A 57,671-nucleotide genomic window follows, 5' to 3' on the forward strand; every position below is an offset into this window, starting at 1 on the left:
ATCGGTGGGAAAACGGCAGGATTGCCGCTGGGCGGCCCTTGCAGTCTGCTTGAGCCGGATGCGATGAAAGTCGCCCGTCCGGTTCTGAGGGGGCCGGGGCGCAGCAATGCGCTCCGGCTACCCGACAGTGCTGCGAGTGCGACCACATCGACGCCAAGAACCGGGTAAGCCAATCCCTTTTCATCTGCCGGAACTGCGGGGTCGTTGCCCACGCAGACCGGAACGCCTCCCGCAACATCGCCCGCAAGGGCGGGACCGCGTGGACCGCGGGGCGTGAGTCACGCGTCCCTGCCACCCATAAGGGGTGCCTGGACGGAGGAGCCCACCCAGCAGCCAGTTGGGCGCTACCTCCAAGCCCGGTCGTTTAGGACCCTTGAGGACCGGGGCAAGTTGACTCATCCGACTGAAGGAACGGCTAGCGTCGTACCCGAAATGGGGAGTGTGCTCGACGCCGCCCGCGCCGTCGGGCTGAGGAGCCGGATGACCGGTCCTCCCACCGCCGTCCGCGGGCCGGCGTCGCAGCCACGTCCGCAGTCAAATGACTGAAGCCGTGGCAGGTCGGGACAGGTGATGATGTCGTGACCAAGACGCGGGCCATCGCGTCCAGAAGCGGTTCGAGCTGGACGGGGCCGCGGTGACCGAGGAGACCTTCGGGTCCGCCTGGTCGATCGTGTTCGACCAGGCGGAGAACCGGATGCACGCCATCAAGGCGCTGCTGGTGAGAGCTTTGGAGGATCGACCATGCGTATCGTCGTCGCCGTCGGCGGGAACGCGCTGCTGGAACGCGGCGAGTCGCCGGATGCAGAGATTCAGCGCGATCATGTCCGCCGCGCGGCGCAGGCCCTGGCACCGCTCGCCGCCGAGCACCAACTCGTCATCTGCCACGGCAACGGACCCCAGGTAGGGGCCCTGGCCCTCCTGAGCGAGACGGACAAGTCGCTGGATCGGCCGTACCCACTCGACGTCCTCGGCGCGGTGACCCAGGGCATGATCGGCTACTGGCTGGTCCAGGAACTCCAGAACGCCGGGATGCGGCGGCCCACCGTCGCGCTCGTCACCCAGACCGTCGTCGACGCGGCCGACCCGGCCTTCGCCCAGCCCACCAAGTTCATCGGCCCGGTCTACGACCACCGGCGCGCGCGGGCGCTCGCCGACCGGCACGGCGTGACGATCGCCGAGGACGGCCCTGGCTGGAGGCGTGTCGTACCGTCACCGGAGCCGATCTCCCTCGTGGAGGGCGACACCATCGAGGCGCTGCTCGAACACGGGCACGTCGTCGTCTGCGGAGGCGGGGGAGGCGTCCCGGTCGTCGACACCGGCACGGGCGAACTGCGCGGTGTCGACGGGGTCGTCGACAATGACCTCACCGCGGCCCTCCTCGCCCTGAGGCTCGGCGCCGAACGCCTGCTCGTCCTCACCGACGTCCCCGCCGTGATGCGGAACTGGGGCACCGCCGACGCCGAACCCATGCGCAGCATCGACGTGGAGTCGCTGGCCCGGATGGACTTCCCGGCCGGATCGATGGGACCCAAGGTCGAGGCATGCCTGCGCTTCGTCCGGGCGGCCGGATACCACGCCGCCATCGGCTCGATCACGGACGCCGAGGCGGTCCTGGCGGGACGCGCGGGCACCACCGTCACGGTACGTCCCGCTGCTGCGTCCAGCTGATCACTGGAACGGACCGGCGTCCCGCCGCTACTGGCGACGTACATGAAGAGGACGAACGATGGACACGATGATGGCTCTGCGGGCGCACAGCCGAGGCGGTCCGGAGCAGGCGTTCCAGGACCTCCTCGCTTGGGAGCGCTGTCACGAAACGCCCAGATTGGGGCAATCAGCTACAGTGGGGCCTAAAGTTTTGAGGCCGCGCTCCGCGTGCAGAGCGATCAGCTGTGTGGGAAGCCGGTCAGTCGGACGGAGTGTGCTGGATGGGGCCGGGGGGCCTGTTCGGGCGTGAGAGCGAATCGAAGGTCCTGCTCGATCTGATCGACGCGCTTCCCCTGCGCGGTGGGGCGCTCGTCGTTCGGGGAGAGCCGGGCATCGGCAAGTCGGCGTTGCTGAACGTCGCCACGGATCATGCACGGGCGACCGGCCTGTCGGTGTTCGAAGCCGTTGGGGTGCCGGCGGAGGCGAAGATGCCGTACGCGGGGTTGCACCAGTTGCTGCGGCCCGCCCTCCCCAACAGGCGAGCGTTGGCGACGCCCCAGCGGCGAGCCCTGGCAATCGCGTTCGGCGAATGCGACGGTCCAGCTCCCGCGCCGATCCTCGTCGGGCTCGCGACTCTCAACCTGCTCATCGAGACGGCCGTGAGCCGTCCGGTGGTGGTCTTTGCCGATGACGTGCAATCGCTGGACCGGCCCACTCACGAGGTACTCACCTTCGTCGCACGGCGTGTGGAGTCCGACCCCATCGCGGTGATCGGTGCGGTGCGTTCTGATTACCTCTGTCCGTTCGCGGACGCGGGACTGACGGAGCTGCGGCTCTCCGGGCTGACGGCGGAGGCGGCACGGGACTTGTCGCGCGCATGTGGAGGCGGCCTGCAGGACGCGGTCAGGAAACGGATTCTCCGGGTGGCGTCCGGGAATCCGCTGGCCATCGTGGAGCTTTCGGCCGCCTGGCGGGCGGGGCTGTCCGGCGAGGTGCTCCAGCGGGAGCTTCCGCTCACCTCGCGTCTGCGGAGGGCGTTCGCGGAGCGGCTGGAGGAACTGCCCGCAGCGACACGGGACGTACTCCTCGTGGCCGCCGAAGCGTCGGTGCGAGAACTGCCGCATATCCTGGCGCCCGCGTCCGTATTGGCCGGACACGGGGTGACGGCCACGGACTGTGATGCCGCGATGGCCGTCGGCCTCATCACGGTCGAGGGCGCGGAGGTGCGATTCCGCCACCCGCTGATGCGTTCCGCGATCGTAGACGCCGAGTCGATGGCGCGACGACAAGCGGCGAATGAGGCGATCGCCGCGACGCTCGACGATCAGCCGTACCTCCGTGCGTGGCACCGGTCCCTGTCCATCGTCGGCCCGGACGATGGAATCGCGGATGACCTCGAAACGAACATCGCCGTGCCCTTGCGGCTGGGAGACACCCACGCCGCCATCAGAGGACTCGAACGCGCCGCGGAGCTGACGACGGACCCCCGCCGGCGTGCCCGGCGGCTCCTCGCCGCGGCGGAGCACGCATCCCGTCTCGGTAAGCCCGACCTCGTGGAGCACCTGCTCGCCGCCGCGTCACGGCACCCGCTGAGCGCCGTCGAGCAGGCCAAGGCCGAATTGCTCCACGAGGGGCATGGCGCGGGATCGGCGAACGACCCGGTCCGGGTCATGCGGCTGTGCGCGCTCGCTGGTGAGGCGGCCGGCTCCGGCGACACGGACCTCGCCCTGGATCTGCTGGTCGCCGCCGCACTGCGGTGCTGGTGGGCCGATCCGGGCGCGCAAGTGCGAGGCCATGTGGTCTCCCTCACGGACCGGCTGGCATGCCCCGGCGGCGATCCCCGACACTTGGCGGCACTCGCCTTGGCCGAACCGATCCTTCGGTGCGCCGAGGTCATGAAGCGGCTGGCGCAGATCGTCAGTGTTGATCATTTTCGGGTTGATGAGATCCGGTATCTGGCGCTCGCCGCCCACGCGATCGGAGATCCTGAACGGGCCGCGGACTACCTCGAGGTCGCCGAGGCGAGGCTGCGTGGACAAGGGCGGCTCGGCGGGCTGGCCCTCGTGCTCGCTCTGCAATACAACGTCTGGCTCGACCTCGGCCTGCGGGGCAGGGCCGCCTCCGCCGCCGATGAGGGAAGGCGGATCGCACAAGAGACCCGACAGCCCATCGTGACGAAGGGAACCTTGATGGGCGAGGCCAGAGCGGCCGGTCTGTCCGGTGACGCCGACACCGCACTCCGGCTCGCGACGACTCTCGAACGCGAAGGCGAGCGCAACCACCTCAACAACCTCCTCTCCGGTGTCGGTCTGGCCCGGGGGACCGCCCTGCTCGGCCGGCGACGGTATGCCGAGGCCTACGCCGTACTCCGCAGGCTCTTCGATCCCGCCGACCACGGATTCCACCTCCGCCAACGTTTCACGGCCATCACCTTCCTCGCCGAAGCGGCCGTGCGCGCCGACCAGCAGGACGATGCGCAGGCCATCCTCTCCGAACTGCAGGACCTTGCCGCAGAGACCCCGTCGCCCATGTTGCACATCCACCTCTTGCACGCTCGAGCCGTCCTCGCCGGCGACGATGCCGAATGCTTCTACACCGCGGCGCTGGCGACGGACCTGCGTCGATGGCCGTTGATCCGGGCGCGCATCGAACTGGCCTATGGCGCGTGGCTGCGCCGCCGACGGCGGACCGCCGATTCACGGGCGCCTTTGCGGTCGGCGCTGGCGACGTTCGAGCGTATGCAGACACGTCCGTGGGCCGACCAGGCGCGGGCGGAGCTACGGGCGGCAGGTGTGCGGGAACCCGAGACGGCGCACGATGCCCGGCACCTGCTGTCACCACAGGAATTGCAGGTCGCGCGACTCGCCGTCGAGGGGCTCACGAACCGGGAGATCGGCGAGCGCATGTACCTCTCGCCCCGCACCGTCGCCTCCCACCTGTACCGGATCTTCCCAAAGCTCAATGTCACATCCCGGGCGCAGCTGGCCGCTCGCCTTCAATCCGAGGACTGATCGGAGAAGGTCGCGATTGCCGGCTCAGTCGGGGGACATGCGTGGGCGGCGTTGCCAGGCGTGCTCGGGGCCGTGGGGCCGGGTGGCCGTCAGGGCTCGCTCGGCGAAGTCATCGATCGGCCCGGAGGTGTCGATCATGGTCGCGGGGCGGCGCGGGCAAGGAGCTCGGTGTAGGTGCGCCGGGTCCAGAAGGCGTTGTAGATGCCGGTGCTGTACGGGGCCGGGGTGTCGGGTGAGAGTCCGGAAGACCATGATCCACGGGACGCTGCCTAGCGGCGCGGTGGCGCGTCCCTCGCCTGGAGGAACATCAGCAGCCAATCCCCTTCTCAGGCACGCCCGACCCGGAGACGGCGTCGTGAGGAGCCGGGGGCACCCACGTACGGTCGAAGCCCGCGTCGCGCGGCCGGTGAGGCGTCATGCGTCCGCGTGCTCCGGTGACGTTCGCGCGGTCCTCGGGCCGGTGAAACCGCTGAGGTGGAGCAGCGGCGGCGTCAGGACGAACGGGGCGGCGGCGAGGGCCGCCACGGCGACCATGGCCCCGCGCAGTCCCGTGGCGTCCGCCCACAGGCCGACATAGACCGGACCGAGCAGGAAACCCAGGTAGGACACCGTGCTGACGACCGAGGTCGCACGGCCGGTATGCCTCGTCGACGTTGCGCGACACGGGCCTGGCGCAGGGCGGGCAGGAGGAGCTGAGTGAGGTGGTAGCGGCTGAGGTAGTTGACCGCGAAGAACGGGTGGAGCCCGTCGGCTGTGCGGCTCTCCTGGAAGGTGAACACCCCGGTGGTGTGCACGAGGGCGTCGATGCGGTCGTGTTGGCCGAGGACGCGCTGGGCGGCGTCGCGGACGCCGTCGTGGGTGGGTAGGTCGGCGGCGAGGAAGGACGCCCGGTCGCCGGCGGTGCCGAACGAGGCGAGGGCGGCCTCACCTTTGCGCGGGTCACGGCCCAGCAGAATGAGCCGGTGGCCGTCGGCCAGGAGGTCGCGGGCGGCCTGGAGGCCGATGCCGCTGTTGCCGCCGGCGATGAGGATGGTCTTCATGATGCTCCGGGGAAGAAGACGGGCGGCCATCGTCCGGTGACAACGTGGACCGGGGGGCCGCCCGTCGTTGGTGTCTGGGGGTCATGCGCCGATGAAGTGCTCGGCCTGGTCACGGCTGGTGTGGAGGGCCCAGTAGTCGAGGGCGATCTCGTCGGGCGCGCGGTAGGGGACGCCTTCGGGGGCCTCGGTGCCGATCATGAGGTCGATGGCCACGTTGGCCGCGTAGATGCCCTCGGCGGCCAGGGTGTTGTGGAGGTTGATCGCCCAGTTCCGCTGGCCCGCCTGGGCGATGTTGACGTCGGCGAGCATCGGGTACGGGCTGACCGCGCCGCCGCCGGTGGTGAACAGCAGGGTGCCGGATCCGGCCTCGATCATCCCGGGCAGCACCGCAAGGACGGCGGCGACCGCACCGTAGAGAAGGCTGTCGATCTGCGGACGCAGGGTGTCGATGGTCACCTCCTTGGGCGCGGTCATGGACGGGCCCGCATGCGGGGAGAACTCCAGGACGTCGATCCGCCCGAACCGCGCGATCGCGGCCCCCAGCGCATCGGTGAGCTGGGCGGGGTCGGCGACATCGGCGGGAAAGGCTTCCGCAGTGATCCCGGTGTTGGTGAGTTCGGCGACCAGGGCGTCGAGCTTGTCCTTGGTGCGGGAGATCAGGGCGACGTCGAAGCCGTGGCCGCCGAAGACCTTGGCGAGGGACAGGCCCAGGCCCGGTCCGGCTCCGACGATGGCGATGGTGGGCATGCGTACGTACTCCTTGGCGGGGGGTGGTGCGGTCCCGGCCGGTCGGCCGGGCGAAGACGAAGGGGCGTGCGCGGGGGTCAGTGCTGGTCGGTCGGCGGGGTGGCGCCGGGCGGTGCCCAGTCGGTGGGACACGGCGCGTTGAGGGCGCCGAGGATGCGCTGGGAGAAGGCACCGAGCTGACGCTGCTGCGCTTTGGTCAGCGGGTCGAAGACCAGGCGGCGCACCGCGTCGACATGGCCGGGGGCCGCGGCGGTGACCTTGTCCATGCCGTCGTCGGTCAGGGTGGCCAGGGTGGCGCGACCGTCGGAGGGGTCGGGGTGGCGGTGCACCCAGCCGCGCTTCTCCAGACGGATGACCACGTTGGACAGCCTGGAGAGCGTGCTTCCGGCGTACTGGGCCAGCTCACTCATCCGCAGGGTGCGCTCCGGCGCCATCGACAGCGACGACATCACCACGTAGTCGAAGTGGGCGATGCCCGCGTCCCGCTGCATCCGCGCCTCCAGCGCGGCCGGCAGCTGGGTCAGTACGTAGGCGAATGCGTACCACTGCTGCTGCTCGTCGGCGTCGAGCCAACGCGGCTCAGTGGTCTCCCGTTCCTCTTCCATGCCCCCAGCATACTCCAAGCATGGAATAAAAAGCCAAGCATCTCACTCTTAGCTTGAAGTAAGTGGACGTTATGGTCAGTACAACCTTGAAGTTACTGAATGGAGTGATGTGCCGATGAACGTCTTCTTGTGGATCGTCGCCAGCGTGCTTGCGGTCGCGTTCCTGCTGGCCGGGGCGATGAAGCCAAGCCGCACGCCGCAGCAGCTAGCCGCCTCGGGACTGGGTTGGGCCGAGGATTTCGGCGCCGGGTCGGTCAAGATCATCGGTGGGCTCGAAGTCCTCGCCGCCCTCGGTTTGATTCTCCGCCGCTGCCGGATGGCCGGCGGCCGGGACCGGTCGGTGACGGTTACGTCGGCGGCCGTCGCCCACGTTGAGTTTGGGCGTGTCGCCCTTCCCGGCCCGGGTGGAACGGCGATTTTCCCGAAGTCAACGTTCAGGTGGCCGGGAGGGGCGGTGTCGGCGGACCGTTCAGTCGGGGTCGTAGGCGAGGTTGGGGCGGATCCAGCGTTCGACCTCGGGGACAGGGACACCGCGGCGCGCGGCGTAGTCCTCGGCCTGGTCGCGGCCGATGCGGCCCACGGTGAAGTACCGGGCCGACGGGTGGGCGAACAGCAGGCCGCTGACACTCGCCGCCGGCGTCATCGCGAAGGACTCGGTCAGGCCCATGCCGATCCGGTCGGAGCCGAGCAGGTCGAACAGCGCCTCCTTCTGGCTGTGGTCCGGGCTCGCTGGGTAGCCGAGGGCCGGGCGGATGCCGCGGAAGCGCTCGGCGTGCAGGTCCTCGATCGACGGGTCGGCGTCCGGCTCGAACCACTCGCGCCGTGCCCGCAGGTGGATGTACTCGGCGAAGGCCTCGGCGAGGCGGTCGGCGATCGCCTTGACCATGATGGACCGGTAGTCGTCGCCCGCCGCCTCGTACGTCGCGGCGAGTTCCTCGGCGCCGTGGACGGCGACGGCGAAGCCGCCGATGTGGTCGCCGGACGGGGCGAGGTAGTCCGCGAGGCTGCGGTTCGGGCGACCTTCGGGCTTGGCGGTCTGCTGGCGCAGCATCGGGAACCGTACGCCGCCGTCGAGCACGATGTCGTCGCCCTCGGAGTGGGCGGGCCAGAAGCCGTACACCCCCTCGGCGCGCAGCGACCCGTCCGCGATGATCTGGTCGAGCATGGCGTTCGCGTCGTCGAACAGCTCGCGCGCCACCGGCTGTTCGAGGATGGCCGGATACTTGCCCTTGAGCTCCCAGGCGAGGAACAGGAACTGCCAGTCGATCATCGCGCGGAGGTCCGTCAGGTCCGGCTCGACGGTGCGTGCGCCGGTGAAGGCGGGGACCGGCAGGTCGTCGTACGGGACCCGCTCGGGGTTGGCGCGGGCCTTCTTCAGGGTCAGGAGGGGGCTGCGCTGCCGGGTCTCGTGCTGGGCGCGCAGGCGTTCCTGCTCGGCGCGGTTGTTCGTGTCCAGTTCCTCGGCCCGGTCGGCGTCGAGCAGGGCGGAGACGACGCCGGCGACGCGGGAGGCGTCGAGCACGTGGACGGTGGTGGCCTCGTACGCCGGGGCGATCCGCACCGCGGTGTGCTGGCGTGAGGTGGTCGCGCCGCCGATCAGCAGCGGGATCTTCAGGCCGCGGCGGTCCATCTCGGCGGCGACGGCGACCATCTCGTCGAGCGACGGGGTGATCAGCCCGGACAGGCCGACGGCGTCGGCGCCCTCGGCGACGGCGGTGTCGAGGATGGTGGCGGCGGGGACCATGACGCCGAGGTCGATGACCTCGTAGTTGTTGCAGCCGAGGACGACGCCGACGATGTTCTTGCCGATGTCGTGCACGTCGCCCTTGACGGTCGCGAGCACGACCTTGCCGTTGCCGCGCTCGGCCTCGGCGCGGCCCTCGAGCCGGGCCTGCTCCTTCTCGGCCTCCATGAACGGCTCGAGGTAGGCGACGGCGCGCTTCATCACCCGGGCGCTCTTGACGACCTGCGGCAGGAACATCTTGCCGGCGCCGAACAGATCACCGACGATCTTCATCCCGTCCATGAGCGGGCCTTCGATCACTTCGAGGGGCCGTGCGGCCCGCTGCCGGGCCTCCTCGGTGTCCTCCACGACGAAGTCGACGATGCCGTGGACGAGGGCGTGCGCCAGGCGCTCCTCCACCGGGGCGTCCCGCCAGGACAGGTCCACCGTGCGGCGGGTGCCCGTGCCGCTCACCGTCTCGGCGAACGCGACGAGCCGGTCGGTGGCGTCGGGGTGCCGGTCGAACAGCACGTCCTCGACGAGTTCGAGCAGGTCGGCGGGGATGTCCTGGTAGACGGCGAGCTGGCCGGCGTTGACGATGCCCATGTCCAGTCCGGCGCGTACGGCGTGGAGGAGGAACGCCGAGTGCATCGCCTCACGTACGACGTTGTTGCCGCGGAAGGAGAACGACAGGTTGGAGATGCCGCCGCTCGTACGGACGCCGGGGCAGCGCTCCTTGATCAGCGGGAGGGCGTCGATGAACGCCTTGGCGTAGCCGTTGTGCTCGGCGATGCCGGTGGCCACGGCAAGGACGTTCGGGTCGAAGACGATGTCCTCCGGGGCGAACCCGGCCTTCCGTGTGAGCAGGTCGTACGCGCGGCCACAGATCTCGACCTTGCGCTCGGTCGTGTCGGCCTGGCCGCGCTCGTCGAAGGCCATGACGACCACGCCGGCACCGTAGTCGCGGACGCGCCGGGCCTGCTCCAGGAACGGCTCCTCGCCCTCCTTGAGGCTGATGGAGTTGACGACGGCCTTGCCCTGCACGCACTTGAGTCCTGCCTCCAGCACGCTCCACCGCGAGCTGTCGACCATGATCGGGATGCGGGCGACCTCTGGCTCGGTCGCGATGAGGTTCAGGAACGTCGTCATGGCCCGCTCGCTGTCGAGCAGGTCGGCGTCCATGTTGACGTCGAGGATGTTCGCGCCGCCGCGTACCTGCTCCAGCGCGACGTCGACGGCGCCCTGGTAGTCGTCGGCCTCGATGAGCCGCCGGAACCGCGCCGAGCCCGTGACGTTGGTCCGCTCCCCGATCATGACGAAGCCGGTGTCGGGGGCGATCTCGAACGGCTCCAGCCCGCTGAAGCGCGTGCGCTTCGCCGGTGCCGGGACGGGACGGGGCGCCAGGCCGGAGACGGCGGCGGCGATCCGCTCGATGTGCTCCGGCGTCGTCCCGCAACAGCCGCCGACGATGTTGACCGTTCCCGCGCCGGCGAACTCGCCGAGCAGCCCGGCCGTCTCCTCCGGCGTCTGGTCGTAGCCGCCGAACGCGTTCGGCAGGCCCGCGTTGGGATGGCAGGCGGTGTACGTGCCGGCGAACCGGGACAGCTCGGCGACGTGCGGGCGCATCTCCTCGGCACCGAGCGAGCAGTTCACGCCGACCACGAGCGGCTCGGCGTGCTCGATGGAGTTCCAGAACGCCTCGACGGTCTGACCCGACAGCGTCCGCCCGCTCAGGTCGACGATCGTCACCGAGATCCACAGCGGCAGGTGCGGGGCGACCTCCCGGGCGGCGGCGATCGCGGCCTTGGCGTTGAGAGTGTCGAAGATCGTCTCGATCAGCAGCAGGTCGACGCCGCCGTCGGCCAGCGCCTGGACCTGCTCGGCGTACGAGTCGCGGACCTCGTCGAAGGTCACGGCGCGGTAGGCGGGGTCCTCCACGCGCGGGGAAAGCGACAGCGTGACGTTGAGGGGGCCGATCGAGCCGGCGACGAACCGCCCGCCGGCCTCGTCGGCGGCCTGGCGTGCCAGCTGCGCGCCCCGCAGGTTCATCTCGCGCACGTGGTCCTGCAGCCCGTAGTCGGCCTGGCCGATGCTGGTCGCGGTGAAGGTGTTGGTGGTGGTGATGTCCGCGCCGGCGGCGAGGTAGCGCCGGTGCACGTCCAAGACGACGTCCGGCCGCGTCAGATTGAGCAGGTCGGGGTCGCCGGTGACGTCTCGGGGATGGTCACCGAACCGGTCGCCCCGATAGTCGGCCGGGGTGAGCCGCGCGCTCTGCAGCATGGTGCCCCAGGCGCCGTCGAGCACCGCGACGCGCCGGTCCAGGAGCTCGCGCAGCGCCTGAGGCGTGACGGACGCGCGTCCGTCACGCACCTGGTCGTCGCTTGCGAATCTGTCCACTGGACCACCTCCCGTTGTCGGGAGGCGCCCTTGCGAACATCAGCGATGGCCGAGCGTGGCGGGCATGAGCCCGTTGCAGCGCCTCTCGGCCTCTGAGACCGAGCGTATCAAGATCTGGCGGTGCGATCGAAGCGGACCGGGATCGACGGTGCGCGAGGTCCTCCGGGCGGGATGGGATGAGGCGGTAGGCGTCGCCGCGACCCGTGCCGGGATGCCGATCGGCATGCGGCTGATGGGCCGGCCGCGCTGCGGGCCCTGGCTCACGCGGCCTGGCCGACTGTTGACAAATGTATTGACTCGACACAAATAGCGGCATAAGAACCTCTCGACAACGTTGTCATCGGCCCGATCCCCTCCGCGAAAGGGCGACCCGGAATGACGCTCCCCCGCCCCCTGCGCGTCCTCCTGCCCTGCCTCCTGGTGCTGGGCGCGCTCTTCCTCCCCTCCCCGGCGAGCGCCGCCACGCTCGTATCCGACCCGGCCTCCCTCGTGAACCCGTTTCTCGGCACGAGCAACGGAGGCAACGACTTCCCCGGCGCCGACGCCCCGTTCGGCATGCTGCAGTGGAGCCCCGACACCGCGATCCGGGCGTTGGGCGGCGGCTACTCCTACGACAGCTCCACGATCACCGGGTTCAGCCTCACCCACATGGCCGGACCCGGCTGCGGCGCGTACGGTGACGTGCCGATCATGCCGACGGTCGGCGGAGTGACCAGCCCCGGCTCCGCCTCCTCCTCGTACGCGCACGCAGGCGAGTCGGCGTCCCCGGGGTACTACGGCGTGACGCTCGGCAACGGCGTCAAGACCGAGCTGACCACCACCACCCGGGGCGGCATCGGCCGCTTCACCTTCCCGTCCACCACCCAGGCGAACCTGCTGTTCAAGCTGACCGGCAGCCAGAACGGCGACTCCGCGACGACGTGGCAGACCGTCGGCGACACCGAGGTCGTCGGCTCGGTGACCAGCGGCCGTTTCTGCGGTGCCGGCAACGCCTACACGGTCCACTTCGCGGTGGCCTTCGACCGCCCGTTCAGCACCGGGACCTGGCTCGCATCCGGCGTGCGGTCCGGAGCGAGGCGGCTGGCGGAGAGGTCGACCGCGCGGCGCTCCCACGCCACCGTGTCACCGCACTCGGCGGACCGGCCGGGCGAACCCCGTCTCCACGGGCCGGTGCCGGCGACGACGGCTCCGCTGGCCGCGCCGAACGGCGGGTACCTGACCTTCGACACCACCGGGAACCGGGTGGTGACCGCGCGGGTCGGCATCTCCTTCACCTCCGACGCCAACGCGCAGGCGAACCGGGACGCCGAGGTGCCGAACTTCGACTTCGACGCCACCCGTACGGCGGCGCACAATACCTGGAACACCCTGCTCGGCCGGATCCAGACGGCCGGCGGCACCGCCGCCCAGCAGCACATGTTCTACACGTCGCTGTACCACGCACTGCTGCACCCCAACGTGTTCAGCGACACGAACGGCCAGTACACGGGGTTCGACAACGCCGTGCACACCGCGGCCTCCGGGCACGCGCAGTACGCGAACTACTCGGGCTGGGACATCTACCGCAGCCAGGCCCAACTCCTCGGGATGATCGCACCGGCGCAGGCGAGCGACGTGGCACAGTCGGCGGTCAACGACTACGCGCAAGGCTCCCAGCTGCCGAAATGGGCGCAGGCCAACGGCGAGTCGTACGTCATGGTCGGCGATCCGGCGGCCTCGATCATCGGCGATATCTACGCCTTCGGCGGCCGGGACTTCGACACGACCGCGGCGAAGAACGCGATGATCCACCAGGCCACGGTCGCGAACAACGACCGGCCCGGCCTGAACTACCTGACGAGCATCGGTTACCTTCCCGGCGACGGGACGTACGGCTGCTGCAACTACTACGGGTCCGTCTCGACGACCCTGGAGTACGGCACGGCCGACTTCGCGGTCGGCGCGTTCGCCGGCGCGCTCGGTGACACGGCGAACCAGAAGAAGTTCGTCGACCGCGCCCAGAACTGGAAGAACCTGCTGAACACCTCCAGCGGCTTCATGCAGCCGCGTACGGCCAGCGGGCCGTGGAGTGGCGGCTTCTCCACGACGAGCGGCACCGAGATGGTCGAGGGCACCTCGTGGCAGTACACCGGGATGGTGCCGTTCAACGTCCGCGGCCTCGCCGACGCCAAGGGCGGGAACGCCTCGATGATCGGCTATCTCGACCACGTGCTCGCGGCCTACGACGGCAGCGGCGGCGACCACGCCGACCTCGGCAACGAGCCGAGCATCGAGCTGCCCTGGGAGTACGACTACGTGGGCCGGCCGTGGCGCACCCAGGAGATCATCCGGAACGTCCAGAACAAACTGTGGCCGGACTCCCCGACCGGGTGGGGCGTCGGCAACGACGACCTGGGCACGATGAGCGCCTGGTACGTCTGGTCGGCGATGGGGATGTTCCCCGAGACGCCGGGCACGGCCGACCTGGCCCTCGGCAGTCCCCTGTTCACCCAGGTCGTCATCACGCTCAAAACGGGCGACAAGCTGACCGTCAACGCGCCCCAGGCCGCGACGGACGCACCGTACGTGCAGAGCGCCACCTGGAACGGCGGAAACTGGAACAACGCCTATCTGCCCGCCTCGGCCGTGACGGACGGCGGGACGCTCGGTCTGACGCTCGGCACGACGGCGAACACCTCGTGGGCGACCGCCTCCTCGTCGGCCCCACCGTCGTATCCGGGCACCGGCGGCACGCCCACCCGGACCGGCCCGATCACCTCCGGCATCGCCGGGAAATGCGTCGACGTGGCGAACAGCTCGGCCGCGAACGCCGCACATGTCCAGATCTACACCTGCAACAGCTCCAACGCGCAGAAGTGGACGGTCCAGGGGGACGGCACGCTGACGGCCTTCGGCAAGTGCCTGGACGTCGACCACAGCGGCACCGCCGACGGCACGAAGGTGCAACTGTGGGACTGCAACACCTCCGGCGCGCAGCAATGGACCTACGACACGGCGAACAAGGCGCTGACCAACCCGGAATCCGGCAAGTGCCTCGACGACCCGAACAGCACCACCACGGACGGCACCCAGCTGCAGATCTACACCTGCAACAAGAGCGCCGCCCAGCAGTGGACGCTGCCGGGCTGAGGCGCTGAGCGGCGTGCGGGGAGCCCGCCCTCCCCGCACGCGTGGCGCGGCGGGCTACGTGGCCTCGGCGGCGAGCCGCCGCGCCTGGTCACGGCCCACCTTCGCGGCTTCGTGAAGGTAGTCGGCGATGATCTCCAATTGGTCGTCCGTGTAACGCTCCAGCAGCGCGCCGAACGCCTTCCCCGGGACCTCCCACGCGGCCGCGATCCGCAGGTGACGACCGGCGAGATCGCCCGGCTCGGCACTTCTACCTAAATGACTTCCCATCTGATTTGACAGACGCCATCAAAGCCGAGATCTTCCGGTACTGAATCCGTACCGAAGAATAGGAAGGTGACGTGGCCGTGCGGCTCCTCCTGCTGATGGCAGGAACATTCTTCATCGGCACCGATGTATTCGTCATCGCCGGGATGCTTCCCGAGATCGGTGATTCCCTCGGCGTATCCATCGCAGCCGTCGGACAGCTGATGACCGGCTTCGCCATCAGCTACGCCCTGCTCGGCCCTTTGCTGTCCAGTCTCCTCAGCAGCCGGTCACCGCGTATGGCCCTGCCGGCCGCGCTCGGTGCGGTCGCCGTGGGAAACCTGATCTGTGCCGGCGCGGACTCCTTCCTGGTCGCGATGCTCGGCCGCGTTCTGGTGGCCGCCGGAGCCTCGCAGTTCACTCCCCATGCATCGGCGCTCGCGGCAGAACTCGTGCCTGAAGACCGGCGGGGGAAGGCGCTGGCGTCGGTCACCGGGGGGCTGGCAATGGGTTCGGTGCTGGGCGTCCCGGCCGGCACTTGGGCTGCTTCGGCCTTCGGCTGGAGGCCCACGCTCGTGGTGCTGATCCTCGGCACCGCGTCTGTGGCCGTCGCATTGAGCGTGAGTCTCCGGGGAGTCGGGGTGCTTCGGCCGAGCATCAGTGTGCGGGCACGGTTCGCGACGCTGCGAACGCCGGCGATTCGTTCGGTACTGGTCCTCACGGGAGTGATCGTGACCGCCGAGTACTGCGTCTACACTTACGTCAGCGCCGTCTTCGGCGACGTCACCCATGGCAACGGCAACCTCCTGGCAGTGCTGCTGCTGTCCTTTGGACTCGGCGGCGTGTCAGGCAACGCCATCGCCGGGGCTCTCATGGACCGCCCGGCCGGGCGCCACATCGTGCTCGTGGCCGTTGTCGGGCAGGGCGTCAACTTCCTTCTCCTGCCACTGACAAGCCAGTCCTTCGCCTCGGCGATCATCGCCATGGCCCTGTGGGGCGTTACCGGATGGATGTACGCGGCACCGCAACAGCATCGGCTGCTACGTCTCGCCGGTCCTGCGGGTCCGCTGGCCATGGCGGCGAACAGCTCTGTCATCTACATCGGCGTTGCCATCGGTGGTGCGATGGGAGGCGTATTCCTAGGAAACATGAAGGGCAACTGGCTGGCCCTGCCCGCCGCGGCCGTCTGCGCACTGGCCCTGATACCCGAGGTGCTCTTCCGCCGCGCGGAGGCAGAAAGGCGAAAGACGACAGGCGGCTCTTCCGAAGTGAGCGCCGATCAGGTTGCCAGCGTGTAGTCGTCATGTCATTTCGTAGCCGCGGGTGTTCTTCCTGCCCCACGGCTACGCCGTTCGCTCTGTGAGGATGCGGGCCACCGCGCGAATCGTCGGCTCGTGCATGAACTCCGGCAGCGGGTACTGATATCCGAACCGCTCGCGGATCCTGGCCAGGATCCGCACCGCCTTGAGGGAGTTGCCCCCGGTGTCGAAGAATGAACGATCCAGCGGGATCGACGGCACCTGAAGCTCCGCGCACCACATCGTGTGCAGCGCCTTCTGGGCGGGCGTCTCCGGTGCGGCGTCCTTCGCCGGTCCGGGCAGGGGCAGCGTCTCCATGGCGAGCTTGCCGCTGGCGTTCACCGGCAGACGGTCCACCCGGAACCAATGGTCGGGGATGAGGTAGGCCGGAAGCGTGCGGCGCAGCCCCTCACGCAGCGCGACGCTCCACTCCAGGTTCTCCGCGGCGCCGGGTTCGAGCACGACATAGGCCACCAGTGCGCCCTCGCCATCATCGCTCCGGTGCACCACGACCGCGCTGTCCCGGACGCCGAGCAACCGGCCGAGCGCCCACTGGACCTCACCCGGCTCGACGCGATGGCCGCGGATCTTCACCTGGTCATCCAGCCGGCCGAGGAAGCACAGCACGCCGTCGGCTCGCCAGCGGACCAGGTCCCCGGTGCGGTAGACCCGCTCGCCCTGCTCCGCCGGTCCGTCGACGAAGCGCTCCGCCGTACGCGCCGGATCGCCGACGTACCCCGTGGCCAGCCCCGGGCCCGCCAGGCAGAGTTCGCCGACCGCGCCGACCGGCACCGGCCGCCCATGCCCGTCGACGACCCTGACGCGCACACCGTCGATGGGCGCCCCGATCGGAACGGTCGTCTCATCGCGGTCGGTGACCTCGTACGACGTGGCGATGACCGACGCTTCGGTCGGCCCGTACTGGTTGAAGAGCCTGGCCTTGGGATGCGCGTCGAGGAGGCGACGCAGCGCCGGGGTAATGACCAGTTGCTCTCCCGCCACGCAGATCTCGCGCAGGGACGGCACCCGTAGCCCGTGCTCGGCGAAGTACTTCAGCGGCGTGTACGCGATGTGGAGGCGCTCGACGCCGTGCCGGCTCATCAGCTCTCCGAGGGCCTCCGGGTCCTGCCGGACCCCGTCCCCCGGCAGAACGAGCGCGGCTCCGGACGCCAGCGTCCCGAAGATCTCCTGAACGCTGACGTCGAAGCCGGCGGAGGTCCACTGCAGGGTGCGAAGCGGAGGATGCGCGCGCAGCTGCCACCGCACGAGGTTGACCGGGCCGCGATGCGGCACCAGCACGCCCTTGGGGCTGCCGCTGGAACCGGACGTGTAGATGAGGTACGCGGGATCCTCCGGCCCGACCTCCGTCTGCGCCCCCGGCTCCGCCTCGGCCTCGGCCGCCGTGGAGAGCTCGGCGGGTCCCGCGTCTTCGGCCGGTCCTGCGCCTCCGGAAGGCCGGGTGCGCGCGGCGGGCGACGGGTCCGCGTCCGGTTCTGTCGCGACGACATGGGTGGGCCATTCCGACAGGGCCGGGTGAGCACCGGCGGACCCGGCGTCGACCAGCAACAGCGAGGCGCCGCTGTCCGTCAGGCAGTACGCCAGCCGCGGTTCCGGCAGCGACACGTCGAGGGGCAGGTACGCGGCCCCGGTCTTGAGCACCGCGAGCATCGCGACGATCAGGCCGTGCCCGGGCGCCAGGCACAGGCCGACGACCTGGCCGCGGCCGACTCCGCGTTCGCGTAGCTCACCGGCGAGCCGGTCGGCCGCGCCGTCCAGCTCCGCATAGCTCAGGGTCGTCGTGTCATCGATCAGGGCCGGCGCGTCCGGGGTGCGCCGTGCCTGCCGTTCCACCAGGTGGTGCAGGCACTCGGTGGAGTCCTCGGTCACCGCGCCCTGCCACGACTGCAGCAGGGCGGCGTCCTCCGCCGTGAGCTCCGTCAGCCGGGACAGTGGGGCGGAGGCCATCGTGGTGGCCCGCCGCAGCACGTTCTCCAGGTAACCGAGGATCCGGTGTACGGTCGCCTCCTCGAACATCCCGGCGTTGTACTCGACAACGCACCGTACGCCGTCCGGCTCCCGCGTCAGGTAGAAGGTCAGGTCGAACGGCGCCCGCTCACTGGGGACGTCCACCGATCGTACGTCGAGGCCGGCCGAACCGAGATCCGTCGCGGCGTGGTTCTCGTACTCCACCATCACGCCGAAGAGCGGATTGCCCCCGGGTACGCGTTCCGGGTTCAGCGCGCTCACGACCTCGTCGAACGCCGCGTCCTGGTGGTCGTACGCGCGCAGGGTGCGGTCCCGTACCCGGCCGACGAGATCCTCGAACGAGGGGTCGCCGGACAGGTCCAGCCGGATCACCACCGTGTCGATGTACATGCCGATCCGGTCCTCGGTGCCGTCTGGCCGGTTGGTCATGGCGGTACCGAGCATGAAGTCGTCCTGGCCGCTCATCCTGCCGAGGACGGACGCGAGCCCGGCGAGCAACACCATGAACGGCGTCGCCCCGCATTCGCGGGCCAGGCCGGCGACCTCCCGTCCCAGTCCGCCGTCCAGGTCGTGCACCAGACTCCGGCCCGTCGCCTGTCGCCCGGGCCGGTCCGGCGGGAGGACCAGCACCGGTGCACCGGCCAGCTCCTCGATCCAGAACTCCAGGCTCCGCTCGCCGCGCCGCGCCGCGACCGCCGGGTCGGCGCGCGGCTCGTCCGGAAGCTCCGGCAGCGACTCCGGCTCGCCGGGCCAGGCGTCGTACGCCGCGACGAGATCCCGGCAGAAGACCTGCGTGGACAGGGAGTCGAAAATGATGTGGTGCGCCACCAGGAAGAGGACGTGGAGGTCCTCCCCCAGCCGGGCGAGCCGTAGGGAGAAGAGCGGACCGTCGGCGAGGTCCAGCACGGTGTCCGCCGTCGAGCGCGTCAGCTCGGCTATCGCCTCGTCCACCGATCGGTGCCGCATGTCGACCGTGGGACACGCGACGGCCTTCGGCGGCCGGACGATCCGCCACAGCGTCCCGTCCGTCTCCGCGAACACCGAGCGCAGCTGCGAGTGCCGGGCGACCACCCGGTCGAGCGCGCCTTGGAACGCCGGCGGATCGAGCCGGCCGCGCAGCACGATCGCCTTCGGCTCGTAGTAGTCACGGCGCCCCGGGTACATCTGCTCGACGAGCCAAAGCCGCTGCTGCGCCGCAGACGCGGCCACGGCCTCACGCGGCGGTCCCGCCGGGGCGGCGGTCGCCGCCACGTCCGTGTCTCCGGGATGGACGGGCGGCGGCTCGGCCCGTGTGCCGTACGGCCGCCCCGGTGGTACGGCGGGGCCGGTCCTTCGGAGGGCCGCCGAGGTCCCGGCTCGGGACCTCGAATCGATGTCTCCGGAAGGCGCGGGCGGGCGCCCGGCCTCCGGCCTGACGCCGCCGTCCGCGGGCCGGAGGTCGCGCAGGACCGGCACCAGCGGGAGCGCCGCGAGCATCCGGTCGTGCGCCACGCCGAAGTCCACGAAACAGGCGATCTCGTCCGCGCCCGCCGCCACCACGGCATCGGCGATCGGGCGGCAACTGTCCGGCGTGCCGATCAGAGCCCGGTCTGCGCAGTATCGCTCGTATGCCCGCTCCAGCAGGAAATCCAGGTCCTCCGGGTCGGTACCGTCCAGGTCCGCATCGAGACCCAAGCTGCGGGCGAGACCGTCCAGCAGTGGCAGCGACGAGCGGAGGTAGTCGCGGAAGGGGCGCGACGCCTCCTCGCGAGCGGTCGCGAGATCGGTGCCGAGGTAGGTGTGCATGAGGACCACGACGCGGCCCGCCGCCGGATCCAGCCCGCACGCCGCGCGGGTCCGCCGGTACAGCGCGATGTTCGCGGCCAGATCCGCGATGCTCTGCGACATCAGGTTGGTGACGATGCCGAGATCGTTCTCGGCGGCCGTTCGGTAGCTGTCCGGGTTGCCCACGACGGCCACGAACATCGGCGGCCGCTCCTGAACCGGCCGCGGGAACAGGCTCACCTCCACGTCGGACCCGGTGCCGGACGTGGCCCGTACCCGTTCCCCGGCCCACAGCCGCCGTACGGTGTCGAGCCCTCGGTACATCAGGTCCCGGCGGCCTCCGTAGTTGCCGGGCGCCAGCACGAAGTCGTTCGCGTGCCAGCCCGACGCCACGCACAGCCCGACCCTGCCGCCCGAGAGGTTGTCGACGACGGACCACTCCTCCGCGACCCGGATCGGCTCGTGCAGCGGCAGCACCACCGAGCCCGCGTTCAGCCGGATCCGCGAGGTACGCGTCGCGAGTGCCGCGGCGAGCACGGAGGGGTTGGGAAAGATGCCGCCGAAGGAGGCGAAGTGCCGCTCGGGCAGCCACAGTGAGTGGAGACCGTGCTGATCAGCGAACTCCGCAGCGGCCAAGATATGCGCGTATTTGTCCGTAAGATCCTGATCCGGATAGTCACCGAAGAAGTAGAGGCTGTAGTCGCATCCCGCCGGCGGCGGACCGTCCGCGGGCGGATCGACCGACGGCGGAGCGACCGGCTGGGGAGCGACCGGCGTCACGGCGGACCGCGCCGTCCCCTCCCGCGAGCCGCCGATCGGCGCGGCGCCTGAACCGGCGCCCGTCCGTGCCGCGCTCCCCCGCGCGGGCGCCGGACGATCCGCGGTCGGATCCGGTCGGGCGGTGGCCGCGGTCATCGCGTCGAGCTGGCGGCCCATCAGGTCGGTCACCTTGTTGATCGCTTCGAGCTGCGCGGCGCACAACACGCTCAGCTCGCTGGGCGCGGCCATGCCCTGGACCGCCCCGGACATGAGCGAGCCATCGGGTCCGTCCGGCACATCCGGTGCGGCGGTCACGGGGGCCGCCCGGCCGATGCCGCCCGCCGGATCCGGGGCCCCCGATGCGGGAGCGGGACGCTCGCCCGCAGTGAACCCGCCGGCGGGTGGCCGGGCGGGTCGGGCCGTCACCGTCTCCGTGCTCGGCCGGGCCCGCGGAAGAGCGGGCGGCTGCGGGCGTGCGGCGGCGATCGCCCGGGCCAGCTTGCGCGGGGTGTCGGCCTCGGCGAAGAGGTCCCGTATCGGGATGCGCATGTCGTAGTCCCGCTCGATCTGGCGGGTCAGGCCGACCAGGGACAGGGAATCGCCGCCCATCGCGGTGAAGGTCGCGTCGACGTCGACGGCCTCCCGCGCGAGCCGGAAGCGGCGCGCGGTCAGATCCCGTACGGCCTCCAGGAATTCGCTGGTCACGCCGGTCTCCTCTGACTGGTCGCCGATGGACTCGTGCTCGTCACCGATGGGTCCTTGCTCGCCGTCGACCGTCTCCGGCCGGCCGGTGATCGGCTCGTGCCGGTGGCCGGCGCCGTAGGGAGGCAGCGTGGTTCTCTTGAATGGATATCCGGGCAGCGGGACACGGCGCCCACCGCGCGCGACGGAGTCCCAGGCCACCTCATGGCCCGCGCGGTACAGCTCGGCGAGGGCCAGCAGTGCCGTCTCGGCCTGTCCCGCATCGGCGTCCGCACGCTGGGTGGCCGTCCAGGCCAGGCCGGTCAGCGCCCGCCGGCCGAGACGCACGAGTTCCGCGTCGGGGCCCAGCTCGATGACCCGGTCGCAGCCCGACGCGTCGAGCGTGGCCAGCGCCAGGTCGAAGCGCACCGGCCGGCGAGCCTGCGCGACGAGGTACTCGTGCGGGACGACGGTGCCCGCCGGCACCTCGGCTCCGTCGACTCCCCGGATGAACGGCACCCGCAACGGCAGCAGGGTGCACCCGGCGGCGAGCTCCGCCAGAGGCTCCACCACCGGATCGAGCATGCCGGTATGGAACGCGCGGGACACGCGGACGCGCCGCCACGCCATGCCGTACCGTTCCAGCAGCTCTTCGGCCATGCGCACGGCGTGCTCGGTACCGGCGAGGACGAAGCCGTTCGCGCCGTTGCGCGCGGCGATCTCCAGCCCGCTCTCCCGGCCGACGCGCTCGGCCATCGCGATGTCGGCGCGAACGGCGAGCATGCCGCCCGCCGCCATGCCGGACTCCATCAGCCGGCCGCGCCGCGATGTCAGGCGCACGCCGTCCGCCAGTGACAGGGCGCCCGCCGCGTACAGTGCGGCGATCTCGCCCATGCTGTGCCCGAGAACCCGGTCCGGCACGACGCCCCACGCCAGCCACTGCTCGGTCAGCGCCGACTGGAGGGCGAACTGCGCCGGCTGGGCGAGCGCCGTGGGGAGTGCCTCCGCCTGCTCCGCCCGGTCCAGAAGCACGTCGAGCAGCCCGTCCCCGGTGGCCTCCCGGTGCACCCGGTCGCACTCGTCCAGCACCTCCCGCATCGCCGGGAAGGCCGCGTACAGCTCCCGCGCCATTCCCCGATAGGCGGAGCCCTGCCCGGTGTAGGCGAAGGCCGGCCTGCGGTCCGTGTCCCGTTTCGTACGCGAGACGGCCGCCGCGGCTTCGTTTCGTGATCCGGACGTCGCCGGGGAGCCGCCGTCGCCCGTACCGGATCCCACCGTGGACGTCCTCTCGCCGGTACCGGCCGTCGCCGTCTCGCCTCCGCCGCGCGCCAGCCGGTTCAGCCGGTCGGCGAGTTCGGCGGAGGAGGAACCGGTCACGGCCGTGCGTTCGGCGTACGCGGGGCGCGCGGCCATGGTGGCGACGACGTCGGCAGGCCGGGTATCCGGATGGCTCGTCAGGTGATCAGCGAGTCGCAGGGCGAGTTCCCGTACGGCGGCGCGATCGTGTCCCGATATCGGGACCAGGACGGGAACCTCACCGGTCCTCTCCCCGCGGTCGCCCTGGTTCCCGGTCGTCTCGCCGGCGTCTGCGCGCGCGTCGGCGGCGGACCGGGGCGCCTCGCGGAGCACGACGAAGGCGTTGGTGCCGCCGACGCCGAGCGCGTTGACGCCCGCGTACCGCGAAGAATCCGCAGACCGGGCGGGCATCGGCCGGGACTCGGTGACGAGTTCGAGCGGACCGCCGGCGAGATCGAGTTCCGGGCTGGGCCGGCGCAGGTTGACCGTTGGCACCAGCCGCCGGTGCCGGAGCATGAGGACCACCTTGATCAGTCCGGCCATACCGGCGCACGCGTCGAGGTGCCCGATGCCGGCCTTCACCGACCCGAGTGCGCAGCGGCCGGACGGTTCCGCGTCGCCGCCGGGGACTCGCGGTTCCGGGTCGTCGCCGAGGGCTCGGCTCAACGCCCTGAACTCCACCGGATCGCCGACCGGGGTTCCGGTCCCGTGTGCCTCGACGTAGCTCAGATCCGCGCCGCGAACGCCCGCGCGCCGCAGCGCCGTGCGCACGACCTCGGCCTGGCCCTCCACACTCGGCGCGGTGTATCCCACCTTGCGGGCGCCGTCGTTGTTGATCGCCGTGCCGGCGATGACCGCGAGGATCGGATCCTCGTCGGCGAGGGCGGCGGCCAGCGGCTTGAGAAGCACGGCGGCGACGCCGTTGCCGCCGACCGTGCCGTCCGCCTCGGCGTCGAAGGGACGGCAGACGCCGGTCGCCGACAATACCGACTCGGGGTGGTGCACGTACCCGGCGTCCTGCGGCAGAGCGACCGACGCGGCTCCCACCAGCGCCAGGTCGGCGTCCCCGCCGCGCAGCGCCTGCACGGCCAGGTGCACGGCGACGAGCGAGGTCGAGCAGGCCGTTCGCACCCCGACGGCCGGACCGGTCAGACCGAGCCGGTAGGCCACCCGGGAGGCCAGGAAGTCGGGTTCGGCGCCGAAGGTGGCCAGCATCGAGTCGGCGAGGTCGAGTCCACCGGGCCGGGTGCCTCCCGTCTGGTAGTCGCGGAGGTTCGCCCCCTCTCCGGCGTACACGCCGATTCGTACGCCGTCCGCGTGCCTCGCGTAGCCGGCGCTCTCCAGCGCAAGGTAGGCGCATTCCAGGAACAACCGGTGCCCCGGATGGGTCAGCGCCGCCTCCCGGGGGTGCATGCCGAAGAACGCCGCGTCGAACGCGTCGACCTCGGCCAGCACGCCGCCGGCCGACCGGTCCCAGGGCCCGCGTCGGGACTCTGGCCCGGATCCGGCGGGAGGATCCCCCTGGCGCGTCCGCGGGTCGAAGACCGTGACGCGGTTTCTGCCGTTCACCAGGTCGTCCCAGAACTGCTCGGGTGTGGTCGCCCCCGGAAACCGAAGGCTCATCCCGATGATCGCGATTGGCATGTCCGCTGCCGCAGGACCCCGGCCCGCCATGGTCCCGGGCCCCGCCGCGCGGCTCTGCTCGGCCGGCCGACCTGGCGACGCCTCGGACCCTGCGGGCTCCGGTACGGGAGGCGTCAAGCCCGATTCCCGGAGGTGGGAGGCGAGTTCGGCGATCGAAGGATGTTCGAAGAACAGGACCGTCGAGAGGTCGACGCCCAGCTCCTGACCGATGCGGCCGCGCAGCCGGGCGAGCAGCACCGACGTCAGGCCCAGCTCGAAGAAGGGCGTGTCGTCGGCGCCGGCGAGCTCGTCCGGGGTCGTTCCGCACAGCGCGGCGATCTCCCTTCGCAGCAGGGCACGGACACCCCGTTCGCGGTCGTGGTGCGTTCCGGGCGCCTCCGGCCGTTCCCGGGAGGCGGGCGGGCCCGGCAGCATCCGTACGAGCTCGTCCCGGCGGATCTTGCCGTTCGGGGTACGCGGGAAGTCACCGGCCGGGACCGGGAGGACGTGCCGGGGGAACAGGCCCAGCCGGCGCGACACCGTGCGTCCGATGTCACGGGCGATGTCGGCCGGCGGACGGCCGCCCTGCTCCGGGGCGAAGAAGAGCGCGAGGACCTCGCTCCCGGCCGCCTCGTCGGGCACGCCGCAGGCGGCGGCGAACCCGGCCGCGACCCCGTCGACGGACTCGACGACGGCCTCGATCGGGTGGCAGGGGTGGTTCTCCCCGTTGATGATGACGACGTCCTTGGCCCGGCCGACCATCACGATCTGGCCGTCCTGGATGAACGCCAGGTCACCGGTGTCGAGCCACGGCCGACCGCCGTCGTCCGCGGCGACGAAGGTCCGCGTGTCGGCCGCGTCGTCGCCCAGGTAACCGGGGGTGTTCCGCACCGAGCGGACCTGAAGACGGCCGACCGTCCCCTCGGTGAGCACGCGCTGCCCGTCGTCCACGATCCGCACCGCCGCGCCCGGCGCCGGTCCGCCGGCCGCGACGAGCGTCGTGCACTCGTCGTCCGGCGTCTCCTCACCCACGTGGATCACCCGCCCGCGCAGGCTGGCGGTGCGGACCCGGTGGAGGCTGCCGGGGGCGCGGTACCGTCCCCAGGTGATGCCGGTGACGGTCTCGGTCATCCCCCAGGCCGGCACGAAACAGTCCGTGGCCAGGCCGTACGGGGCCATCGCGGCGAGGAAGCCGTCGACCACACTTGGCACGATCTGCTCGCCACCGCAGATCAGCGACCTGACGCCGGACAGGTCCCAGTCGCGTGGCTCGGCGTGCTGAAGCGCGGCCGAGACCATGCGGTACCCGAAGGTGGGCGCCCACGTGTGGCGCACCTGGTGCTCAGAGACGAGGTCGAACCAGCGAGTCGGCTCGGCGACGACCTGCTCGCCCGGCATGTGGACGTTGTCGGCTCCCACGAAGACCGGCAGGACGTGAAAGAGCAACAGGGCGGCGCTCGCGTCCAACGGCAGCCAGTTGAGGGTCGAGTCTTCGTGCGTCCAGCCGAGCACCTGCCGGGAGCCGGCGGCGAAGTCCAGGATGCCCTCGTGCGTCAGTGGAATGATCTTGGGCCTGCCGGTGCTGCCCGACGAGAGCAGCATCAGGGCGGTCTCCGGACCATCGGGCTGGAACGTTCCGTCCACCACGCCGCGCCCTCGGCAGGTGGCGATGTCGAGCACGGGGAACCGATCGTCGTGGGCCAGGCCGGCCGTTCCCCCCGCGCCGGTGAGGATCAGCGGGTCGTCCAAGAGCTCACAGGCGCCGGCGAGCCGGTCGGCGGACCCGGCCGGGGCGTCCCGCCGATCGAAGATCGGCAGCGGGACGAGCCCGCCGAGCAGGCAGGCCCAGAAGGCCGGGAAGAAGTCCGTGAGCTCCAGCCCGAACAGGACGACGACCTGCCCAGGCCGGCAGCCGGCGTCCAGGAGTCCCGCGAGGAGCACCCGGGCCTCGCCGAGCAGTTCGGGATACGACCTGGGCGGATGGCCGACGACGGTGACCCCGTGGCCGGGGCGGCCGGACGCGGCCTGGACGAGCGCCTCCGCCACACCGCGGAGGGCGGAGGCCTCCTGGCGCGGCTTCGCACCGTGGCACTCCGCCGGCCTGTCCGGAGCCGTGCCTGCTTCGTCGGGATGCATGCGTCTCCGCTCAGCTCGTACGGCGCCAGAAGGCGCCGTACCCGTCGATGTCCTGGATCTCGTCATGGATGCCGTGCTGGTGCCGGAAGTCGTGCACGGCCTCGCGGCACACGTCGATCAGGTAGTCGTCGACGATCACGAAGCCCCCCACGGACAGCTTCGGGTAGAGATGGACGAGCGCGTCCATGGTCGACTCGTACAGGTCCCCGTCGAGCCGGAGCAGCGCGAGGCGCCGCACCGGTGCGGTCGGCAGCGTGTCGCGGAACCAGCCGGGCAGGAAACGCACCTGGTCGTCCAGCAGGCCGTACGTTTCGAAATTGCGCTTGACGGTGTCGAGGGAGACTCCCATGACGTCGTTGAACTCGTGCGTGCCCAGTTCGACGTCGCCGGGATGCCCCGCCACGACCTCGGGCATCCCCTGAAACGAGTCGGCGCACCAGACCCTGCGGTCCGCCACCTCGTACGCGCGGAGCATCCCCCGCATGAAGATGCACGTCCCGCCGCGCCAGACACCTGTCTCGAGGAGATCCCCGGGAATGTCGTCACGCAGGATCCGCTCGACGCAGTCCTGGAGGTTGTCGAGCCGGCGCAGCCCCACCATGGTGTGCGCCGTGCTGGGCCAGTCGAGCCCGGCACCGCGGTTGATGTGGTCGTACGCGGTGTCGGATGCCCAGGCGCTCGGTATCGGCGGGTCCTCGTAGACGACGTTGGTGAGCACCTTCTTCATCAGGTCCAGGTACATCTGCGCACCCGTGTTCATGAGGAGATCGCCGTCCACTCCGGTCCTCCGCGTCTCGTGCGGGTCCCGCCGGACGGCCAACTCCGTCCGGAGGACGCGCGCGCAGTCCTGGGCTCGTCTCGTGATGAACTGGTGCCCGGCACCGCTCACCGTGTGCACGCTCACCGGTCGCCCGACGGTCTCCCGCCACCGCTCCGGGTCGTGTTCCTTCGTGACCGGGTCGTCGTCTCCCCACAGCACCGTCACCGGGATCCCGAGCGGTGTGTCCGGGACGAGGACGGTGTGGCGGGCGAGCAGTGCCTCGTCCGCGCGCAGGAGGCCGACGTAGTACGCCATGGCCTCGGTATTGCGCGCGAGTTCCTCCGGGAGGTCACCGACACTCCGGAGGAAGTCGACGATCTCCTGGTCCGGCGTGTCCGGACGCCAGCGGGGGCCGAAGCCGCACTGCGGCGGCGGGCAGCCGGACACGACGAGATGCCCGTCGCCGGGGAGCAGCCGGGCCGCCTCGTACGCGATGACCGCGCCCATGCTGTGCCCGAGCAGCGCCCATCCGCCCGGCCCCGCCTCCGCCCGCACGAGCCGGGCGACGTCCGCGGCGGCGTCCGCGACGTCCGCGTACGCCGGCTCGTCCGCCCGCGCGCCCTTGCCCGCGAGCTCGACCGGCCGGACCCGTGCGGCATCGCCCATCAGCGCGGACCAGCCGCGGAACATGGCGGCCGTCGCACCCGCCGGTGGGACGCAGAAGAGGGTCGGAACGGTTTCGGCGCACACAAAATCACTTTTTACAGCACAGTCCACATCAAGGAAAGATGTGGATATTCCCGACTCCACCCGTAGATACGGGTGACCGTAATCGGGCCCTCCGGCGCGACCTGGGGTTTCTCGCCCGGCGGACAGGTCCTGCCGGGAACCGGCAGGACCCGGATTCGTGGCCCTGCGCTCGGCCCCTCTGCCCCCCGTCCGTCTCCCGGGGCTCCGGACCTGCTTCGTCATGGAGCGGCCAGAGAGTGCCGGCGTAGTCGGGAAAAACTGAAGACGGTGATCGCGAGACAGGCGATGGAGCACACAGTGAGGAGCACGGGCACGTCTCGCAGGGGTGTCGCCGCGACGAGGACGCCCGCGATGGGATAGGGAATGGCAACGAGAAGGACGACCGCGGAGACGGTGACGCCGAAGTCCTCCACCGGAATGACCCGGGCTCTGGCTATACGGAGAAAACAGGCAAAAGCGCCTTCGGATGCCAAAAACAGACAGGTCCACACAAGATAGATCGCAAAGCCGGATGCCATGCCGGCACCCACGGCCGCCAGGCAGGCGATCAGACCGCTGAACAGCCCGATCTTAAGAATCCCCATCCGGGAGGCGACGCGAGTCATGACGATGATCACTGCGAGCGACGCCGTGGCGCCCAACGTCCAGACGATGCTGGCGTACGAGGTCGGGCGGCCGAAGCGGTCTTCCACGACGGCCGGCGTTATCCCGAGGATCGTTGCGGCCAGCAGGTTGAAGGCCGCCGTGGCGAGGACTATGTGGATCAGCGCCCGATAGCGCATCACACCTCGCAGACCCGCCGTGAGCTCGGCCCACGTGGAGCGCCGGGCCCGCATGCCGGACGGCCGTTCGGGAAGCCTGCGGCACAGGCCCCCGCTGATCAGTACCAGTGCCAGCACGGCGGACAGCACCCAGACGTCGCCCTGGCCGGCGAGGACTCCAGCGACGAAAGGCCCCGCGACGAGCGCCATCTGGTCGATTCCGGCTTGCGTGGATTGCATCCACGCCATCGACTTCGATCCGTTGATCTCCACGCCCAGCTTCTCGACGGCTATGTAGGAGGCCTGGCCGAAGGTTCCGGCGGCGAAGGCGAGGGCCACGAGGAGCGCCCAGGCGTCCGGACGGGTGACGATGCCGATGAGCGCGCAGGTCAGCAACACGGTACGGACGGCCTCCGCGGCGAGGAGGCAGGTGCGGGATCCGAAGCGATCCACCAGCGGGCCGGCGATCGGGATGCCGATCAGGCGAGGCGTCCATTCAAGGGCCAGGACCAGCCCGGACCAGGCCATGCTGTGGGTGGCGTTGAAGATCAGCAGCGGGATCGCGAAGGCGAGCGTCTCCGTGGCGAGGCGGTTCGTGACGCGCACGATCATGGATCCGTAGAGCGCCTGCGCCGAGTCCGCGGCCGCCTCGGCCCGATCGGCCGGCGCCGTGACATCGCGTTCAATGGAGGCCGTCACCGTACGGCCGTGATCAGGCGACAACGCTGATCCTGTCCGCGAGCGTCTGCCGCAGCCGCACGGCGTCGCCGTAGGTGTCGGCCGTGAACATTAGGTGGCCGATCCGCGACCGCAGGTCCTGACGGTCGGGGATCGGCTGCCCGGCGGATATGGAGATCTGCGCGTCGTGCACGCCTGGAAGGCGCAACGCCTCTTCCCAGCCGCGTAGCTCCGTGTATCCACGTCCGACGAGGCTGGGCTCGGTGACGAAGTGGATGCCGGCGACCGCCGCCGAAGGCGTGACCGAGGCGGGGCAGGGCACTCCCGCCAGCGCGGCCAGCGATGCCTGGGCCAGAGACAGGCCGGTGACCGTTTCGACCATCTCGGCGATATGGTCCCCGGCCATGCGAGCCCCGACCTCGATGAGAGTCGGCCCTTCGTCCGTGACCCGATACTCGGCGTGGAACGCACCCGTCGTGAGACCCAGGCCCTTGGTGACGTGGTCCAGGTAGTCCGCCACAACCTCATGGCCCGGCACCTCCGCCGCCGGACGGACGATATGACCCTCTTGTTGGAAGTACGGCTCAGGGCCCAGCCACTTCTCGGTGATGGCCAGGATGGTGGCCTGACCTTGCCGGACATACCCTTCGGCGGAGAACTCCTGGCCGCGAAGGTACTCTTCGACCACCACCGTCGAGCCCGGGAGCTGCTCGGCGATGGGCAGCGTCTCGGCCGCGATCCGCTGATAGCCGTCGATCAGATCACGCCGGCTGTCGGCCCGCCGGACACCGATGGTGCCCACCATCCCCGACGGCTTGATGACACAGGGATATCCGACCGTCTCGCCGGCGTCGGCGGCCTCCTCCAGCGAGGAGGCAATGACGAAGGCCGGAGCTCGCACGCCGGCCGCATGCATCCGCGCCCGCATGGCTGATTTGTCGCGAACCGCGTCTGCATCCGCCGGATCGATTCCTTCGACTCCGAGATCCGTCGCGATTGCGGCCACGGCCGGAACGACGAACTCGACTCCGGCCACAACGGCCTGGATCGGATGCTCGCGGTGGACCCGCCTGGCCGCCTCCCGGAGCTCGTGGAAGGACAGTGTGTCGACCATGCGGATGTCGTCGATGAATTCCCGGACGTTTTCGGGAAGCGCATAAAAGTCGCGACCAGTCGTGAGAACCGTGGTGCGCATCTGCAGCTGGTGCGCCGCACGCGGATACAGCTGCCCGGAAGAAGCAGGAGCTACGATCAATACATGCACGTCATTACTCGTTTTCTGGTCAGGTCGAAACACGTAATATAGCCGGTCTTCCGTTTCGGAAGGTTTTCCTTCAGGTAACATGATCATGACCGGCAGGCGGCGTCGCTTAGCCGCATCCCCCGGCGCCGACGGCCGGTTCGCAGGGAAATGGCGGCTGACTCCTGACGATCGTCCGGTCAGGCGCGTTGCTCGGTCAGGTAGCGGCGGATGGCGTCGTGGATGTAAGGCGGAATGGCCAACGTCGACAGCTGTTCCGGCGCGAGGAACCGGAGCTCGACGCCCTCGGCGAGCGGTAGCCCGGTCTCGTCGCCGTCCCAGGAGGCGGCGAAGAACGTGATCATCTGGCCGGAACCGTCGCTGTCACGGATCTCGAACAGCTCGGTCATCCCCTCGACCGCGAGACCGGCTTCTTCGGCCAGTTCGCGGACGATGGCCTCCGCCGGGGGCTCGCCGGGGTCGCAACCGCCACCGAGCAGGCTCCAGTGGCCGGGCCAGGCGATACCCGGCAGATCATCCCGCAGGTGAAGAAGGAGTTCACCGCTGTGATTGACGATGATCGCGACTGCCCCACGCGCGGTGGCCGGCTCTTGACGGGACATCACGCGGCGGCCCTTTCCTTCTGGCCGGAATACCAGGCGGCCGCCATGAGCGCCTGCGTCCTCGTGCGGTCGAACCGGCCGTCTGACTTCAAACCGCTTTCCAGCAACTGCCGCATGCCGATCGGGACATCGGTGAGCGCGGCGTGGATGTGGGCGTCGGTCCAGGACGCGAGCGGGCCGGTGAGCCAGGTCGGTACCGGGCTGGCGAAGCCGAGCTTGTCGCGGGTGTCCCAGACCTTTCGCGGAAGACCGAGAGCCATGGCGGCGTCTCTCAGGATCCGTTTGCTCGCCACCGGCTCACAGATCTTGTAGTCGGACGGCAGACGGTACGCGAATTCGACGAGTGCTCGTGCGAGATAGGGAGACCGGCGTTCGATGGCGAACGCGGAGGCGAGCTTGTCACTCGTCATGACCAGCGGCCGCCAGGCGGTGGACAGATCCACCAGCGTCAGGGCTCGCGCCAGGTCACCACCGGCCCGGCACAGGGCATCTGCGACCAGCTCGCGGATTCGTTCTTCCGGGTCAGGCCCGCGCAGGATCAGCTTGGTCACCGCTTCGACGGGGTCCGGCCGCTCTCCTGCCGCGTACAACAGTTTCGCGGCGAGGGGACGGTACGCATCCAGGCCGGCCGACAGGACGGCATCCGGGCCGAAGAGCGCGATCGCGTGACGAATGTAGCCCATCAAGAACTCGTCCGGGCCGATGCCGCCGACCACCACGCGGATACCGCGGTCCGCGACCGCCTTGTAGGCCATGTACTCGGAGAACGTCGATGCGTTTCCCATCGGGTAGTCCAGCGCCGTCACGATGTGCGGCAGGGCGGCGACGAAGTCCGCGATGTCCGGTTCGATGACGACGAGTTCCGCGCCGATGTCCCGGGCGATCGTCGCCGCGATCTCGGATTCGTCGAGGCGATCCTGGCCGGGATAACGGACCGTGACGCAGACCGGCGGCCGCATGAGGTAGGCCAGCATGGAGGAGTCAAGCCCGCCGGACAGGAGCAGGGCGAAGTCGCCGTCCGGGGCCCGTAGCGGAACCTGCTCGGCGAGCGTGACGGAGTATTCCGCGAGTGCGCTCCGGTAATCGCCGCGCCAGGGCTCCAGATCCTCCAGTCGCCAGAACGTCCGTTGCTCGAGTGACCCTGTGTCGACATCGAAGGTCAGCAACGTGGCGGGAGCCAGCAATTGGATCCCCTGGAACGGGGTGTCGACGCCGACCGGAGTCTCGATCGCCACCATCTCTGGCCGGATCACCAACGGCGCGGGCCCGTAGCCGGTCAGAGTGGTGACCTCTGACGCGAAGGCCAGCCGCCCGCCGTCCAGCCGCCAGTAGAGCGGCTTCTCCCCTAGCCGGTCCCGGGCCAGGAACAGCTTTCCGATCTTCGTGTCGTAGATGGCGAGTGCGTACATCCCGTCCAGCCCGTCCAGGCAGGACGGACCGAACTTCGCCCAGGCCCGTAGCACCAGATGCGCGTCCGTCTCACCTGCGGCCAGCGGGATGTCCCAGGCTGCCGCCTGCCGCCGGTAGTTGTAGACCTGTCCGTTGAAGGTCAGCAGCAGTCCCGAATCGTCGTCGACATAGGGACCGAGTGCCGCCGTCGAGTCGACGATCAGAAGGGTGTTCATGCCCAGTGTCGCGCCGCCATCGGCCGCGACGACACACCTGCTGCCGTCAGGGCCACGGTGCGACTGCGCGAGTCCCATCGCCGCGACCGTACTCTCATGCCGATCGGCGTATGCCCCGGCCAGTCCCACTATTCCGCACATCTGGTTACCTCCCAGGAAGATCGAGGATCCGACCGGCACGTGGTCGCGCCGGCGCAGGTCGAGGGAATCGAGGTCACGAGCGTCAGGGCCGCTGCCAGGCGGCCGAGCGAGTGGTCACCGAGCAGGCGCCAGAGCGCGATGGGATCCGATCGCGACGGCGGCCGCGAGAAGAACGGGCAACGCGAGAGCGAGGGACAGACTGCTGACCGAGGCGAGAGCCCCGATCGCGGCCGGCCCGATGAGCATGCCCAGATAGCCGGTGCCGGCGACGGCCGCCACGGCACGAGGCCCGCCGCTCCCGGCGGCGGTGATGAGAGACGGGACCACCGTGGACAGGCCCAGGCCGAGGGCGGTCCAGCCCAGCAGGGCGGCGGGGGCGGTACCGATGGCCAGCCCCGTACCGAGGCCCACCGCGGCGATCAGGCCGCCGACGCGGACCAGCTTGGCGGGCCCGTAGCGCGCCGTGAGGCGATCCCCTATCAGACGTCCCGCCGCCATCGCCGCGCTGTAGACCGCGTAGGCGACGGCCGAGACGGCGGCGGATGCGCGCAAGGTGTCCAGATGGACGGCCGACCAGTCTGCGGCGGCGCCCTCTCCCAGCAGGCAGGCCGCCGCCAGCGCGCTCAGCAGCCAGATCGCGGGTCCCCGCGTGCGCACCGGACGGCCGGAGCCCGCCTCGTGGTCCTTGATGGCGCCGTCTCCGTCGAGCCGGGCGACGATGCGGATCGCCGGAGTGGACGCGAGGGCCGCGAGCGCGAGCGTCATTCCGACTCCGACGAACAGCGCCTCATGTGGCAGACCGGCGGTCACCACTGCGAGAGCGGCACCGAACAGCGCGCCGAGGCTGTAGGAGGCGTGCAGCCCGGACATGATCGGCCGCCCGTACGCCTCCTGGCAGCGGACCGCCGTGGCGTTGGTCCCGATGTCCAGCAGACCATGGGCCAGCCCGAAGAACACCGCCGCCACGATGAGAGTCGGCAGCGTACGACACAGGCCGAGTGCGGACAGCGCCAGGCCGAGAGCTGCCGTCGGCATCACCAGCAGCTTGGCCGAACCATAACGATGAGCCACGCGGCCGCCGAGCTGTAGACCGGCGAGCAGTCCGGCCGCCGCGCCGAGCAGCACTGCGGCAAGGCGCCCCGAGCTGAGATGTGCCGCCGCCTGCACGGCAGGCATCCGGGCGCCCCATACCGCCATCGCCGCACCGAGCCCGCTGATGTATGCGATCAGCAGACGACGAGCCGCCACCGGCGGTGCTGGAGAGAGGAGAGGAACCTCGGGTGTGAAAGTGGAGGTGGGGGCTGTCACGTCTCACAACCTCTGTACGAAGCCGCGGCTCACCACGGTTTTGGCGGGGGCACCTCGTGGGCGAGGTGATCGGTCCTGAACCCCGGCCGGCCTGTTCCTCCTCCGTCACCGCTACCGGGCGAAGATCGTTTGGGTCGCTGTACGCGGCCCGGCGGCGCGGGGGTTCAACGGTTCTCGATCTTTCTCGCGGATTTTTTTCCGTGGGGCTCACGACGGTCGGTGCCGCAGTCCCCGGCGCCTTCGCGGAGTGCCTGCTGGACTGGTGGGAGTCCAACGACGGATCACCCGTCGAGATCACCGACACCGTGCGGGAGTTGACCGGCCGTCCCGCCCGCACGTTCGCGACATGGGCCGAGGATCACGCCGCCGACTTCGTGTCCTGAGCGGACATCATCACCGAGCCCGCGCGGGCCGCCGCACGGCGGCCCGCGTCACGCGAACTCAGAAGTTGATCATGTGGCCGGCCAGGCCGTGAATCGCCTCCTTGACCGCCTCGCCCAGAGTCGGGTGGGCGTGGACGTTCCGGGCGACCTCGTGAACGGTGAGGTCCCACTGCTGGGCGAGCGTCAGCTCCGGCAGCAGCTCGGTCACGTCGGGCCCGATCAGGTGCGCGCCGAGCAACTCGCCGTACTTCGCGTCGCTGAGGATCTTCACGAAACCGGTCGGGTCGCCCAGGCCGTGGGACTTGCCGTTCGCGGTGAAGGGGAACTTGGCGACCTTGACGTCGAAGCCCTTCTCCCGCGCCTGCGCCTCGGTCCAGCCGAAACTGGCGATCTGCGGCTGGCAGTAGGTCGCGCGCGGGATCATCACGTAGTCGAGCTCCATCGTCTCGGCGTCCGCGATGGTCTCGGCGGCGACGATGCCCATCGACTCCGCCGCGTGCGCGAGCATCAGCTTGGCGGTCACGTCCCCGATCGCGAAGATGTGCGGCACGCTGGTGCGGCCCCGGCCGTCGATGTCGATGGCGCCGCGTTCGGTCAGCCGCACGCCGGTCTTCTCCAGGCCGTAGCCGTCGACGTTCGGGGCGAAGCCGATGGCCTGCAGCACCTTGTCGGCCTCGAGGACCTGCTGCTGCCCGTCCTTGGAGACGGTGACGCGGACCTTGTCTCCCGACTCGTCGATGCCCTCGACGCGGGTGGAGGTCAGCACGTCGATGCCGAGCTTGCGGTAGCGCCGGCCCAGTTCCTTGGAGACCTCCTCGTCCTCCAGCGGCACGAGCCGGTCGAGGAACTCCACGATCGTGACCTTGACGCCGTAGTTGCTCAGGACGTACGCGAACTCTACGCCGATGGCGCCCGCGCCGGCGATGACGATGCTGCCCGGCAGCTCCTCGGTGAGGATCTGCTCCTCGAACGTTACGACCCGCTCGCTCAGCGACGTGCCCGGCAGCAGCCGCGCGCTCGCGCCGGTCGCGAGGATGCAGTGGTCGAACGTGACGGTCTGTGTTTCACCCCCTTGGCTACGCCCCGCCGCCCCCAAACCGTTGACCTGGATGGTGTTCGGGTCGGTGAAGGTGCCCCGGCCGTTGAACTCGGTGATGCCGTTCTTCTTCATCAGGTAGTGGACGCCCTTGACGCGGCCGTCCGCGACCGTACGGCTGCGGCGGAACGCCTCGCCGTAGTCGAAGCGCACCTCGCCGTCGACCTGGATGCCGAACGTCTTCGCCTCACGGGTGAAGATGTGCGCCAGCTCGGCGTTGCGCAGCAGGGCCTTGGACGGGATGCAGCCGACGTTCAGGCAGACGCCACCCCAGTATTTCTCCTCGATGACCGCGGTCTTGAGGCCCAGCTGGGCGGAGCGGATCGCGGCGACGTACCCACCCGGGCCCGCGCCGAGAACGACGACGTCGAAATGAGTGCTCATGAGCAGTAACGATATTGCCCATGAGCGGGTCCGGCCGACACCGTCCCCGGCCCGGCCGGACCCGCGCCGCGCCGGGTCGGCGCTCGCCGTCCAACGCGGCCATCTGGGCGGGGACGTGACGGTCGCCCGCTGCCGCCCCTGGGATCGTGGCGACGCTCTCCGCCTCGCCGGCCGGGCGGCAACTTCGCTACATTGATCGATGTACCATCGTTTTCGTGACGGAGACCGGTACTCGCGAGCGCATCCTCCACGCGGCCGCCCGGCTGCTCAGTGAATCCGACGGCGCGCCGCTGTCCACCCGCGCCGTGTGCGCGGCGGCCGGGATCGGCGCGCCGACCCTCTACCACCACTTCGGCGACAAGGACGGGCTGCTCGATGCGGTCGTCGCCTACGGCTTCGAGCGCCATATCGCCGACGAACGCGCCCAGCAGACGACCGGCGACCCCGTCCAGGACCTGCGCCGGGGCTGGGACGGCCACGTCGCCTACGGTCGGGAGTACCCGGCGTTCTACACGCTGATGTACGGCACGGGCCGACGCGGGGGCGCCGCCGAGGAGGCGCGCCGCATCCTCGTCGAGGTGCTGGAGAAGGTCGCGCGGGCGGGCCGGCTGCGCGTGCCGGTCGAGACGGCGGCGGGAATGATCGGCGCCGCCTGCGTCGGTGTGACCCTCGGCCTGATCTCCGGCGACCGGGGCGACCCCGAGCTGTCACCGCGCACCCGCGAGGCCGTGCTCGCCGCCGTCACCACCGACCAGGCCGCCGACGGCCCGTCGTCACCGTCCGCCCTGGCGGTCGCGCTCGCCACCGCGCTCGCGGACCGGGCGCCGACGGCGCTGAGCGAGGCGGAGAACACACTGCTGCGCGAGTGGCTCACCCGCCTGGCCGGGGCCTGATAGGTCTCGCCAGGCGATCCGATAGAGCGTCCTCGGGCCGCCCTGTGGCGGTGCCGTCAGGCCGCCCGGTAGACGACGAACGACACCGCGATGTACTGCGCGACGTAGGCCGCGATCGTGAACGCGTGGAACACCTCGTGGAAGCCGAACCAACGCGGTGACGGGTCCGGGCGCCGCAGCCCGTACACCAGGCCGCCCATGCTGTAGAGCAGACCGCCCACGCACACGAGGATGAGCGCCGCCGGACCGGCGCCGTCCAGCAGCTGCGGCATGAAGGCCGCCGCCACCCAGCCGAGCCCGACGTACAGCGCGGTGTACAGCCAGCGCGGCGCGCGCACCCACACGATGCGGAACAGCACCCCGGCGCCGGCGCCCGACCAGATCACCGACAGCACCACGGTGCGCGCCGTGCCGTGCAACGCCAGCAGGGCGAAGGGCGTGTAGGTGCCGGCGATGATCAGGTAGATGTTGGCGTGGTCGAACCGGCGCAGCACCGCCTCTCCCCGCGCCGACCAGTGTCCTCGGTGGTAGAGCGCCGACACACCGAACAGCAGCGCCGACGTCACGGCGTACACCGCGGCGGCCAGCCGCGCCGACAGGGTCGGGCCCAGGGCGACCAGCACGATTCCGGCGATCAGCACGGCCGGGAAGGTGCCCGCGTGCAACCAGCCGCGCAGCCGTGGCTTCACCGCCTGTGCGAGCTCCCCCACGCGTGCCGCCGGTCCCCCCATGGGCCCCTCCTTCGTCCGTGCCGATGATCCGTGCTCGGACTCAGTATTCCGAACGACGCGCCAGCCGTCTTCCTCCACCCAGGCGTGAGGTGAAGTCGGTCTCGGCCTCCTGGACGTCCTCGACGGTCACGGCCACCTCCTCCAGGGTAGGCCGGTCCCGGAGCCGGTCGGCCGCCCGGCGCAGCGCCCGCTCGCCGACGAGCCGGCTCAGCTCCAGGCCGAAGCAGTCCAGCTTGTCGGCGTCGGTGAGGTCGTCACGGGCCCGCAGGTCGGCGGCGAGCTCGCCGAGCCGCTGCGCCTCGGCCAGCTCGTACCGCCGTAGCGCGTGGCTGCACAGCTCCGCCAGGGCGGCGTGGTCGCGGGCGAAGGACAGGCCGTTCAGGTCGTTGCCGGCCAGCCGGCTGAGCGCGCGCTTGCGGTCCATCGCCGCGTCGACGATCTTCAGGAGTCCCGACAGCAGCAGGATGGGCCCGATACTGATGCCCTTGTCCTGAGCGATCATGAAGGACGAGCGGAAGACCGCGGCCGAGCCGATCGCGGCGGCCATCACCTGCGCGACGTCGGCGCCGACGGGCGGAGCACCGTCCGGCAGCGCGAAGCGCCAGCCCATCGACTCGGCCAGGATGAGGGCCAGCGTCGAGGCGGACGCGTTGACGATGACGTACAGCATCCCGGACGGGGAGAACACCGCCGCCGCGGGTTTGTCCTGGTAGCGCCCCACGAGCTCCGCGATGCCGATGACGGCGCCGAGCAGGGCGGCGAAGAGCATCCTGGTGACCACTAGGCCCCCCTCACGCGTACCGGTTCCAGGCCGGCGGTCATCAGCCGCCCCGCCCGCGCGGCCTCCAGGAAGACCAGGAGCCACTCCCCCGGCCCGGTCGCCGTGCCGTACCAGCGGCGCGGTGGCGCGTCCCTCGCCTGGAGGAACATCAGCAGCCAATCCCCTGTGCCCGAGGCTGTGCCCCGGCGCATTCGTGTCGACATGGCGAGTACTCTCGCGAGCCCGCCACGGGAAGGCGACGACCAGCCGACCACGGGTTCCGAACCCGCTGCCCACGGCGTCCGCGGGGCAGAGTTGTGGCGAGTCCGTGGCATCTCGGCGAATTCTTCGCACACCAGGAGTACAGGCCGCCGCCTTTACAAAGTAAGTCGGCGGGGTGAGGCCACACGAAGCCCGCCGCGATCGGTCGCGGCGGGCGGGACGACGACGGGGATGGACGCACCCCGGGACGGGTCACAACCGGGGCGGGCGGCCCTCGTAGGGGGTGCTCAGCACGACGGTGGTCCGGGTGGAGACGTTCGCCGCGGCCCTGATCTGCTGCAGCAGCTCCTCCAGCGCGAACGGCGAGGCCACCCGCACCTTCAAGATGTAGCTCTCCTCACCCGCCACCGAGTGACACGCCTCGATCTCCTGCAGGTGGGCGAGCTTCTCCGGCGCGTCGTCCGGGGCGGCCGGGTCGATCGGCTTGATCGAGATGAAGGCCGTGAGCGGCAGGCCGATCGACTCGTGATCCAGCACCGCCGAGTAGCTCTTGATCACGCCACGCTTCTGCAACCGCCGTACCCGCTGGTGCACGGCGGACACGGACAGGCCCGTCTCCCGGGCCAGGTCCGTGAAGCTCATACGGCCGTCCTCGGCGAGCAGGCTTACGATCTGCCGGTCGATGTCCTCCACGCCTCAGAACCTATCGCGATGGACGGTTTCGCGGGGGAACGCCCTGTGGACACTCGCGGACGGCGCCCGTTCACACTGCCAGTCACCCGCGGGACACGTCAGCGTGGCCCGGCCAGGTGCCGTCCGATCACCATGCGCTGGACCTGGTTGGTCCCCTCGACGATCTGCAGGACCTTCGCCTCACGCATGTAGCGCTCGGCGGGGAAGTCGCTGACGTAGCCGTAACCGCCCAGCACCTGCACCGCGTCGGTCGCCACCCGCATCGCGGTGTCGGTGGCGAACAGCTTGGCCATCGCGGCCTGCGGACCGTACGGCTTCCCGGCGTCGCGGCGGCGCGCGGCGGTGAGGTACAGCGCCCGGGCCGCCGCCACACCGGTGGCCATGTCGGCGAGCATGAACCGCAGGCCCTGGAAGTCGGCGATCCGCCGGCCGAACTGACGACGCTCGCGGGCGTAGGCGACCGCCGCGTCCAGCGCCGCCTGGGCGACGCCGACGGCGCAGGCGGCGATGCCGAGCCGCCCGCCGTCCAGCGCCGACAGCGCGATCGGGAAGCCCTGCCCCTCCGCGCCGATCCGGTCGCCCTCGGGAACACGCGCGTCGTCGAAGTGCATCTGCGCGGTCGGGGACGAGCGCAGGCCCATCTTCTTCTCCGGAGGCGCGGCGCGGACGCCATCGGTGTCGCCGGGGACGTGGAAGCAGGAGATGCCGCGGCTCTTGTCGGCCGAGGTGCGGGCGAAGACGGTGTAGAAGTCGGCGTGCCCGCCGTGGGTGATCCACGCCTTGGTGCCGCTGATGGTGTACGCGCCGGTGTCGTGGTACGCCTTCGTGGTCAACGCCGCCGCGTCGGACCCGGAGTGGGGTTCTGACAGGCAGTACGCGCCGAGCAGCTCGCCGCCGATCAGGTCCGGCAGCAGCCGCTCCCGCTGTTCGGCCGAGCCGTGCGCCGCGACCGGGAAGCATGCCAGGGTGTGCACGCCGGCCCCGAGGCCGACCGCGAGCCAGCCCGTGGCCAGCTCCTCCACCACCTGGAGGTACACCTCGTACGGCTGCCCGCCGCCGCCGAACTCCTCCGGATAGGGCAGCCCCAGCAGCCCCGCCCGGCCGAGCGTCCGGAACACCTCGCGGGGGAACCGGCCGGCCTCCTCGTCGGCGGCGGCCCGCGGCGCGAGCTCCGCGCCGACCAGGTCACGGGTCAGTTCGAGCAGGTCGTACGCCTCCGGCGTCGGCAGCTCACGATCAACACCCATCGTCCACTCGCCTTCGGCCACGGCCCCTCCACGCTGAGGGGACACCTCCGGAAATAGTAGGACGTCCAAGTAACTGATCGCTATCACCCGAAGGCGACGTACGGTACGTCCTGGTGTCCCACTACTTTGTTCCGACCGGTCGAGGAGGCGCGATGCGGGTCCGGCTGTCGTACGGTGAGACCGGGCTGGAGGTGGAGCTCCCGGACGCGGCCACGACCGTCGTGACCCCACGGCACCACCCTCCCGCCCCCGACCCGGCGGCCGCGCTCCGCGCCGCGCTGCGCACGCCGATCGCCGGGCCGCCGCTGCGCGATCGCGTGCGCCCCGGGCAGACCGTGGCGATCTCCGCCTGCGACGGCACACGGCCGCAGCCGCGCGACCTGATGATCCCGGCCGTCCTCGACGAACTCGCCGACATCGTCGACCTCGACGACGTCACGATCCTCGTGGCGACCGGCACCCACCGCGGCAACACCGAGGCCGAGCTGCGTGAGATGTTCGGCGACGCCGTCGTCGACGCGGTCCGCGTCGTGAACCACGACGCCCGCGACCCCGGCCGCCTGACCTACGTCGGCACCCACGGCGCGGGCGTCCCCGTCTGGCTGAACAGCGCCTGGGTAGACGCCGACGTGCGCATCACGACCGGATTCGTCGAACCGCACTTCTTCGCGGGCTTCTCCGGGGGTCCCAAGCTCGTCGCGCCCGGCCTGGCCGCGCTGGAGACCGTCCTGACGCTGCACGACGCCGCCCGCATCGGGCATCCGTCGGCCACCTGGGGCATCACCCACGGCAACCCCGTCCACGACGACGTCCGCGCCATCGCGACCGCCACCGGCGTCACCTTCGGCCTCGACGTGATCCTCAATGGGGACAAACAGATCGTCGCCGCCTTCGGCGGAGACCTCCTGGCGATGCACGCCGCCGCCACGGCCGCCGCCCGCGACGCGGCGATGCGCCCCCTGGACGCGCCGTTCGACGTGGTGGTGACCACCAACTCGGGCCATCCCCTCGACCAGAACCTGTATCAGTCCGTCAAGGGCATGTCCGCCGCCTACCAGGTCGTCCGGCCCGGCGGCGTCATCGTGTGCGCGGCGGAGTGCCGGGACGGGTTCCCCGACCACGGGTCCTACCGCGAGGTGCTGGCCTCGGCGTCGTCCCCGCAGGCGCTGCTCGCCGAGATCACCGCACGCGCGCACACCATCCCGGACCAGTGGCAGGTGCAGATCCAGGCCCGTATCCAGGCGGGCGCCCGCGTGGTGATGCACACGTCGCACCTCGGCGACGCCGAACTGGCCGGCGCGCACCTGGAACAGACCCGCGACATCTCCGCGACCGTCGCGGCCGCCCTCGCCCAGGCGGGTCCGGGCGCCCGGGTCTGCGTGCTGCCCGAAGGCCCCCAGACCATCCCCTACCTCGCCGCCGGAGCCTCCTGAACCACCGCACGACGGGCCGGCCGGCGGCCTCCCGGACCATCCCACCCGTCACGGGCCGGATCGCCCCCGGTCGAGCGGCGGAGAATCCCCTGCCTCACGGCGCGGCCGCCTGAGCGGCCGCGCGGCGACCCGCCCAGGACCGGGCCGCCGGACCGGCGCGACGGCCGGTCCGGCGGACCGGTCAGACGTCGGCGACGATGAGGTCGCGGGTGACGTGATTGACGCTCTCGTGACCGTCGGCGGTGCACACGACGATGTCCTCGATGCGCGCGCCGTGCGGTCCCGGGTAGATCCCCGGCTCGATGGAGAAGGCCATCCCCGGCTCGAGCGGCTCGGTGTTGCCCGCCACGATGTACGGCTCCTCGTGCGTCTCCAGCCCGATGCCGTGACCGGTGCGGTGGATGAAGTACTCGCCGTACCCGGCGGCCGCGATGACATCACGCGCCGCCGCGTCGACGGCCTCGGGGGTGACGCCGGGGCGGACGGCGGCACGGGCGGCCTCCTGCGCCTCCTTCAGCACCGCGTAGTACGCGCGGAAGTCCGCCGGCGCCTCGCCGACGGCGTAGACGCGGGTCTCGTCGGAGCAGTACCCGCTGGGCATCGTGCCGCCGATGTCGACGACGACGGGATCACCGGCCTGGATGACGCGGTCGGACAACTCGTGGTGCGGGCTGGCGCCGTTGGGGCCGGACCCGACGATGACGAAGTCGACCGTCGCGTGTCCCTCGGCCACGATCGCCTCGGCGATGTCGCGGCCCACCTCCCGCTCGGTACGGCCCGGCTTCAGCAGGGCCGGGACGATGCCGTGGACCCGGTCGATCGCCGCTCCGGCCTCGCGCAGCGCCTCGATCTCGGCCGCGCTCTTGCGCTTGCGCAGCTCGCCCAGGACCCGGCCCGCCGCGACCTGCTCCGCGCCCGGCATCGCGGCGCGGAAGCGCAGGGCCATGACCGCCCACATCCGGTCCGCGACGCCGACGCTGCCCAGGTCGCGCGGGAGCCGCGCGGCCACCAGCGCGTACGGGTCATCGGCCTCGTCCCAGGGCACCAGCTCCACATCGAGCGCAGCGGCCGTCGACGCCCGCGCGGCGGGCAGTTCGAGCCGGGGCACGACCAGGAAGGGGTCGCCGGCCGCCGGCACGACGAGGCACGTGAGCCGCTCGAGCGGAATGGCGTCGTAGCCCGTGACGTAGCGCAGATCGGGCCCTGGCGTCAGCAAGAGCGCTCCGAGTCCGGAGTCGGCGGTCGCCTCGCGCACCCGGGCGAGGCGGTCGGGCTCGAATAGGGCTGTCGGGCTTGTCACACCGTTCCCTCTCCTGTGAGACCTATCTGTCGGCCGCAATCTACTCCGCCCGACCGGGCCGGTCGCCTCCGGGCGGCGGCGGGCCCGATTCCCGGCCTGCGGCACGGGCACCGCGGCCCCGACGGCGTCGCCCGGCGATGCACAAGACGCGCACAAGCACGATGGAAGATGCTCGCTGTGTGCGATAACCCCATCACGGACAGCGAAAATCGCTACCATGACGTACATGCTCCTGGCGTGCACAAGGCGAGCGCAGACCCCGCTGGCCTCGTGCGTCACACATTCCGTACATCCACCATCGCCCCCGCAGACGATCACACAGTGAAAGTGGTCTCCATGGGATTCCCTCACACCACGGGCGACACGCCCCAAGGCCCGCAGGCGGACGCGTCGGATACGACCATCGATCGGCTCCGCGCCGAGAACGAGCAGCTGCGCGACACGCTCCGCACCAGCGCCGCCATCGAGCAGGCCAAGGGCGCGCTCGCCGAGCGCCTGCGCTGCGGTGTCGACGCCGCGTACGCCCATCTCCTCAAGCTGGCCCGGGACAGTGACATCTCCCCGTTGGACGCCGCCTCATTACTGTTCGCCCCGGAGAGCCGTGACGGCGAGTCTCCCCCGCCCCCGCGATCTCCCTCCGACGACGCGGGCCGCGCCGCGGCACCGGCCGCGGGCGACCGCCCGTCCGCGGCCGTTCGGACGGACGGTGAACGGAGCGCCGCCGCAGGCTCCCCGGCCGTCCTCGCCGGCCCGCTCGACCAGTTCCAGCACGCTCAGCGCCTCGGCAACCTCGGCTGCGGCGTCTGGGAGCCGGCGACCGGCGCGAGCCACTGGTCCGAGCAGGTTTACGCGATCTTCGGACGTGACCCCGAGGAAGGCCCGCTGCCGCTGGACCGGCTCGCCGCGGTCGTCGTCCCGGAGGACGTTCCGCTCACCGCGCACCTCGTCAGCACTCTGGTCGACGGCCGGGAGCCCGTCGACAGTGAGATCCACATCCGGCGTGACGGGGAGACCCGCGAGCTGCGGCTGATCGGCGAGCCCGTGGTCGACGCGACGGGCCGGCCCAAGGCCGTCCGCTGCGTCTACCAGGACGTCACGGGCTGGCGGCGCGGCGAGCGCGCGCTCACGGCGTCGCGCCGGCAACTGGAGCAGCTCCGCGTCGACGAGGAGCGCCGCCAGGCCATCGACATGCAGCGCTCGATCCTGCCCCTGCCCGAGCGCGTCATCGACAAGCCGGGCCTGCGGGCGGCGGTCCGCTACCTGCCGGCCGGCATCCTTTCCCGCGTCGGCGGCGACTGGTACGAGACCAGCGCGATCGACGGGGAAGGCGTCTTCCTCGCCATCGGCGACGTCTCCGGGCACGGCCGGACCGCCGCGGCCGCCATGGCCCGGCTCCGCAACGGCCTGAGCGGGCTGGCGTTCACCGGTGCGCCGCCCGACCGCCTGCTGGCCTGGCTGAACCGCCTCACCCTGCACTGGCCGAGCTCGTTGACCGCCACGGCGCTGGCCGGCCGGTTCGACCCGGAGACTCGCACGCTGACGTGGGCGCAGGGCGGGCACTTCCCGCCGCTGCTGATCCGTGACGGCAAGGCGACGACGCTCGACCCGCCGGAGGGGATGCTGCTCGGCGCGGTCGACGACGCGGAGTTCGGCGTCGCGACCACGTCGCTGGAGTCCGGAGACCTGCTGCTGCTCTACACCGACGGGCTGATCGAGCGGCGCGACCGCGACCTGCAGGTCGGTCTGGATCTGCTGCTGCGTGTCGCGTCCACGGTCGGCAGCAACGACCCCGAGACCGTGCTGGACCGCGTCCTGTCGGCGTTCGGCGCTCCCAACCCCAACGACGACACCTGCGTCGTGGCCATCCAGATCGTCTGACCCGCGCAGGGCACCGGCGCGAAGCTGAGAGGATGGCGGCGTGGGTGGACTCATGCTGCTCGACACACCGTCGCTGTACTTCCGCGCGTTCTTCGGAGTGCCCGAGACGGTGACCGCGGCCGACGGAACGCCGGTCAACGCCGTGCGCGGCCTCCTGGACATGATCGCGCGCCTCGTCCGGGAGCGCTCGCCGCACTCCCTGGTCGCCTGCATGGACGCGGACTGGCGGCCGGCGTTCCGGGTCGAGGCGCTGCCGTCCTACAAGGCGCACCGGGTCGCACCGGACGGCGGCGACCAGACGCCGGACGCGCTGGCGGCCCAGGTCCCGGTCATCGAGGAGGTCCTCGACGCGTTCGGGATCGCCCGGATCGGCGCTCCCGGCTTCGAAGCGGACGACGTGATCGGCACGCTCGCCACCGCGCACGAGGGCGAGGTCGACGTCGTGACCGGCGACCGTGATCTGTTCCAGCTCGTCCGCGACGACAAGCCCGTGCGCGTGCTCTACACCGCGCGCGGGATCAAGGCGCTGCAGATCGTCGACGAGGCGGAGGTCACCGCGAAGTACGGAATTCCCGGCCGCGCCTACGCCGACTTCGCCACGCTGCGCGGCGACCCCAGCGACGGGCTGCCCGGCGTGCCGGGGGTCGGGGACAAGACCGCAGCGGCTCTGATCACCCGGTTCGGTTCCCTGGAGGACATCGAGCGGGCCCTGGACGCGGGCGAGACGTCGGGTTTCCCCGCGGGCGGCCGGCTGAAGCTCGAGAAGGCACGGGACTACCTCGCGGCGGCGCGGACGGTGGTCCAGGTCGCCACGCGGATTCCCATTCCCGCCTTCGAGGCGGGTGTGCCGCGCACGCCCCGCGATCCGGAGCGTCTCGTCGCGCTGAGCGATCGCTGGAGCCTCGACAGCCCGGTGAACCGGCTCCTCGCCGCCCTGGGAGACGACTGACGGGGCACCGCACGGCCCCGGCATGTGACCGCTGGGTGACTGTTTGCATTTCTTGCGTCATTTGGCGCAGTACGGCGGCATATCCGGCGTTGTCATTTCAGTGACAGGGTCGGTGAAAGTTGCGGCCCGCGCGGGAGAAAGGCTGCCGATGACGCCCACTCTTAGCCGCCGGACGCCGGTCTCTCCTGGAGACGATGAGGCGGCGTTCGCGACCGTGACGGAGATGTTCGCCATGACGCAGCGCTCGAACCACGCCACGGCCTTCGCGGGGTGGGTGGTCGCGACGAGCGCCATGGGCCTGGTGCTGGAATGGGGCACGATCCAGTCGCTCACCGGGTCGGCTCCGGGCCGGGTCCTGCTGGCCGCTCTCGCCCCCCTCGCCGCCGCCCTCGCGTACGTCGTGGTGCTCCTCACGCGCGCCCACGCCGTCACCGCCGGCGCCCAGGAGGACTTCCACCGCTTCATCGCGACGACTCCGCCGGACGCGCCGGAGTTCGCCGCCCCCGCCTTCCGTCGGCTGCGTCTGCTGACCGCCGCCGCCCGTCACCGCGCGATCCTCACCCGGACCGCCCTGGCCTGGGCATACGTGTCGGGCGCGGCCTTCCTCCTCTGGAGCGCCGCCGCGATGGCGATGGCCACCGGTCACTGAAGGACACCACGGACCGGCCGGCATCCGGGGCGCGGAATTCCGCCACCTCCCCCATGACCCCGGGTGCCGACCCCTAGACAGATTTCCCCTTCATTAGGTCCACTGGCGGTAATGGGGTTCAATAGCGAACCTCTGCCGTCACGGGCAGACGGAGACCGGGTGCAGGAGATCCTCGCGAACAGACACGGGTTTTGGCAGGCATTGCAGGAGTCCGAACGAGCCGCGTTGCGCGCGGCCGGCCGGACTCGTGAGTATGCGACCGGCACACTGCTGTGCAGCCAGGGCGCCGACCCCGACCACGTCCTGATCATTCTGGACGGCTGGGTGAAGGTGACGGCCGGCCGTGCGGACGGTCAGGAGGTCATGCTCGCGATCCGGGGACCGTCGGACACGATCGGCGAGAGCGGCTGGCTGAACGGCCGGCCGCGGTCGGCGAACGTCAAGGCGCTCAACCGGGTCCGTGCGCTCGCGATCCCGGCCGAGCCGTTCGCCGCCTTCCTCAACAGCCACGCACACGCGGCGCAGGTGCTCGCGCGGGTGATGGTCGGGCGGATGGACGACGCCGACCGCCGGATGACCTCGCAGGTCGGCACGAGCGGCCCGAAACTGCTCGCCCTGCTCCTCCTGGACCTGGCCGAACGCTACGGCGTACCGGGCGGGGGCGGCTCCGTCACGCTGCCGCTCCCGCTCACCCAGCAGGAACTCGCCACCATGATCGGCCGCGCCCGTGAGACCGTCGCGCGAGCCCTGACGGTCTGGCGGCGGGAGGGGATCGTGGTCACGCGCCGAATGCGCATCGTCATCCTGCGCCCCGACGCGCTCCACGACATCGCCGAACACGACGAGGACGGCTGACCGCCGGACCGTACGTGTCATTTGGCACAGATGGCATCGAAGGGACGACGTTACACTTCATCCCCCCGATCACCCCCGCGCTGAGGGGAGCGTCACCCCCAGATGACGATCGATCCATCGCCGGGCGACGGATCGGGGCGCTCGAAGATCCTGCGCCAGCTTCTGGAAGTCGTCACCAACCTCTGGCAGCTGATCATCTTCCTGGCGCCCGCCGCGGGCATCGGCGCGGCCGTCCTCCTGCATCATCTGGACCAGATCTCGGTCGCGCTGACGTGGGCGATCGCCGTGGCCAGCTCCCTGTCCGGCCTCGTGGTCCTGGCCACCAAGAAGGACACGATCACCAAGTGGCTCCGCAAGTGGGCCAAGCACGCCTGGGCGGCGCTGGTCGGACTCGGCCGGTCCATACTCGCGTGCGGCCTGACGGCCGCCGTGGTCGCCGGCGTCGGCTGGGCCGCCACCGGCACGGTGGCCGCGATGTTCGGGGGCTCCTGCTCCCCTCCCCTCGACCTGCGGGTGCTGACCGCGCCGGAGAACCTCACCGCGCTGCGCCGGGTCGCCGCGGAGTACACCACCGCCGGTGACACCCGCTGCCGGCCGGTGCGGATCACCGTCGCGGCCTCCGGGAGCGTCCTCAACGTCGCGTCCGGTTTCCAGAACGGCTGGTACTCCGCCCCCGGAGCCGGCGAGAACGGCCGCGGTGCCCTCCAGCCGGACATCCTCGTCCCGGCCTCGTCCGGCGAGGCCGACCGGCTCCTCGCCGCGCCGCATCCGAACGTGCGGCTGGAGAACGAAGGGTCGATCGGCAGTTCGCCGCTGGCGGTCGGGATCTCCTCCTCCGCCACCGGCGACCTGGACAACGCGCTGGCCGGCCGGGACCGGCCGCGCCTCGGTGAGCTGCTCGACGCGGCCCGCCGCAACGGCGTCCAGCGGATCTTCCGAGCGAGCCCGGACGTGTCGGAGATCGGCGTGCTGGCCAGCGTCGACCTGTACGCCGGCGGCGCCCTCGGCGATCCCCGGTCGACCGAACGTGCCCTCGGCAACGCCACCCTGCCGCTCAGCGACTCCGCGGCACTGCTGTGCGAACTGCGGCACCGGCCGGCCTCCGCCGAGCGCCTCGCGGTGATCGCCCCCGAACAGGTGCTGGCCGACTACGTCCACGGGCGGGCGCTGGGCGCCACCTGCCCGGCCCCCGGCTGGGGCGGCCCGCAGCTCACCATCCACCGCGTGTCGGACACGCACACGTTCGACTACCCGTTCATCCGTGTCACGTGGGACGGCCAGTCGTCGACGCGCCGGACCCACGAGATCGACGCCTTCCGCCGGTGGTTAGGCCACGGCAGGCTGCGAAGCGAGGCGTTCCGTGACGCCGCCGGCCGTCCGGGCACCGCCGACTCCACCGGTGGCAGCCTCAACCTCGGGCCGGCCCCGCCCGTGACCGTGCGGCCGTACCACCGCGCCGAGATCGACGACGCGCTCGCCCGCTTCGCCCAGGTCCGGCCTCCCCAGCACATCGCCCTGGCCCTCGACGTGTCCGGGTCGATGAGCGGCGGGCGTTCTCAGGGCGGTTCCCGCTTCACCTACGCCGTTCAGCTCGCCCGTACCGCGGCGCAGACCGCGATCCACGACACCGACACCGTGGAGCTCGACGTCTTCTCCCGCCTCCAGAAACAGCCTCCGTTCCGCGCGGTGGCTCCTCCCGGGCGGCGTGGCGCGATCGGCACCGCGCTCGACGGCCTGACGCCCCAGGGGAGCGACATCCCGCTGTACGACGCGATCGGCGACGCCGCCGCCCGCGTCGCGGCCTACCCGCAGGCGATCGTCGTGGTCCTCACCGACGGTGGCTCCGAGGCCGCGGATCCGCGCGGCCGCGCGACGGCCCTGCGCCACGCGCTCAAGACCCGTCCGATCGTCGTCCTGACGGGCACCGACACCTGCGGGCGGTCCGCGTCGATCAAGGCACTGGGGACGGCGGTGCGCTGCGTCGACGCCGGCGGCGGCCGGGAGCCGAACGACGTGGTGACGTCCGTCTTCGACCTCACGACGCAACCCGGCGGAGGGTGAGGCGGATGCTCGGACGCTATTTCCGACGGTACTGGATCCCCATGCTCGCGGGCGTGGGGTTCGGCATCGCGGCCGTCCTCGTCCCGCTGGCGCTGGGGGGCGACTCCACCGGCCGCACGCCCTGTCCGGGACACGTGGGGCTCGTGGTCGCCGGTGGCACCGACGTCAGCGCCGGAGCCGAACGCCAGGCGCTGGTCCGGAAGTGGAACACCCTGCACCAGGACGATCCGGACCTGCAGGCCCGGATCGTGGAGATCTCCAGCCTCGCCGACCTCCAGCGCACGCAGCTCGCCGCGGCCTCCGAGGCCCGCAGCTGCGACTATGACGTGCTCACCCTGGACGCGCCCTGGACCGCCGAGTTCGCCGAGAAGAAGGCGATCGTCCCGTTCCCGCTGCCGCACGGCTGGGACCCCGACTTCCTCCCGGAGCTCAGGCAGTCGGTGACCTGGCACCGCACGGTCTACGCGCTGCCCTTCAACGCCGACGTCGGCCTGCTGTACTACTGGAACGACGCGCGGCGCCAGCCTCCCGTGGGCCTGCCCGACCTGCTCGGCCAGGCCGCCGAGGCGGCGAACGGACACGGCTTTCCGGCCGGATACTCCGTGCAGCTGGCCGACTATGAGGGCGGCACGGTGAACGCCCTGGAGCTCATCTGGGGATTCGGCGGCGACGTCGTCCACGACGACCAGATCGTCATCGACAGGTACGCCACGCAGGTGAGGTCCGCGCTGGCGGCCGTGCACACCAACCTGCCGCCCCAGGGGGCGGGCGTCGACCGCACCGTGGGCGACGCGACCGAGGCATCGAGCATCCAGGCATTCGAGGGCCGTCAGGTCGCCTTCATGCGGAACTGGCCGTACGCCTTCCGCGTCCTGGCCGCCGACCCACGGATGCGCGCCGGCGGCCGGCTGAGGTTCGGGGTGTCGCCGCTGCCCGGCCCCAGCGTGCTCGGCGGGCAGAACCTCGCCATCTCGGCCCACAGCAGGAAACAGGAGCAGGCGCGCCGCCTCATCGAGTTCCTCACCGACCATGACGCGCAGAGCGAACTCTTCGTCTGCGGAGGGTTCGCGCCGACCCGGGAGTCGGCGTACCAGGCGCCCCGGCCCTGTCTGGGATCGTCCCCGAGCGAGCAGTCGATCGGCCAGGCCGACCTGACGCAGCTCGCCGCCCAGATCCGGCAGGCGATCGCCACGGCGCGGCCGCGGCCCGTGGCCCCCGCCTATCAGGAGTTCAGCGAGGTGTTCCGCCGCTGCTTCCGCGCCGCGGCGTTGCAGTCCGCCGACGTGGACTACGCCGCCTTCGCCCGGTTACTCCGCTCGGCCTACTCCGGAAAGCCCCTACGCACCGACCCGCCCCGGCCGTGCGGCTGAACCGGCGCCTCGTCGTCATGCGCCGGCTGAACCGAAGCCCCGTCATACGTGCGGCTGAAACCGGGCCCCGCCGTACGCGCACGACGGCGGCGGAGCCCGGCCTGCGGGATCAGGTGACGGAGGAGTAGGCCACGACGCCGCGCCGGATCGCGTCCATCGCCCGGCCCGCGACGGCGCGCACGCCGCCGCCCGGAGGGGCGGCGTCCGCGATCTGCCCGAGCATGTCGAGCAGTTGCTTCGTCCAGCGCACGAAGTCACCGGCGGTCAGGTCGGTGTCGGCCAGCACGGCGTCCAGCTGGTCGCCGCTCGCCCACCGGTGCGCCGCCCAGGCGAACCCCGGATCCGGCTCACGCAGGAACGCCACCCGATGGTCCTTCTCGGTCTCCTGCAGCTCACCCCACAGGCGGAGCATCTCGGTGAGGGCCTCCCGCACCGGCCCGGCCGGCACCCGGGGCGGCCGTCCGTCGTCGGCCGCCCGGGACTCGTAGACCAGCGCGGAGACGGCCGCGGCGAGCTGCGCGGGCCCCAGATCGTCCAGGATCCCGGCCCGCAGGCACTCGGCGGTCAGCAGGTCCAGCTCGGTGTAGATCCGCCCGAGCCGGCGGCCCTCGTCGGTGACCCGCTCCTCCTCGAGGTAGCCGAGCTGCTCGAGCACCGCGCAGACCCGGTCGAAGGTACGGGAGATCACCTGAGAGCGGCCCTCGACGCGGCGGCGCAGCGCCGCCGTCTCCTTCTCCAGCCGGAAGTAGCGCTCCGCCCAGCGCGCGTGGTCCTCCCGCTCGGAACAGCCGTGGCAGGGATGTTCGCGCAGCCGCCGCCGAAGGTCGGCGATCTCCGGATCCTCTCGGGTCAGGTCCGGCCCCTTCTCCGGACGAGGCTTGTCGACGTGGGTCGTCTTGTTGCGCAGCGTGGAGGCCAGGTCGCGGCGATGCTGCGCCGACCTGCGATTGAACCACTGCGGGATCTTGATGCGCTCCACCGGCTCGACGGGGCCCCGGAAGTCCGCCAGGGCCAGCTGCCTCACCTGCCGGTTGGCGGTGAGCACGAGCGGTGACGGATCGTCGGAACGCTTGGCGGCCCCCGGCTCCAGGACCACGGCCACGCCCGCGAACCGTCCCTGCGGGATCACGATGACGTCACCGAACCGCAGCTTCTCCAGCGACCGCGCCGCCTCGGCCCGCCGCGCCCCCGACCGCTCCCGGGCCAGCTCGCGCTCGCGTTCGGTGAGCCGGCGCCGGAGCCCGGCGTACTCCATGAAGTCGCCGAGGTGGCAGCTCGCCGCCTCGAGGTAACCCTCCATGGCCTCCTCGTTGCGGCGCAGCTGCCGGGCCAGCCCGACGACCGCACGGTCCGCCTGGAACTGCGCGAAGGACGCCTCCAGCAGCGTGCGCGCGCGCTCGCGGCCCACCTGGCCGACGAGGTTCACCGCCATGTTGTACGAGGGGCGGAAGCTGGAGTTCAGCGGGTACGTGCGGGTGCCGGCCAGACCGGCCACCGCGCCGGGATCGACCCCGGGCGTCCACAGCACCACCGCGTGGCCCTCCACGTCGATGCCGCGCCGCCCCGCCCGCCCGGTCAGCTGGGTGTACTCGCCGGGGGTCAGGTCGGCGTGCATCTCGCCGTTCCACTTGACGAGGCGCTCGATCACGACGGTGCGGGCGGGCATGTTGATGCCCAGCGCCAGCGTCTCGGTGGCGAAGACCGCCTTGATCAGCCCTTCGGCGAACAGCTCCTCCACGACCTCCTTGAACGTCGGGAGCATGCCCGCGTGATGCGCGGCCAGGCCACGCTCCAGCCCGGCCAGCCACGCGCCGTAGCCCAGGACCTCCAGATCGGCGCGCGGGATGTCGGCGGTGCGCGCCTCGACGTGCGCGCGGATCTCCTCGGTCTCCTCCTTCGAGGTGAGCCGCAGCCCGGAGTACATGCACTGCTCGACCGCCGCGTCACAGGCGGCGCGGCTGAAGATGAAGGTGATCGCGGGCAGCAGACCGGCGCGGTCCAGGCGGTCGATCACGTCCGCGCGCGACGGCGGCCGGTACCGCTGGGGGCGGCCTTCGCGCCGCCGCCCGGAGCGCCGGCTCTGGTTGATCCTCGTACGCCGGAGGTCGTCGAGTGCGAAGCGGCGCAGCTCCGGGTTGACCTTGGTGTGCTCGTCGTCGACGAACAGGTCGTACAGCCGGTTGCCGGCGAGCATGTGCTGCCACAGCGGCACCGGCCGCTCCTCGTCGACGATGACGGTGGTCTCGCCGCGGACCTCCTGCAGCCACTCGCCGAACTCCTCGGCGTTGCTGACCGTAGCCGACAGCGCCACGAGCCGCACCGACTCGGGAAGGTGGATGATCACCTCTTCCCAGACCGCGCCCCGGAACCGGTCGGCGAGGTAGTGCACCTCGTCCATGACGACGTACGCCAGGCCGGAAAGCGTCGACGATCCGGCGTACAGCATGTTGCGCAGGACCTCGGTCGTCATGACGACGATCGGCGCCTCGCCGTTGATGGTGTTGTCGCCGGTGAGCAGGCCGACCTTGCCCGATCCGTAGCGGCGTACGAGGTCGGCGTACTTCTGGTTGGACAGCGCCTTGATCGGGGTGGTGTAGAAGCATTTCTGGCCGCCCGCGAGCGCCAGATGCACGGCGAACTCACCGACGACGGTCTTGCCCGACCCGGTGGGCGCGGCGACGAGCACGCCGTGGCCGTTCTCCAGCGCCCGGCAGGCGTCGACCTGAAAGAAGTCCAGGTCGAAGTCGTAGAGGGCTTGAAACTCGGTCAACGCGGGCGTGAAGCCCGCCATGCGCTGCCGGTGCGCGGCGTAGCGCTCCGCGGGGGTCGTCATGGCTCAAGCCTACGGACCGCCACTGACCGAAATGGCGGCACTCCGGCGATCCACCACCCGACCGAGGCCCCGAGCGCGGCGGAACCGGCGCCGTGGGGCGCGGGGGGTACGGCCTCAGACGCGCTCGCCGTCCGCCGGCTCGTCGTCCGGCAGGTCGCCGTCCGGCAGGTCGAGCGGTGAGGCCTCGTCGTCGGACAGGTCCGCGTACGGGTCGGGGCGGGCGGCCTTACGCCGGTCATGGACGTAGGCGATGAGCTCGGCGACCTCGAAGAGCACGACGGTGGGGAACGCCAGCGCCAGCATCGTGAACGGATCCTGGCTCGGCGTGGCGACCGCCGCGAACACGAACAGACCGAAGATCATCAGCCGGCGCGACTTACGGATCCGCGCATGCGTCAGCACACCGGCCATATTCAGGATCACGACGAACAGCGGCAGCTCGAACGTCAGCCCGAACACCAGGAGCATCCCGACCGCGTAGCCGAGATAGCTCGACACCGTGATCAACGCGGTGGTGCCGTCGGGGACGAACCCGAGCAGGATGCCCAGCCCCTTGTCGAGCGTGAGGTAGGCCAGGACCGCGCCGCCCGCGAACAGAGGACCCGAGGCGGCCAGGAAGATGTACGTCCAGCGACGCTCACGCTGGTAGAGCCCCGGGGCGACGAACGCCCAGATCTGGTAGAGCCAGATCGGGGAGGAGAGCACCGCTCCGACGATCAGCGAGATCTTCAGGTTGAGGAAGAAGCCCTCGGTGAGGCCGTTGACGACCAGGCCGCAGCCCTTACCCAGGCGGTTCTTCTCCGGAAGCTGGCAGTACGGCTGCTGGAGGAACTTCCAGACTGGGTCGAAGAACCACAGCCCCACGCCGGTGCCCACGAGCAGGCCGAGGAACGCCTTGAGCAGGCGGCTGCGCAGTTCGCGGATGTGCTCGATGAGCGGCATGCGCCCGTCGGGGCTCGCAGTCCGCGGCGACTTGGTCGTCATGATCTCTTGTCGTGGCCGGGTCAGGACTTCTTGCCGGGCTCCGTCTGCGACAGCGGTACGCCGCTGACGGTCGTGCCATCGTCCGCGCGGGCGCTCAGCTGCGGCTGCTGGGCGGCCGCCTGCTGCTCCAGCAGTGCCGCCTGCTCGCGGAGCCGGGCCGCCTGGGCACGGGCGTCCTGCGGCTGGGCGTGCGTCTGCGGCTGGTCATCGTCGTCGCTGATCAGACCCTTGGTCTCGGACTTGAAGATGCGCATCGACCGGCCGAGCGAACGGGCGGCCTGGGGCAGCTTCGCGGAACCGAACAGCACGAGGATGACGACCGCGATGATCAGAATTTCCCACGGGCCAAGGTCAGGCATACTCAGTCCTCTTCAGCAGTGGCTGTTTCTCATCCGATCGTACGCCGTCGGGCCGGATGTCTCACTCCCCCGGCCCCTCAAGACGCCGCATCTCACGGGCGAGCTCCGCGTGTTTCGGCTCCAGACGCGCCCTGGTCCGCCGCAGTTCACGGCCCAGACCGCGGACCGCGAACGACACTTTGATCGCGCAGCCGCCGAGAACGACCAACCCGGCGAAGGCCAGCGCGACGTACAGCATCATCCACGGCACAGGCAGACCCTAGCGAATCACCGCCGCAGCGTCTGCCCCTGACGGCACCGCGCTCAGGACGCGCCCCCGACCCGGACGGCGTGCGCCCGCGTGCCCGATGGCGGGCGCGCCCGCTCACGCGTCGTAGAGCTTCAGGGCGCGGGCGGCGTCCTCGCGTACCTGGGCGGCCAGTTCGGCGGGTTCGACGATGCGCCCGGTGCCGGCCAGCCGCAGCGCCAGGCGCCGCACCCAGCGCACGTCACGGGTGCGCAGCACAACGCGGACGCGACCCTCACCCAGTTCGGCGATGCTCTCGCAGGGGTAGTGGTCGGCGACCCACCGCCCGGCGGCGGACAGCTCGAAGGTCACCCGCACGTCCTCCGGCGAGGGACGGAACAGGCCGGCGTCCAGGTCGAGCGGCTCGGCCTCGTCCGGGATCCGCGCGGTCACGTCGAGGACCTGCAGATCCACGATGCGATCCAGGCGGAACAGGCGGACCGCCTCGGCGCGGCGGCACCAGCCCTCCAGGTAGGACCAGCCGTCGACGATGAGCAGCCGCATCGGGTCGACGTCGCGCACGGTGTTCTCGTCGCGGCCCGGCACGTAATAGGTCATCCGCAGGCGCCGATCCTGGTCCAGCCCCGACTGCACCTGGACGAGGACGTCCGGGCGGACGTCGAGCTGCACGGCGACCTGGCTGCTCGGCCGTGCGGCGGTGCCCGCCGCGACCTCCAGTTTGGCGATCACCTGGCTCACGGCGTCGCCGTGTTCGGGGATCTCGGCGATCGTGCGCAACGCCACCAGCAGGGCGGCGGCCTCGTCGACGTCGAGGCGCAACGGCCGGCTGATCGACTCGGCCTCGCAGACCACGATCTCGCCGCCTTCGTACGACAGGTCGATCGGGCAGTACGGGTCGGGGGCGCGCAGCTCGACGCACCACAGGAGGTTCAGGTCGTCGATGATCTGCTTCTCAGTCACGCCGAAGGCCGCGGCGGCCTCCTCGACACTGACCGAGCTGCGGTTGATGACGTACGGCACCAGTGCGAGCAGCCGCCGCAGCCGTTCGGAGGAGCTCACTGGCATACCGCCTTCAGGTGCTGGATCATCGCGTCGCGCACGTCCGGCGGCTCGACGACGACGACGTCGTCGGCGAACCCGGCGAGGTAGTCGGCGAGCCGGTCGACCTCGGCGAACGTGAGCTCGGCCAGGTCCCAATCGTCGTCGTCGGCGCGGATGTTCGCCGCCCAGCGCCGGATGCCGTCCGCCGCGCCGTGCCGCAGCCGTACGGTGGCCGTGCGCCGTCCGGGTGCGGGGCCGCCCATCGAGGTGACGACCTGCCGCAGGTCGACGCCCTCGGGAACAGTGATCGTACCGGCGGCGCCGTCGGCGACGACCTCGCCCCTGATGCGGCTGAGGCGGAACACCCGCGCCTCGCCGCGGTCGCGGTCATGGCCGGCGACATACCAGCGGCCGTGCCTGCTGACCACGCCCCAGGGCTCCAGATGCCGGCGCTGCGGCCCACTGCGGCCGACGCCCTGGTACTCGAAGGTGACCGGCCGGCGGTCCCGCACCGCCCGCCACAGGGCCGGGAACGCGGGCTCGTCGGTGCCGACCCTGGGCTCGATGCCGAGGGAGGCGGCCTCGTCGGTGTCGACCCCGGCGGCGCGGAGTTTCAGCAGCGCCCCGGACGCCGCCTCGGCCAGGCTGGCCCGCTGCCACACCCGCGCGGCGAGCCCGAGCACGGCGGCCTCGTCGCGGGCCAGCTGGATCTCCGGCAGCTCGTACGCCTGGCGCTGGATGCGGTAGCCGGGCTCCTCGTCGCCGTCGCTGCCCATCTCCAAGGGGATGCCCAGCTCGCGCAGCTCCTCCTTGTCGCGCTCGAACATGCGCTTGAACGCCTCGTCCCCACCGGGATAGCCCGGCACGGCCTGGCGGATCTGCTCAGCGGTGAGGTACCGCCGGGTGGCCAGCAGGCACACCACGAGATTGAGCAGCCGCTCGGTCTTGCGGCGCGACATCGTCACTCCTTCTGGCCCGTCCCCGTGGCCTCCGACGCTACCGTTGGCGGGTGATCCGATGGCGCAAAGGCACGGTTGTCAAGATACGCCGCGAATGGCCCGGAGCGGTGGAGCTCGACGTCGTGATCGACGACGACGGCGAGGCCCGCGCTCTGGCCTATCCGGCCCTGGTGGGACGGCCCCGGCCAGGCGACGTCGTGCTGCTCAACACGACGGCGCTCGCGATGGGGCTCGGCACCGGAGGGTACGCGATGGTGATCGCGGTGCCCGACCGTTTCCCACCGGATCCGTCCGGTCCCGGCCATCTGGTCAAGGCACGCTACACCCCCCTGCAGGCCACCGTCCTGGGCTCCGACGAGCAGGACTCCGCCCA

40 protein-coding genes, 2 pseudogenes and 1 riboswitch (1 of these 43 running past the window's edge) are annotated in these 57,671 nt (G+C 71.0%); of the genes and pseudogenes, 17 read left to right on the top strand and 25 right to left on the bottom strand.

Going from position 1 to position 57,671, the window contains the following annotated elements:
* Positions 1-131 precede the first annotated feature (131 nt).
* The 3 genes and pseudogenes from NE236_RS22355 to NE236_RS22365 form a co-directional block, all read left to right on the top strand.
* Positions 132-368, top strand: a pseudogene (locus NE236_RS22355) (hypothetical protein); the annotation flags it as partial.
* 373 nt (positions 369-741) lie between these two features.
* Positions 742-1,668, top strand: a complete 927-nt coding sequence (locus tag NE236_RS22360) for a carbamate kinase (protein ID WP_252844015.1) — start codon at positions 742-744, stop codon at positions 1,666-1,668.
* A gap of 260 nt (positions 1,669-1,928) precedes the next feature.
* A complete protein-coding gene (locus tag NE236_RS22365) occupies positions 1,929-4,658 on the top strand; it encodes a helix-turn-helix transcriptional regulator (protein WP_252844016.1) in 2,730 nt (909 codons plus the stop codon).
* A gap of 491 nt (positions 4,659-5,149) precedes the next feature.
* On the opposite strand, the gene NE236_RS22370 is transcribed toward NE236_RS22365, so the two are convergent.
* From NE236_RS22370 to NE236_RS22380, 3 genes are all read right to left on the bottom strand, one after another.
* Complete coding sequence (locus NE236_RS22370; protein WP_252844017.1) at positions 5,150-5,698, bottom strand: SDR family NAD(P)-dependent oxidoreductase; 549 nt, start codon at positions 5,696-5,698, stop codon at positions 5,150-5,152.
* An 81-nt stretch (positions 5,699-5,779) separates the two neighbouring features.
* Entirely contained in the window at positions 5,780-6,445 is a 666-nt protein-coding gene (locus tag NE236_RS22375; protein WP_252844018.1) for an SDR family NAD(P)-dependent oxidoreductase, read from the bottom strand.
* Positions 6,446-6,522: 77 nt separating this feature from the next.
* The gene (locus tag NE236_RS22380; RefSeq protein WP_252844019.1) at positions 6,523-7,050 is read right to left on the bottom strand and encodes a MarR family winged helix-turn-helix transcriptional regulator; all 528 of its coding nucleotides are present in this window, start codon (positions 7,048-7,050) and stop codon (positions 6,523-6,525) included.
* A 115-nt stretch (positions 7,051-7,165) separates the two neighbouring features.
* On the opposite strand from NE236_RS22380, the pseudogene NE236_RS45125 reads away from it, so the two are divergent.
* Positions 7,166-7,345 (top strand): annotated as a pseudogene (locus NE236_RS45125) (DoxX family protein); the annotation flags it as partial.
* A gap of 174 nt (positions 7,346-7,519) precedes the next feature.
* Here the strand turns inward: NE236_RS45125 and metH are convergent.
* The gene (metH, locus tag NE236_RS22385; RefSeq protein ID WP_252844020.1) at positions 7,520-11,170 is read right to left on the bottom strand and encodes a methionine synthase; all 3,651 of its coding nucleotides are present in this window, start codon (positions 11,168-11,170) and stop codon (positions 7,520-7,522) included.
* 15 nt (positions 11,171-11,185) lie between these two features.
* A riboswitch (S-adenosyl-L-homocysteine riboswitch) is annotated at positions 11,186-11,263 on the bottom strand.
* 282 nt (positions 11,264-11,545) lie between these two features.
* Between metH and NE236_RS22390 the strand changes: the two genes are divergently transcribed.
* The gene (locus NE236_RS22390; protein ID WP_252844021.1) at positions 11,546-14,299 is read left to right on the top strand and encodes a lectin; all 2,754 of its coding nucleotides are present in this window, start codon (positions 11,546-11,548) and stop codon (positions 14,297-14,299) included.
* A gap of 54 nt (positions 14,300-14,353) precedes the next feature.
* Here NE236_RS22390 and NE236_RS22395 read toward each other — a convergent pair whose 3' ends face one another.
* Positions 14,354-14,566 carry a hypothetical protein gene (locus NE236_RS22395; protein WP_252844022.1) on the bottom strand — a complete coding sequence of 71 codons (213 nt, stop codon included), beginning with the start codon at positions 14,564-14,566 and terminating at the stop codon, positions 14,354-14,356.
* 71 nt (positions 14,567-14,637) lie between these two features.
* Here NE236_RS22395 and NE236_RS22400 point away from each other — a divergent pair, with 71 nt between their 5' ends.
* Complete coding sequence (locus NE236_RS22400) at positions 14,638-15,840, top strand: MFS transporter (protein ID WP_252844023.1); 1,203 nt, start codon at positions 14,638-14,640, stop codon at positions 15,838-15,840.
* A 45-nt stretch (positions 15,841-15,885) separates the two neighbouring features.
* Here NE236_RS22400 and NE236_RS22405 read toward each other — a convergent pair whose 3' ends face one another.
* From NE236_RS22405 to NE236_RS22435, 7 genes are all read right to left on the bottom strand, one after another.
* Positions 15,886-26,085: a non-ribosomal peptide synthetase/type I polyketide synthase gene (locus tag NE236_RS22405; protein ID WP_252844024.1), complete on the bottom strand. Its 10,200-nt coding sequence runs from the start codon at positions 26,083-26,085 to the stop codon at positions 15,886-15,888.
* A gap of 10 nt (positions 26,086-26,095) precedes the next feature.
* On the bottom strand, positions 26,096-27,595 hold the full coding sequence (locus NE236_RS22410; protein WP_252844025.1) for an alpha/beta fold hydrolase: 1,500 nt from the start codon (positions 27,593-27,595) through the stop codon (positions 26,096-26,098).
* Between the two features lie 218 nt (positions 27,596-27,813).
* Positions 27,814-28,968, bottom strand: coding sequence for an MFS transporter (locus tag NE236_RS22415; protein ID WP_252844026.1), 1,155 nt, complete (start codon positions 28,966-28,968; stop codon positions 27,814-27,816).
* 100 nt (positions 28,969-29,068) lie between these two features.
* Positions 29,069-30,379 carry an ATP-grasp domain-containing protein gene (locus NE236_RS22420; RefSeq protein WP_252844027.1) on the bottom strand — a complete coding sequence of 437 codons (1,311 nt, stop codon included), beginning with the start codon at positions 30,377-30,379 and terminating at the stop codon, positions 29,069-29,071.
* A 95-nt stretch (positions 30,380-30,474) separates the two neighbouring features.
* Positions 30,475-30,897 (bottom strand): NUDIX domain-containing protein, encoded by a 423-nt coding sequence (locus NE236_RS22425; RefSeq protein WP_252844028.1) that lies wholly within the window; start codon positions 30,895-30,897, stop codon positions 30,475-30,477.
* Complete coding sequence (locus tag NE236_RS22430) at positions 30,897-32,663, bottom strand: asparagine synthetase B family protein (RefSeq protein ID WP_504915086.1); 1,767 nt, start codon at positions 32,661-32,663, stop codon at positions 30,897-30,899. Before NE236_RS22430 ends, NE236_RS22425 begins: the two co-directional genes overlap by 1 nt.
* A gap of 114 nt (positions 32,664-32,777) precedes the next feature.
* Positions 32,778-33,911: an MFS transporter gene (locus NE236_RS22435; protein WP_252844030.1), complete on the bottom strand. Its 1,134-nt coding sequence runs from the start codon at positions 33,909-33,911 to the stop codon at positions 32,778-32,780.
* 260 nt (positions 33,912-34,171) lie between these two features.
* Here NE236_RS22435 and NE236_RS22440 point away from each other — a divergent pair, with 260 nt between their 5' ends.
* Positions 34,172-34,354, top strand: a complete 183-nt coding sequence (locus NE236_RS22440; RefSeq protein ID WP_252844031.1) for a hypothetical protein — start codon at positions 34,172-34,174, stop codon at positions 34,352-34,354.
* Between the two features lie 58 nt (positions 34,355-34,412).
* On the opposite strand, the gene lpdA is transcribed toward NE236_RS22440, so the two are convergent.
* A complete protein-coding gene (gene lpdA, locus NE236_RS22445) occupies positions 34,413-35,834 on the bottom strand; it encodes a dihydrolipoyl dehydrogenase (RefSeq protein ID WP_252844032.1) in 1,422 nt (473 codons plus the stop codon).
* Between lpdA and NE236_RS22450 the strand changes: the two genes are divergently transcribed.
* Together NE236_RS22450 and NE236_RS22455 are read left to right on the top strand one after the other, a co-directional pair.
* Positions 35,833-36,030 (top strand): hypothetical protein, encoded by a 198-nt coding sequence (locus NE236_RS22450; RefSeq protein ID WP_252844033.1) that lies wholly within the window; start codon positions 35,833-35,835, stop codon positions 36,028-36,030. The two genes, lpdA and NE236_RS22450, sit on opposite strands and share 2 nt — an antisense overlap.
* Before the next feature lie 19 nt (positions 36,031-36,049).
* Positions 36,050-36,727 carry a TetR/AcrR family transcriptional regulator gene (locus tag NE236_RS22455; protein ID WP_252844034.1) on the top strand — a complete coding sequence of 226 codons (678 nt, stop codon included), beginning with the start codon at positions 36,050-36,052 and terminating at the stop codon, positions 36,725-36,727.
* A 56-nt stretch (positions 36,728-36,783) separates the two neighbouring features.
* Here NE236_RS22455 and trhA read toward each other — a convergent pair whose 3' ends face one another.
* From trhA to NE236_RS22480, 5 genes are all read right to left on the bottom strand, one after another.
* Positions 36,784-37,458 (bottom strand): PAQR family membrane homeostasis protein TrhA, encoded by a 675-nt coding sequence (gene trhA / locus NE236_RS22460; protein ID WP_252844035.1) that lies wholly within the window; start codon positions 37,456-37,458, stop codon positions 36,784-36,786.
* Positions 37,459-37,498: 40 nt separating this feature from the next.
* Positions 37,499-38,239, bottom strand: coding sequence for a hypothetical protein (locus NE236_RS22465; RefSeq protein ID WP_252844036.1), 741 nt, complete (start codon positions 38,237-38,239; stop codon positions 37,499-37,501).
* Positions 38,239-38,442: a hypothetical protein gene (locus tag NE236_RS22470; protein ID WP_252844037.1), complete on the bottom strand. Its 204-nt coding sequence runs from the start codon at positions 38,440-38,442 to the stop codon at positions 38,239-38,241. The genes NE236_RS22465 and NE236_RS22470 overlap by 1 nt, the downstream gene beginning before the upstream one ends.
* A gap of 250 nt (positions 38,443-38,692) precedes the next feature.
* The gene (locus NE236_RS22475; protein ID WP_308209139.1) at positions 38,693-39,133 is read right to left on the bottom strand and encodes an Lrp/AsnC family transcriptional regulator; all 441 of its coding nucleotides are present in this window, start codon (positions 39,131-39,133) and stop codon (positions 38,693-38,695) included.
* A 98-nt stretch (positions 39,134-39,231) separates the two neighbouring features.
* Positions 39,232-40,380 (bottom strand): acyl-CoA dehydrogenase family protein, encoded by a 1,149-nt coding sequence (locus NE236_RS22480; protein ID WP_252844260.1) that lies wholly within the window; start codon positions 40,378-40,380, stop codon positions 39,232-39,234.
* Positions 40,381-40,532: 152 nt separating this feature from the next.
* Between NE236_RS22480 and larA the strand changes: the two genes are divergently transcribed.
* Positions 40,533-41,813 carry a nickel-dependent lactate racemase gene (gene larA / locus NE236_RS22485; RefSeq protein ID WP_252844038.1) on the top strand — a complete coding sequence of 427 codons (1,281 nt, stop codon included), beginning with the start codon at positions 40,533-40,535 and terminating at the stop codon, positions 41,811-41,813.
* Positions 41,814-41,994: 181 nt separating this feature from the next.
* Here larA and NE236_RS22490 read toward each other — a convergent pair whose 3' ends face one another.
* Complete coding sequence (locus tag NE236_RS22490) at positions 41,995-43,113, bottom strand: M24 family metallopeptidase (protein ID WP_252844039.1); 1,119 nt, start codon at positions 43,111-43,113, stop codon at positions 41,995-41,997.
* A 336-nt stretch (positions 43,114-43,449) separates the two neighbouring features.
* On the opposite strand from NE236_RS22490, the gene NE236_RS22495 reads away from it, so the two are divergent.
* The 6 genes from NE236_RS22495 (at position 43,450) to NE236_RS22520 (ending at position 50,875) form a co-directional block, all read left to right on the top strand.
* A complete protein-coding gene (locus NE236_RS22495; protein ID WP_252844040.1) occupies positions 43,450-44,991 on the top strand; it encodes a SpoIIE family protein phosphatase in 1,542 nt (513 codons plus the stop codon).
* Positions 44,992-45,031: 40 nt separating this feature from the next.
* Positions 45,032-45,940 (top strand): 5'-3' exonuclease, encoded by a 909-nt coding sequence (locus NE236_RS22500; protein WP_252844041.1) that lies wholly within the window; start codon positions 45,032-45,034, stop codon positions 45,938-45,940.
* Positions 45,941-46,088: 148 nt separating this feature from the next.
* Complete coding sequence (locus tag NE236_RS22505) at positions 46,089-46,589, top strand: hypothetical protein (RefSeq protein ID WP_252844042.1); 501 nt, start codon at positions 46,089-46,091, stop codon at positions 46,587-46,589.
* A 159-nt stretch (positions 46,590-46,748) separates the two neighbouring features.
* Complete coding sequence (locus NE236_RS22510; protein ID WP_252844043.1) at positions 46,749-47,444, top strand: Crp/Fnr family transcriptional regulator; 696 nt, start codon at positions 46,749-46,751, stop codon at positions 47,442-47,444.
* A gap of 102 nt (positions 47,445-47,546) precedes the next feature.
* Positions 47,547-49,505 (top strand): VWA domain-containing protein, encoded by a 1,959-nt coding sequence (locus tag NE236_RS22515; RefSeq protein ID WP_252844044.1) that lies wholly within the window; start codon positions 47,547-47,549, stop codon positions 49,503-49,505.
* A 5-nt stretch (positions 49,506-49,510) separates the two neighbouring features.
* A complete protein-coding gene (locus tag NE236_RS22520) occupies positions 49,511-50,875 on the top strand; it encodes an extracellular solute-binding protein (protein ID WP_252844045.1) in 1,365 nt (454 codons plus the stop codon).
* A 109-nt stretch (positions 50,876-50,984) separates the two neighbouring features.
* Here NE236_RS22520 and NE236_RS22525 read toward each other — a convergent pair whose 3' ends face one another.
* The 6 genes from NE236_RS22525 to NE236_RS22550 form a co-directional block, all read right to left on the bottom strand.
* A complete protein-coding gene (locus NE236_RS22525; protein WP_252844046.1) occupies positions 50,985-53,708 on the bottom strand; it encodes a DEAD/DEAH box helicase in 2,724 nt (907 codons plus the stop codon).
* Between the two features lie 114 nt (positions 53,709-53,822).
* Positions 53,823-54,692 carry a twin-arginine translocase subunit TatC gene (gene tatC / locus NE236_RS22530; RefSeq protein ID WP_252844047.1) on the bottom strand — a complete coding sequence of 290 codons (870 nt, stop codon included), beginning with the start codon at positions 54,690-54,692 and terminating at the stop codon, positions 53,823-53,825.
* Positions 54,693-54,712: 20 nt separating this feature from the next.
* Entirely contained in the window at positions 54,713-55,051 is a 339-nt protein-coding gene (gene tatA, locus NE236_RS22535; protein WP_252844048.1) for a Sec-independent protein translocase subunit TatA, read from the bottom strand.
* Positions 55,052-55,112: 61 nt separating this feature from the next.
* On the bottom strand, positions 55,113-55,301 hold the full coding sequence (locus NE236_RS22540) for a hypothetical protein (RefSeq protein ID WP_372494416.1): 189 nt from the start codon (positions 55,299-55,301) through the stop codon (positions 55,113-55,115).
* Between the two features lie 114 nt (positions 55,302-55,415).
* On the bottom strand, positions 55,416-56,363 hold the full coding sequence (locus NE236_RS22545) for a helix-turn-helix transcriptional regulator (RefSeq protein WP_252844049.1): 948 nt from the start codon (positions 56,361-56,363) through the stop codon (positions 55,416-55,418).
* Positions 56,354-57,298, bottom strand: a complete 945-nt coding sequence (locus NE236_RS22550) for a helix-turn-helix transcriptional regulator (RefSeq protein WP_252844050.1) — start codon at positions 57,296-57,298, stop codon at positions 56,354-56,356. The genes NE236_RS22545 and NE236_RS22550 overlap by 10 nt, the downstream gene beginning before the upstream one ends.
* A 50-nt stretch (positions 57,299-57,348) precedes the next feature.
* Here NE236_RS22550 and NE236_RS22555 point away from each other — a divergent pair, with 50 nt between their 5' ends.
* Positions 57,349-57,671: the start of a DUF3866 family protein gene (locus tag NE236_RS22555; protein ID WP_252844051.1), read on the top strand. It continues 748 nt past the right edge of the window; only the first 323 of its 1,071 coding nucleotides appear in the window; the start codon lies at positions 57,349-57,351; the stop codon falls past the right edge of the window.

Origin of the sequence: Actinoallomurus purpureus (assembly GCF_024055795.1) — a bacterium.
Lineage (GTDB): Bacteria > Actinomycetota > Actinomycetes > Streptosporangiales > Streptosporangiaceae > Actinoallomurus > Actinoallomurus purpureus.

Bases quoted from the DNA above. Each gene is read 5' to 3' on its own strand.
- NE236_RS22505 (WP_252844042.1), top strand. From the start codon at position 46,089: ATGACGCCCACTCTTAGCCGCCGGACGCCGGTCTCTCCTGGAGACGAT.
- NE236_RS22495 (WP_252844040.1), top strand. From the start codon at position 43,450: ATGGGATTCCCTCACACCACGGGCGACACGCCCCAAGGCCCGCAGGCG.
- NE236_RS22395 (WP_252844022.1), bottom strand. From the start codon at position 14,566: ATGGGAAGTCATTTAGGTAGAAGTGCCGAGCCGGGCGATCTCGCCGGT.
- tatC (WP_252844047.1), bottom strand. From the start codon at position 54,692: ATGACGACCAAGTCGCCGCGGACTGCGAGCCCCGACGGGCGCATGCCG.
- NE236_RS22525 (WP_252844046.1), bottom strand. From the start codon at position 53,708: ATGACGACCCCCGCGGAGCGCTACGCCGCGCACCGGCAGCGCATGGCG.
- NE236_RS22390 (WP_252844021.1), top strand. From the start codon at position 11,546: ATGACGCTCCCCCGCCCCCTGCGCGTCCTCCTGCCCTGCCTCCTGGTG.
- NE236_RS22370 (WP_252844017.1), bottom strand. From the start codon at position 5,698: ATGAAGACCATCCTCATCGCCGGCGGCAACAGCGGCATCGGCCTCCAG.
- NE236_RS22515 (WP_252844044.1), top strand. From the start codon at position 47,547: ATGACGATCGATCCATCGCCGGGCGACGGATCGGGGCGCTCGAAGATC.
- tatA (WP_252844048.1), bottom strand. From the start codon at position 55,051: ATGCCTGACCTTGGCCCGTGGGAAATTCTGATCATCGCGGTCGTCATC.
- NE236_RS22545 (WP_252844049.1), bottom strand. From the start codon at position 56,363: ATGCCAGTGAGCTCCTCCGAACGGCTGCGGCGGCTGCTCGCACTGGTG.
- NE236_RS22420 (WP_252844027.1), bottom strand. From the start codon at position 30,379: ATGTTACCTGAAGGAAAACCTTCCGAAACGGAAGACCGGCTATATTAC.
- NE236_RS22480 (WP_252844260.1), bottom strand. From the start codon at position 40,380: ATGGGTGTTGATCGTGAGCTGCCGACGCCGGAGGCGTACGACCTGCTC.
- NE236_RS22520 (WP_252844045.1), top strand. From the start codon at position 49,511: ATGCTCGGACGCTATTTCCGACGGTACTGGATCCCCATGCTCGCGGGC.
- NE236_RS22550 (WP_252844050.1), bottom strand. From the start codon at position 57,298: ATGTCGCGCCGCAAGACCGAGCGGCTGCTCAATCTCGTGGTGTGCCTG.
- NE236_RS22365 (WP_252844016.1), top strand. From the start codon at position 1,929: ATGGGGCCGGGGGGCCTGTTCGGGCGTGAGAGCGAATCGAAGGTCCTG.
- larA (WP_252844038.1), top strand. From the start codon at position 40,533: ATGCGGGTCCGGCTGTCGTACGGTGAGACCGGGCTGGAGGTGGAGCTC.
- NE236_RS22430 (WP_504915086.1), bottom strand. From the start codon at position 32,663: ATGTGCGGAATAGTGGGACTGGCCGGGGCATACGCCGATCGGCATGAG.
- NE236_RS22450 (WP_252844033.1), top strand. From the start codon at position 35,833: ATGAGCAGTAACGATATTGCCCATGAGCGGGTCCGGCCGACACCGTCC.
- NE236_RS22375 (WP_252844018.1), bottom strand. From the start codon at position 6,445: ATGCCCACCATCGCCATCGTCGGAGCCGGACCGGGCCTGGGCCTGTCC.
- NE236_RS22405 (WP_252844024.1), bottom strand. From the start codon at position 26,085: ATGCATCCCGACGAAGCAGGCACGGCTCCGGACAGGCCGGCGGAGTGC.
- NE236_RS22415 (WP_252844026.1), bottom strand. From the start codon at position 28,968: ATGATCGTGCGCGTCACGAACCGCCTCGCCACGGAGACGCTCGCCTTC.
- NE236_RS22470 (WP_252844037.1), bottom strand. From the start codon at position 38,442: ATGTCGACACGAATGCGCCGGGGCACAGCCTCGGGCACAGGGGATTGG.
- trhA (WP_252844035.1), bottom strand. From the start codon at position 37,458: ATGGGGGGACCGGCGGCACGCGTGGGGGAGCTCGCACAGGCGGTGAAG.
- NE236_RS22425 (WP_252844028.1), bottom strand. From the start codon at position 30,897: ATGTCCCGTCAAGAGCCGGCCACCGCGCGTGGGGCAGTCGCGATCATC.
- lpdA (WP_252844032.1), bottom strand. From the start codon at position 35,834: ATGAGCACTCATTTCGACGTCGTCGTTCTCGGCGCGGGCCCGGGTGGG.
- NE236_RS22360 (WP_252844015.1), top strand. From the start codon at position 742: ATGCGTATCGTCGTCGCCGTCGGCGGGAACGCGCTGCTGGAACGCGGC.
- NE236_RS22380 (WP_252844019.1), bottom strand. From the start codon at position 7,050: ATGGAAGAGGAACGGGAGACCACTGAGCCGCGTTGGCTCGACGCCGAC.